Origin of the sequence: Arthrobacter sp. DNA4, assembly GCF_024362385.1 — a bacterium.
Lineage (GTDB): Bacteria > Actinomycetota > Actinomycetes > Actinomycetales > Micrococcaceae > Arthrobacter.
Map to the genome: position 1 here is coordinate 4324426 of NZ_CP101466.1, position 56029 is coordinate 4380454.

The 56029-nt window shown below is 66.4% G+C and carries 54 protein-coding genes and 2 pseudogenes (2 of these 56 running past the window's edge); 31 read left to right on the top strand and 25 right to left on the bottom strand.

Translation table 11 applies throughout. The features are described from left to right. A protein-coding gene (locus NMQ03_RS19960) for a YchJ family protein (RefSeq protein ID WP_255175680.1) crosses the window boundary here: on the bottom strand, positions 1-20 show its 5' end (the start). The gene continues 349 nt to the left of window position 1, outside the view; 20 of the gene's 369 nt are visible here — the first part of the coding sequence; its start codon is at positions 18-20; the stop codon falls past the left edge of the window. Positions 21-219: 199 nt separating this feature from the next. On the opposite strand from NMQ03_RS19960, the gene NMQ03_RS19965 reads away from it, so the two are divergent. The 4 genes from NMQ03_RS19965 to NMQ03_RS19980 all read left to right on the top strand — a co-directional run bounded on the left by NMQ03_RS19965 (position 220) and on the right by NMQ03_RS19980 (position 3986). Beyond that, positions 220-870, top strand: a complete 651-nt coding sequence (locus NMQ03_RS19965) for a hypothetical protein (RefSeq protein WP_255173650.1) — start codon at positions 220-222, stop codon at positions 868-870. Between the two features lie 39 nt (positions 871-909). Next, a complete protein-coding gene (locus NMQ03_RS19970; protein WP_255173651.1) occupies positions 910-1914 on the top strand; it encodes an aldo/keto reductase family protein in 1005 nt (334 codons plus the stop codon). Then, positions 1915-2784, top strand: coding sequence for an NmrA family NAD(P)-binding protein (locus NMQ03_RS19975; protein WP_255173652.1), 870 nt, complete (start codon positions 1915-1917; stop codon positions 2782-2784). A gap of 209 nt (positions 2785-2993) precedes the next feature. Further along, positions 2994-3986, top strand: a complete 993-nt coding sequence (locus tag NMQ03_RS19980) for a sulfite oxidase (RefSeq protein ID WP_255173653.1) — start codon at positions 2994-2996, stop codon at positions 3984-3986. 9 nt (positions 3987-3995) lie between these two features. Here the strand turns inward: NMQ03_RS19980 and NMQ03_RS19985 are convergent, their stop codons facing one another. Next, entirely contained in the window at positions 3996-4424 is a 429-nt protein-coding gene (locus NMQ03_RS19985) for a hypothetical protein (protein ID WP_255173654.1), read from the bottom strand. A gap of 85 nt (positions 4425-4509) precedes the next feature. On the opposite strand from NMQ03_RS19985, the gene NMQ03_RS19990 reads away from it, so the two are divergent. Beyond that, positions 4510-4893, top strand: coding sequence for an RNA-binding S4 domain-containing protein (locus NMQ03_RS19990; RefSeq protein ID WP_142070227.1), 384 nt, complete (start codon positions 4510-4512; stop codon positions 4891-4893). A gap of 16 nt (positions 4894-4909) precedes the next feature. Here the strand turns inward: NMQ03_RS19990 and NMQ03_RS19995 are convergent, their stop codons facing one another. Continuing rightward, the gene (locus NMQ03_RS19995; protein WP_255173655.1) at positions 4910-5422 is read right to left on the bottom strand and encodes a hypothetical protein; all 513 of its coding nucleotides are present in this window, start codon (positions 5420-5422) and stop codon (positions 4910-4912) included. A 201-nt stretch (positions 5423-5623) separates the two neighbouring features. Here NMQ03_RS19995 and NMQ03_RS20000 point away from each other — a divergent pair, with 201 nt between their 5' ends. The 10 genes from NMQ03_RS20000 to NMQ03_RS20045 all read left to right on the top strand — a co-directional run bounded on the left by NMQ03_RS20000 (position 5624) and on the right by NMQ03_RS20045 (position 16129). Continuing rightward, positions 5624-6916, top strand: a complete 1293-nt coding sequence (locus NMQ03_RS20000) for an HNH endonuclease signature motif containing protein (RefSeq protein WP_255175681.1) — start codon at positions 5624-5626, stop codon at positions 6914-6916. Next, positions 6903-7784 (top strand): cytochrome c oxidase assembly protein, encoded by an 882-nt coding sequence (locus NMQ03_RS20005; RefSeq protein ID WP_255173656.1) that lies wholly within the window; start codon positions 6903-6905, stop codon positions 7782-7784. The genes NMQ03_RS20000 and NMQ03_RS20005 overlap by 14 nt, the downstream gene beginning before the upstream one ends. Positions 7785-7993: 209 nt before the next feature. Next, on the top strand, positions 7994-8530 hold the full coding sequence (locus tag NMQ03_RS20010; RefSeq protein ID WP_236560681.1) for a uracil-DNA glycosylase: 537 nt from the start codon (positions 7994-7996) through the stop codon (positions 8528-8530). Positions 8531-8790: 260 nt separating this feature from the next. After that, on the top strand, positions 8791-9801 hold the full coding sequence (locus NMQ03_RS20015) for a thermonuclease family protein (RefSeq protein ID WP_255173657.1): 1011 nt from the start codon (positions 8791-8793) through the stop codon (positions 9799-9801). 110 nt (positions 9802-9911) lie between these two features. Further along, positions 9912-10670 (top strand): phosphatase PAP2 family protein, encoded by a 759-nt coding sequence (locus tag NMQ03_RS20020; protein WP_255173658.1) that lies wholly within the window; start codon positions 9912-9914, stop codon positions 10668-10670. 9 nt (positions 10671-10679) lie between these two features. Then, positions 10680-11330 carry a DedA family protein gene (locus NMQ03_RS20025; RefSeq protein WP_255173659.1) on the top strand — a complete coding sequence of 217 codons (651 nt, stop codon included), beginning with the start codon at positions 10680-10682 and terminating at the stop codon, positions 11328-11330. Between the two features lie 41 nt (positions 11331-11371). Next, entirely contained in the window at positions 11372-12082 is a 711-nt protein-coding gene (locus tag NMQ03_RS20030; protein WP_255173660.1) for a FadR/GntR family transcriptional regulator, read from the top strand. 29 nt (positions 12083-12111) lie between these two features. Beyond that, positions 12112-13158 carry an asparaginase gene (locus NMQ03_RS20035; protein WP_255173661.1) on the top strand — a complete coding sequence of 349 codons (1047 nt, stop codon included), beginning with the start codon at positions 12112-12114 and terminating at the stop codon, positions 13156-13158. 7 nt (positions 13159-13165) lie between these two features. Then, complete coding sequence (locus NMQ03_RS20040; RefSeq protein WP_255173662.1) at positions 13166-14587, top strand: aspartate ammonia-lyase; 1422 nt, start codon at positions 13166-13168, stop codon at positions 14585-14587. A gap of 27 nt (positions 14588-14614) precedes the next feature. After that, entirely contained in the window at positions 14615-16129 is a 1515-nt protein-coding gene (locus NMQ03_RS20045) for an amino acid permease (protein ID WP_255173663.1), read from the top strand. Between the two features lie 88 nt (positions 16130-16217). Here the strand turns inward: NMQ03_RS20045 and ggt are convergent, their stop codons facing one another. Beyond that, the gene (gene ggt, locus NMQ03_RS20050) at positions 16218-18050 is read right to left on the bottom strand and encodes a gamma-glutamyltransferase (RefSeq protein ID WP_255173664.1); all 1833 of its coding nucleotides are present in this window, start codon (positions 18048-18050) and stop codon (positions 16218-16220) included. 86 nt (positions 18051-18136) lie between these two features. Here ggt and NMQ03_RS20055 point away from each other — a divergent pair, with 86 nt between their 5' ends. The 3 genes and pseudogenes from NMQ03_RS20055 (at position 18137) to NMQ03_RS20065 (ending at position 21140) form a co-directional block, all read left to right on the top strand. After that, the gene (locus NMQ03_RS20055) at positions 18137-19084 is read left to right on the top strand and encodes an L-lactate dehydrogenase (RefSeq protein WP_255173665.1); all 948 of its coding nucleotides are present in this window, start codon (positions 18137-18139) and stop codon (positions 19082-19084) included. Between the two features lie 122 nt (positions 19085-19206). Then, positions 19207-20521, top strand: a pseudogene (locus NMQ03_RS20060) (ATP-binding protein). Positions 20522-20597: 76 nt separating this feature from the next. Next, positions 20598-21140, top strand: a complete 543-nt coding sequence (locus tag NMQ03_RS20065) for a flavodoxin domain-containing protein (protein ID WP_255173666.1) — start codon at positions 20598-20600, stop codon at positions 21138-21140. A gap of 11 nt (positions 21141-21151) precedes the next feature. Here the strand turns inward: NMQ03_RS20065 and NMQ03_RS20070 are convergent, their stop codons facing one another. Both NMQ03_RS20070 and gluQRS read right to left on the bottom strand, forming a co-directional pair. After that, entirely contained in the window at positions 21152-21367 is a 216-nt protein-coding gene (locus NMQ03_RS20070; protein WP_255173667.1) for an AsnC family protein, read from the bottom strand. A gap of 32 nt (positions 21368-21399) precedes the next feature. Continuing rightward, on the bottom strand, positions 21400-22296 hold the full coding sequence (gluQRS, locus tag NMQ03_RS20075) for a tRNA glutamyl-Q(34) synthetase GluQRS (RefSeq protein WP_255173668.1): 897 nt from the start codon (positions 22294-22296) through the stop codon (positions 21400-21402). Positions 22297-22624: 328 nt separating this feature from the next. Between gluQRS and NMQ03_RS20080 the strand changes: the two genes are divergently transcribed. Together NMQ03_RS20080 and NMQ03_RS20085 are read left to right on the top strand one after the other, a co-directional pair. Beyond that, entirely contained in the window at positions 22625-23083 is a 459-nt protein-coding gene (locus NMQ03_RS20080; protein ID WP_255175682.1) for an Lrp/AsnC family transcriptional regulator, read from the top strand. Between the two features lie 116 nt (positions 23084-23199). Further along, positions 23200-23895 (top strand): hypothetical protein, encoded by a 696-nt coding sequence (locus tag NMQ03_RS20085; protein WP_255173669.1) that lies wholly within the window; start codon positions 23200-23202, stop codon positions 23893-23895. Here the strand turns inward: NMQ03_RS20085 and NMQ03_RS20090 are convergent. Next, positions 23855-24310, bottom strand: a complete 456-nt coding sequence (locus tag NMQ03_RS20090) for an Lrp/AsnC family transcriptional regulator (protein WP_255173670.1) — start codon at positions 24308-24310, stop codon at positions 23855-23857. The two genes, NMQ03_RS20085 and NMQ03_RS20090, sit on opposite strands and share 41 nt — an antisense overlap. A gap of 106 nt (positions 24311-24416) precedes the next feature. On the opposite strand from NMQ03_RS20090, the gene NMQ03_RS20095 reads away from it, so the two are divergent. Further along, positions 24417-25058, top strand: coding sequence for a LysE family translocator (locus tag NMQ03_RS20095; protein WP_255173671.1), 642 nt, complete (start codon positions 24417-24419; stop codon positions 25056-25058). Between the two features lie 11 nt (positions 25059-25069). On the opposite strand, the gene NMQ03_RS20100 is transcribed toward NMQ03_RS20095, so the two are convergent. Further along, positions 25070-26047: a hypothetical protein gene (locus NMQ03_RS20100; protein ID WP_255173672.1), complete on the bottom strand. Its 978-nt coding sequence runs from the start codon at positions 26045-26047 to the stop codon at positions 25070-25072. Between the two features lie 142 nt (positions 26048-26189). On the opposite strand from NMQ03_RS20100, the gene NMQ03_RS20105 reads away from it, so the two are divergent. Then, on the top strand, positions 26190-26420 hold the full coding sequence (locus NMQ03_RS20105; protein WP_255173673.1) for a hypothetical protein: 231 nt from the start codon (positions 26190-26192) through the stop codon (positions 26418-26420). Between the two features lie 2 nt (positions 26421-26422). Here NMQ03_RS20105 and NMQ03_RS20110 read toward each other — a convergent pair whose 3' ends face one another. The 4 genes from NMQ03_RS20110 to NMQ03_RS20125 all read right to left on the bottom strand — a co-directional run bounded on the left by NMQ03_RS20110 (position 26423) and on the right by NMQ03_RS20125 (position 30551). Beyond that, positions 26423-26929 carry a DUF456 domain-containing protein gene (locus NMQ03_RS20110; protein WP_255173674.1) on the bottom strand — a complete coding sequence of 169 codons (507 nt, stop codon included), beginning with the start codon at positions 26927-26929 and terminating at the stop codon, positions 26423-26425. A gap of 102 nt (positions 26930-27031) precedes the next feature. Beyond that, positions 27032-28231, bottom strand: coding sequence for an NADP-dependent malic enzyme (locus NMQ03_RS20115; RefSeq protein WP_255173675.1), 1200 nt, complete (start codon positions 28229-28231; stop codon positions 27032-27034). A gap of 289 nt (positions 28232-28520) precedes the next feature. Further along, entirely contained in the window at positions 28521-29129 is a 609-nt protein-coding gene (locus NMQ03_RS20120) for a TetR/AcrR family transcriptional regulator (RefSeq protein WP_255173676.1), read from the bottom strand. A 138-nt stretch (positions 29130-29267) separates the two neighbouring features. Beyond that, a complete protein-coding gene (locus NMQ03_RS20125; protein ID WP_255173677.1) occupies positions 29268-30551 on the bottom strand; it encodes an MFS transporter in 1284 nt (427 codons plus the stop codon). 156 nt (positions 30552-30707) lie between these two features. On the opposite strand from NMQ03_RS20125, the gene rraA reads away from it, so the two are divergent. The 3 genes from rraA (at position 30708) to NMQ03_RS20140 (ending at position 34618) form a co-directional block, all read left to right on the top strand. Further along, entirely contained in the window at positions 30708-31163 is a 456-nt protein-coding gene (gene rraA / locus NMQ03_RS20130; protein ID WP_255175683.1) for a ribonuclease E activity regulator RraA, read from the top strand. A 121-nt stretch (positions 31164-31284) separates the two neighbouring features. Next, on the top strand, positions 31285-32949 hold the full coding sequence (locus tag NMQ03_RS20135) for an MDR family MFS transporter (RefSeq protein WP_255173678.1): 1665 nt from the start codon (positions 31285-31287) through the stop codon (positions 32947-32949). A 229-nt stretch (positions 32950-33178) separates the two neighbouring features. After that, on the top strand, positions 33179-34618 hold the full coding sequence (locus NMQ03_RS20140; protein WP_255173679.1) for a sugar porter family MFS transporter: 1440 nt from the start codon (positions 33179-33181) through the stop codon (positions 34616-34618). A gap of 121 nt (positions 34619-34739) precedes the next feature. Here the strand turns inward: NMQ03_RS20140 and NMQ03_RS20145 are convergent, their stop codons facing one another. The 6 genes from NMQ03_RS20145 to NMQ03_RS20170 form a co-directional block, all read right to left on the bottom strand. Beyond that, positions 34740-35966, bottom strand: coding sequence for an MFS transporter (locus NMQ03_RS20145; protein WP_255173680.1), 1227 nt, complete (start codon positions 35964-35966; stop codon positions 34740-34742). Between the two features lie 46 nt (positions 35967-36012). Beyond that, on the bottom strand, positions 36013-36453 hold the full coding sequence (locus NMQ03_RS20150) for a MarR family winged helix-turn-helix transcriptional regulator (RefSeq protein WP_255173681.1): 441 nt from the start codon (positions 36451-36453) through the stop codon (positions 36013-36015). A gap of 41 nt (positions 36454-36494) precedes the next feature. Next, positions 36495-36986 (bottom strand): GNAT family N-acetyltransferase, encoded by a 492-nt coding sequence (locus tag NMQ03_RS20155; RefSeq protein WP_255175684.1) that lies wholly within the window; start codon positions 36984-36986, stop codon positions 36495-36497. A gap of 129 nt (positions 36987-37115) precedes the next feature. Beyond that, complete coding sequence (locus NMQ03_RS20160) at positions 37116-38279, bottom strand: mannitol-1-phosphate 5-dehydrogenase (RefSeq protein WP_255173682.1); 1164 nt, start codon at positions 38277-38279, stop codon at positions 37116-37118. Next, positions 38279-40339, bottom strand: coding sequence for a PTS mannitol transporter subunit IICBA (locus tag NMQ03_RS20165; protein ID WP_255173683.1), 2061 nt, complete (start codon positions 40337-40339; stop codon positions 38279-38281). The genes NMQ03_RS20160 and NMQ03_RS20165 overlap by 1 nt, the downstream gene beginning before the upstream one ends. A gap of 88 nt (positions 40340-40427) precedes the next feature. Next, positions 40428-41156: a TetR/AcrR family transcriptional regulator gene (locus NMQ03_RS20170; protein ID WP_159629673.1), complete on the bottom strand. Its 729-nt coding sequence runs from the start codon at positions 41154-41156 to the stop codon at positions 40428-40430. A 161-nt stretch (positions 41157-41317) separates the two neighbouring features. Here NMQ03_RS20170 and ptsP point away from each other — a divergent pair, with 161 nt between their 5' ends. Genes ptsP through NMQ03_RS20185 form a run of 3 tightly spaced genes read left to right on the top strand, consistent with a single transcriptional unit; the run spans position 41318 to position 44298 of the window. After that, positions 41318-43003: a phosphoenolpyruvate--protein phosphotransferase gene (gene ptsP, locus NMQ03_RS20175; RefSeq protein ID WP_255173684.1), complete on the top strand. Its 1686-nt coding sequence runs from the start codon at positions 41318-41320 to the stop codon at positions 43001-43003. A 42-nt stretch (positions 43004-43045) separates the two neighbouring features. After that, positions 43046-43468, top strand: a complete 423-nt coding sequence (locus tag NMQ03_RS20180; protein WP_255173685.1) for a helix-turn-helix domain-containing protein — start codon at positions 43046-43048, stop codon at positions 43466-43468. An 11-nt stretch (positions 43469-43479) separates the two neighbouring features. Then, positions 43480-44298 carry an alpha/beta fold hydrolase gene (locus NMQ03_RS20185; protein ID WP_255173686.1) on the top strand — a complete coding sequence of 273 codons (819 nt, stop codon included), beginning with the start codon at positions 43480-43482 and terminating at the stop codon, positions 44296-44298. On the opposite strand, the pseudogene NMQ03_RS20190 reads toward NMQ03_RS20185, so the two are convergent. Next, positions 44261-45626: pseudogene (locus tag NMQ03_RS20190) on the bottom strand (PucR family transcriptional regulator). The gene NMQ03_RS20185 and the pseudogene NMQ03_RS20190 overlap by 38 nt on opposite strands. A gap of 88 nt (positions 45627-45714) precedes the next feature. Between NMQ03_RS20190 and ald the strand changes: the two are divergent. Then, positions 45715-46833: an alanine dehydrogenase gene (ald, locus tag NMQ03_RS20195; protein WP_255175685.1), complete on the top strand. Its 1119-nt coding sequence runs from the start codon at positions 45715-45717 to the stop codon at positions 46831-46833. Positions 46834-46909: 76 nt separating this feature from the next. On the opposite strand, the gene NMQ03_RS20200 is transcribed toward ald, so the two are convergent. The 6 genes from NMQ03_RS20200 to NMQ03_RS20225 form a co-directional block, all read right to left on the bottom strand. After that, positions 46910-47971 carry a Gfo/Idh/MocA family oxidoreductase gene (locus tag NMQ03_RS20200; RefSeq protein WP_255173687.1) on the bottom strand — a complete coding sequence of 354 codons (1062 nt, stop codon included), beginning with the start codon at positions 47969-47971 and terminating at the stop codon, positions 46910-46912. Between the two features lie 106 nt (positions 47972-48077). Continuing rightward, complete coding sequence (locus NMQ03_RS20205) at positions 48078-49793, bottom strand: ABC transporter family substrate-binding protein (protein WP_255173688.1); 1716 nt, start codon at positions 49791-49793, stop codon at positions 48078-48080. Positions 49794-49842: 49 nt separating this feature from the next. Next, positions 49843-52041, bottom strand: coding sequence for an ABC transporter ATP-binding protein (locus tag NMQ03_RS20210; protein WP_255173689.1), 2199 nt, complete (start codon positions 52039-52041; stop codon positions 49843-49845). Beyond that, a complete protein-coding gene (locus NMQ03_RS20215; RefSeq protein ID WP_255173690.1) occupies positions 52038-53027 on the bottom strand; it encodes an ABC transporter permease in 990 nt (329 codons plus the stop codon). The genes NMQ03_RS20210 and NMQ03_RS20215 overlap by 4 nt, the downstream gene beginning before the upstream one ends. Before the next feature lie 2 nt (positions 53028-53029). After that, entirely contained in the window at positions 53030-54013 is a 984-nt protein-coding gene (locus NMQ03_RS20220; protein ID WP_255173691.1) for an ABC transporter permease, read from the bottom strand. 267 nt (positions 54014-54280) lie between these two features. Further along, a complete protein-coding gene (locus NMQ03_RS20225) occupies positions 54281-54865 on the bottom strand; it encodes a TetR/AcrR family transcriptional regulator (RefSeq protein WP_255175686.1) in 585 nt (194 codons plus the stop codon). Between the two features lie 147 nt (positions 54866-55012). Between NMQ03_RS20225 and NMQ03_RS20230 the strand changes: the two genes are divergently transcribed. Both NMQ03_RS20230 and NMQ03_RS20235 read left to right on the top strand, forming a co-directional pair. Then, positions 55013-55570, top strand: a complete 558-nt coding sequence (locus NMQ03_RS20230; protein WP_159629654.1) for an NAD(P)H-dependent oxidoreductase — start codon at positions 55013-55015, stop codon at positions 55568-55570. Positions 55571-55745: 175 nt separating this feature from the next. Next, positions 55746-56029, top strand: the beginning of a protein-coding gene (locus NMQ03_RS20235; protein WP_255173692.1) for a GerMN domain-containing protein. Its footprint extends 358 nt past the window's final position; only the first 284 of its 642 coding nucleotides appear in the window; its start codon is at positions 55746-55748; the stop codon falls past the right edge of the window.

Genomic DNA, 56029 nt, shown 5'->3' on the forward strand with positions numbered 1-56029 from the left:
GGATCTCCGGACAGACATATGCAGTTTGCGGAATCTATTGATGCGGTCACCCGGCGATGCTGTCACATCGGGTAACAGCTTCGCTACAACCTGGCACCGCGCCCTGCCCACCCGGGCACGGCCGGACAAAAATCCGTATGGTGGAGAAGGAACTTTGCGCCCGGCCCTGTGCGCCGGACGCAGGCCCAGGATGTGGATGTTGGCCAGAGAGGAGAAGACGTGGAGAACCCGGACACCCTCGTCCTCAACCTGACCTTCCTGGGCACGATGGGCGTGGCTCTCCTGATGTTCCTGGTCCTCTTCCTGCTCGGAGTTATTACCCTGGTCCTCGCGGGTTTGGGGCGCCTCACGGCCGTCGTGCTGATGACGCTGCTCGGGCGGGCGCCAGGCAAACGGGATTCCGCCGGTTTCGTAAGCACACCCGCCCAGCAGGTGCACCCCCGGATGACGTTCCGGGAACGTGCCGCCGCGCTGAAGCCGGACCGCCTGAAAGACTCGCTGCGCACCGCCGTCGTACGCCATCCGAAACTTGCCGCAGCCCGCCCTGAACCGCAGGTCCTCGCCGAAGACTGGGCCTCCGCTGTGGCGGAGGCTGACAAGCGCGCCCAGGCCAGGGCGCGCGCGGCTGCGCCGGAAATCAAACTGTCCGTGCGGGATCTTCCGGATCCGGCCGTGCCTGCGGACAAGGTCTCCGAGGTAGCACCGCTGGTGGAATCCGCCCTGCACAACCACCGGCCGCCGCACGAGATGCCGCGGTCCTTCAAGAAGCCCCAGCCGCTGCATCCGATGCCGCCGCTGGACACCGGGTCCCTCGTTTCCCTGGTAAGCCCGCAGCAGGTGCTCAAGGAGCAGGCCAAGGAGAATGGCTAAGCCCTTACCTCGGGCAACCATGTGGGTTAGCGTGAACACATGGAATTCAGATACCTCGGAAACAGCGGCTTCAAAGTCTCGGAAATTACGTTCGGCAACTGGCTGACCCACGGCTCCCAGGTGGAAAACGACGTCGCAACCCAGTGCGTGCGCGCGGCCCTCGATGCCGGCATCAGCACCTTCGACACGGCGGACGTCTACGCCAACACGGCCGCGGAAACCGTCCTGGGCCAGGCCCTGAAGGATGAGCGCCGCGAGTCCCTGGAAATATTCACCAAGGTTTTTGGCCCCACCGGCCCCAAGGGCAAGAACGATCTTGGCCTGTCCCGCAAGCACATCATGGAATCCATCAACGGTTCGCTGCGCCGGCTGCAGACCGACTACGTGGACCTCTACCAGGCCCACCGCTACGACTTCGAAACACCGCTGGAAGAAACCATGCAGGCGTTCGCGGACATCGTCCGGCAGGGCAAGGCGCTGTACATCGGCGTGAGTGAATGGACCGCGGAACAGCTCCGCGAGGGCCACAGGCTGTCCAGGGAACTGGGCTTCCAGCTCATCTCCAACCAGCCGCAGTACTCCATGCTCTGGCGCGTGATCGAGGCCGAGGTGGTCCCGGCGTCGGAAGAGCTGGGCGTGTCCCAGATTGTCTGGTCGCCCATGGCCCAGGGTGTCCTCAGCGGCAAGTATTTGCCCGGCCAGCCCGCCCCCGAAGGCAGCCGCGCCACGGATGAAAAGGGCGGCGCCAAAATGATCCAGCGGTGGATGCGCGACGACGTCCTGGCAGCCGTGCAGGAACTGAAGCCGATTGCCCAGGAAGCCGGGCTCACCATGCCGCAGCTCGCTGTGGCATGGGTGCTGCAGAACCCCAACGTGGCGTCCGCCATCGTGGGCGCCTCCCGTCCCGAGCAGATTGCCGACAGCGTGGGCGCGGCCGGCGTGAAGCTGGAGGCGGAGGTCCTCAAGCGGATCGACGACGCCGTCGGTGGCCTCGCCGAACGCGACCCCGCACAGACCAAGTCGCCGGCCACCCGGGAAGCCTAAGTGGCGTCCCCGACGGAACTGCCGGACCTGCCGGACCTCGCTGTCACCGGATCCACCGGAGGCCTGGGCGGAATGGTGGCACGGCAACTTGCCGCGTCCGGTTTCGCCCAGCGCCTGCTGGTGCGCGACGCCGCACGAGCCCCGCAGCTGGATGATGCGCATCCGGTGGTGTGTTCCTACGGGGACGGCGCCGCCTCCCGCCAGGCGCTGGACGGCGCGAAAGTCCTGTTCATGGTGTCCGCCGCCGAGGCCGAAGACCGGCTGCAGCAGCACTACGCATTCGTGGACGCTGCTGCGGCTGCCGAGGTGGAGCACGTGGTGTACACCTCCTTCTACGGGGCGGCACCGGATGCCACCTTCACCCTGGCCAGGGACCACTACGCCACGGAGGAGCGGATCAAGGCGTCCGGGATGGCGTACACCTTCCTGCGCGACAACTTTTACCTCGACTTCCTGCCGTTGATGACCGGCGACGACGGCGTGATCCGGGGTCCTGCCGGGGATGGCGTTTTCTCCGGGGTAGCCCGGGAGGACGTTGCCCGCAGCGCCCACGCCGTGCTGCGGGATCCTGCCATCCACAAGGGCAAGACCTACCACCTGACCGGCCCGGAGGAACTGAGCATGGCGCAGGCCGCCGAGGTGCTGAGCGCCGGCACGGGGCGGACGGTGCGCTACCAGCCGGAGACGGTGGAGGAAGCCTACGCGTCCCGGGCTTCCTACGGCGCCCCGCAGTGGCAGCTGGACGCGTGGGTCAGCACCTATACGGCGATGGCGGCGGGCGAGATGGCAGGGCTTTCGCCGGATGTGCATGGACTGACCGGGCAGGACCCCATCAGCCTGGCCGAGTTCCTGACCCGGCCGGTGCTGTAGCCCGGTTAATTTCATTGACGGGCGGGTTGGCCCGGCGTAGACCTGTGGCGGGGGGCCTTTAGTCCGCCGAGCAGAATCGCACCGCCATGAATCCCAGCAACCAACAGTCCACCCGGCAGGAGTAAGCACACGCTCCGGCGCCGGCTGCAGAGCCTTCCTCCGGCCCGCTCACCCAGGAGGAACTGCAGCTCGCCGCCCGCAACCATTCCATGCCGCTGGAGGCACTGCGCCGCGAGGTCACGCCGCCCGGACTCCATTACGTCCTCACGCACTTCGACATTCCCGACCTGGACGTTTCCTCCTGGCACCTGCGGATCGGCGGTGCGGTGGAACGTGCCCTTGAGCTGAGCATGGCCGCGCTTCGCCGCGACCCGGCCATCACTGTGCCCGTCACCCTTGAGTGCGCGGGCAATGGCAGGTCGCTCCTTGAGCCGCGGCCCCTCAGCCAACCCTGGGTCCTGGAGGCGGTGGGGACCGCACAGTGGACCGGTGTGCCGCTTGCCTATCTCCTGGGCAAGGCCGGTGTGCTGCCGGACGCGGCGGAGGTGGTGTTCACCGGGGCCGATGCCGGGGTGCAGGGCGGCGTCCCCCAGCGCTACGCACGCAGCCTGCCGATTCGCGAGGCCCTGCGTCCCGACGTCGTCCTTGCCTACAAAATGAACGGAGCCGTTCTGCCGCCGCAGCATGGTTACCCGCTGCGGCTGGTGGTCCCGGGCTGGTACGGGATGGCCAGCGTCAAGTGGCTGGAGTCCATCGAGGTGGCCAGGGCGCCGTTCACCGGGTTCCAGCAACAGGTTGCCTACCGCTACCAGAGCTCCGCGGACGACGGCGGGAGCCCGGTTTCGCGGATCAGGGTGCGTTCGTTGATGGTCCCGCCCGGTGTCCCGGACTTCTTCACCCGGCGGCGTTTCCTCCGTGCGGGCCCGGTGATGCTGGAGGGCCGGGCATGGTCCGGGGAAGGTGCCGTGACCGCTGTCGAGGTGGGGATTGACGGCACCTGGTTGCCAGCCCACCTGGATAAGCCTGCAGGTGGTTTCGCGTGGCGGAGGTGGAGCCTGCCCTGGGTCGCGGACCCGGGCGAACACGTCCTGGCCTGCCGCGCCACGGACATTACCGGTGCCACCCAGCCGCTGGAGCAGAACTGGAACTACCAGGGAATGGGCAACAACGTGGTGCAGCGGGTCAACGTGACGGTGGAATGAAGGCGGTCTTCACAACATGCTTGCCGGCAGCATGACGAGCACCACCAGGGCCAGGATGGACAACCCGACAACAGCGGGGCTTACCACAAGCATCCACGAAGTGGCCGGGTACCCGCGGTAACCCCTGCCGCGCAATGTACTCATCCAAAGCGCCCCGTAGATGATGCTGGCAATCACGTAGGGAAGGCCCAGAGCGGGAAGTGCCAATCCAACCCAGACGATCCCCTGCAGGAAGGCCACAGTGCTGTCATGGTACAGATCGCCTCCGACCCTCGATGTGGCCATCGTCAGCAGAAGCAACAGGAGCAGGAGCAGGATGCCGGCCAGGACCAGCAGGGTTGTGCGGAAGGCCCGGGCCCAGCCCGGCAATGGCGGCTTCTGCATGGAGCCTTGCCGGGAAAGGACATAGTCGTGCTGGTACGGGCTGTGGGGCTCCACGGTGCTCTCTTCCTGGCGGGTCTTCACAGTTTTGCATGAAGAGCGGCATGGGGTGACGCCTGCGGGGCTATACTCGGTGCCAATCATGACCAGCCTCCCATCCGCTCCCGCCAGTGTCCGAATCGATGCGTGGCTGTGGGCCGTCCGCGCCTACAAGACCCGGTCTGCCGCCACTGCAGCCTGCCGCGCAGGGCATGTCCGGCTGAACGGCAACCCCTCCAAGGCTTCGGCAACGCTGGTGACCGGTGATACCGTCACGGTCCGCATGCCAGGGTACGAGCGCATCCTTGAGGTGCGGCGGCTCATTGCCAAACGCGTGGGGGCCGAGGCTGCGTCGCACTGCTTCACCGACCACACTCCCCCGCGGCCCGTCCTTCCGGCGCTTGGGTTGCCGCAGCGCGACCGGGGCGCCGGACGGCCCACCAAGAAGGACCGCCGCGAGATGGAGCGGTTGCGGGGCCCTGCCTAGCGGACGTGCTGCCGCGTCAGGCACCCGCCTTGGTGCGTGCCTGCACCAGGTTGGCGAACGGCAACCGGCCATATTCCTCCACGAAGGCAGCGTGGTAACCCGCTTCCGTGCTGCTCAGCTGGCCGTCCGGAAGTTCCTTCCACGCAACGGCCAGTGATCCCGCGTCGGCGAGCTGCCAGATAAGCCGCCCGTCCCAGTGGCCGGGCGGCTTTCCTTGCCCAAAGTCAACGAACTCCTGGATCTGGCGCCTAAGCCCCCGGTTACCCTTGCTTCCGGGTCCGGCCTTTCCCACGTAGAGAACGACCGCGGCGTCCACCCATTCGGTGGCCAACACGGCTTCGGGGAGGGAAGGGTCCTTCTTCTTGAAGACTCCGGCGGTGCTTTTCGTGAGAAAGCGCGCCTGGAAATCTTCCGGCGCAATGACGGCGAAGAGGCCTGTGCCCTGCGGAATCCTCATGGTTTCGAGGTTTCGGATAGGCCGGAATCCGGCGAAGCCTTCGACCTTCAGGCCCTTCCTGGTGAACTGCATAATTCATTGAACAGCATGGCCCGGGCCGTTGCTGCGTTTGCGTTTTCCACATAGGGACTTTGGGTGGCCGGGATTGTCACACCCCGGTGGAAGACTTTGGTCATGGAAGCGGTTTTGGAATCGGCGTCAGTACAGCAGGGGGTGCGGTGCGCCGAACCTTCCGCTGTTGGTGCCACGCCATACCCGCCCGCCGCACCTTCCATAGGGGATGTCCTGATCCTGCTCGCGCGCGTTCCGGTCCCTGCGGATGGTGCGGAAATGATCGATCAGATTCGTGGGTTGGAGGACCTGAAGTCGCTGGCGGGTGCCCGGCAGGCTGATACTGCTGTTGCGTTTGATTTATCCCAGCGGCGGGAGCAGGCCGATGCCGGGGTCCCGGCCGACGGGCAGGGCGCCGGGGTCGCGGCGCAGATCGCGTTGGCCCGGCGTGAATCCCCGGCCCGGGGTTCCCGGCTGCTGGGCCTGGCCAAAACGTTGGTAAGCATGCCGCACACGTTCGAGGCGTTCCGGGCCGGTTTGTTGAATGAGTGGCGGGCCACCCTGATCGTGAAGGACACCATCTGCCTGTCGGCCCAGGACCGGGCCGCGGTGGATGAAGAACTCGCCGCCGACACCGGAGCCCTGGACGGCCTGGGAGACCGCGCCGTCATCGCCGCGGTCCGCGCCGCCGCGTACCGGCGGGACCCCGCCTCGGTCGCGAAGCTCGCCAGCCGGGCCGTGGCCGAGCGGTGCGTGAGCCTGCGCCCGGCCCCGGACACCATGACCTACCTGACCGCGCTGCTCCCCGCCGCCCAGGGCGTCGCCGCCTACGCCGCATTATGCCGGGACGCCGACACCGCCCGAAGCGGCGGGGATGATCGGTCCCGGGGGCAGGTCATGGCGGACACCCTCGTCGAACGCGTCACCGGCACCCCCGGCGGAATCAGCGGGGTTCAGATCCAGCTCGTCATGACCGACCGCACCCTCCTCCACGCCGACACCGAACCCGCACGGCTGCCCGGCTACGGCACCATCCCCGCCGAACAGGCACGAAACATCGCCCTCACAGCTCCCGGTGACAACGACCTCAACCTCTGGGTGCGCCGGCTATACACCGCCCCCGGCGCCGGTGAGCTGGTGGCGATGGACTCCACAGCCCGGCTCTTCCCCGCAGCACTGAAACGCTTCCTGCAGATCCGGGACAACACCTGCCGGACCCCCTACTGCGACGCCCCCATCAGGCACCACGACCATGTCACCGCCTGGCACCACCGCGGACCCACCACCATCGGAAACGGCCAAGGCCTCTGCGAAGCCTGCAACCACACCAAAGAAACACCAGGATGGGCCGCACGAACCATCCCCGGCCCACGCCACACCGTGGCAACCACCACCCCAACCGGCCACACCTACCACTCCACAGCACCACCACTCCCCGGCACCCCACCTGCAGGAATCGCACGGTCATGCAGCTCTCAGGAACGGCGGCTAGCCTTGGCGCGTGCCACCCCTTGAGATCCTTGTTTCTTCCTGGCAGTTCGACTGGGCCGCCGCGGCTTTCGCCGCCGTGGCCGGCGTTCTGTACGGGTGGGGAATGCGGTCAGCCGCGCGCCGGGGCCGGGGCTGGCCGGTGTGGCGGGCGGTGGCGTTTTACGTCCTTGGCCTGGGCTCATTCATTGTCCTCACCTGTGGGTTCACCGGGGTTTACGGGGGGCAGCAACGGTGGGCCTTCACCATCAAAATATCCCTGCTGCTCTTTGTCGTCCCGCTGCTGATCGGCCTGGGCAAACCCCTAACCCTGGCGCGGGCAGCACTGCCGGCCATGGGCACAGCAGGCTTGGACAAGGTCCTGTCCAGCAGGCCCGTACGGTTCGTCAGCAATTCATTTGGCGCACCCCTGCTGGGTCTGGCCCTCTTCTCCACGTTCCTCACGCCGGCCTTCTTCACGCTGCGGACCGACCCCCTGGCAGGCGCCCTCCTCACGGTTGGCGTACCGCTGCTGGGCATGCTGATGGCACTGCCGATCATCGAAGAGTCCGACTTCCAGCGCTCCAGCGCCTACCTGACCCTTGAATTCATGTTCGTGTTCATCGAGTTGCTGATCGACGCGGTCCCCGGCATCCTGCTGAGCCTCAACGGCCAGGTGCTCGATCACGTGATGTCCGTTCCCAATCCTCAATGGTGGTTCCGGGATGCTCTCCAGGACCAGCAGTTCGCAGGAAATTTACTGTGGTTCATCTGCGAGGTACTGGATCTGCCGTTGATCATCCTCATGTTCGTCCGCTTCTCACGCAGCGACAAGCGGGAAGCAGGCGCCTTCGACGAACTGACCGACGAGCAGTTCGACGAACTTCAAAACCAGCACCTGCGTGGGCGGCAGTAACCAGCCCACGCCCGCTGCCCGGCCCCGGGAAGGGTAGTGCGAAATTCGGTGTGCCCACCCTTTCCCGGGGAAGCGTAGAGTGACATAGGACGCCTGATTCTGGACGCCTCGCTGCCAAGGGAGAAATCGTGACGATTGATTGGGACGAAAAAAAGGCCCTGCTACAGGAACCGAATATCGCGAAGGTAACCCAACTTTGCGATGAGCTGATGGAAAAAAAGCCCGGTTCCACTGTCCCCTATATCGACCCCGTCCACGACGAGGACGAATGCAGGATCATCAGCCTCCAGGCCAGCCCCGGCAAAGGGACCGAGTCCGGATTTGTCTCCCACAACAACGACGACGAAGCTGCCCGTCGCGCCACGCAGATCTATGAGCTGGCCGAGCTGGACCCCCGCTACGTCATGCCCTGGAATGCATACCCCTGGGTGCGTGAGAGCGGCAGCCCCTCTGCGCTGAGTGTCCAGGAAAAGACCGATGGGCTCCGCCCGTTCCGCCAGTTCCTGAAGATCAATTCCCGTGTTTCGGCCATCATCGCGCACGGCACGGACGCGTCCACGTTCCTGACGCTCTTTGAGAAGACCTATCACTCATCGCTGAAGAACAGCGGCATCAAAATCTACAAGGCCTCCGCCCTCGGCGGCAGGGCCTTTGCTGTTTCCGAGGCCAAGCAGGAAGAGCTTCTCGCCAAGAGCGTCGAAACCTACCGTGATGCGATGCAGCGGGCGGGCATCCAGCACCTGTAGACCGCGCTTTACTGTATGAACGAAAAACTGCGCGCACCTTGAGCCTCTCTTGATGAGTCCTTGCTTCTCCATCTCCAGCATTAGTGGAGTAAACACTCAGGATTCTCCGAGGTAGAGCATTCGATCGGCCTCGTTTCCTGAAACTGGGGGAACTTGGCATGAAGAAACTGATAATTGCATCGCTGGCGGCCACTGGCCTGGTCGCAGGATCATTCGCTGCGGGTGCAGCTGCCAACGCCGGCACCGGCACCGTGGTGCGCGTGGTCGACGGGGATACGGTGGTGGTTTCCATCAACAATGGCGATCACACCATTCGGTTGCTGAATATTGACACCCCTGAAACCAAGGATCCGAACCAACCCGTCGAATGCCTCGGACCGGAGGCCTCAAAGTACCTTGAGGGCCTGCTCCCGAAGGGAACCCAGGTCAGACTCGAGTTCGACGCCGAGCGCCACGACAAGTACGGCAGGACTCTCGCAGGAGTCTTCACAGCCGACGGGTCCCTGGTCAATGCCAAAATTGCGCAGCAGGGACTGGGGATCCCGGTCGAGTACGGCGGCAACAGAAAATTCCTCCCGCCTGTAACAGCCGCATACGAAGAGGCCAGAGCGGCTAAGGCCGGGCTCTTCTCCGAGAGCATTGGCTGTACCCTTCCGGCTCAGTTGGCTGACACAACGAAGGGGCTGGAAACCGCCACCGCGGCTTCACCAGCAACAACATCTGCCGCGGCGGGTACGGCCGCAGGCGTACTCGCAGCCAAGGTGGCCGCGGCGAAGGCACTGCGAAAGGTCCTCAACGGGGACAAAGCAACGGAGCGCGCCCTTCTGTGGGCAGGGCTTTCAACTGCCGTGTTGGCCAAGCACGTATCAAATCTGGATAAGAAAATCACCGCCGCAGAAACGAAGGCGGAAGATACGAAGGCCCTGAAAGCCACCTTGGCCGCGGCAGAGAAGAAAGCCGAGGAGGAGCGTGTGGCGGCTGAAGCAAGGGCGGCTGCCGACCGCAAGGCAGCAGAGGAACGGGCTGCGGCAGAGAAGAAGGCAGCAGACGAGGCTGCTGCGGCCGCGGCTGCAGCAAAAGCTGAAGCCGATGAAGCAGCCCGGAAAGCGGCAGCTGAGGCAGAACGTCTACGCAATCTGCCCGTGCCAGCACCAAACCCGGCACCATACGTTGCGCCAGCCCCGCAAACGTACGTTCCGCCTGCACCCTCCACCAAGTACACTGGGCCGCGCTGCTACGCGCCCGGCGGCAAAACGTGGAGGCCCTGCTGACCATGGCGGACCGCTTCGGTGAGAACCGAGAGCCGGACTGTCAGGGATTTTTCAGGAGCACGTGGGCATACTCGTAGGTACCCTGACCGGCGAAAGAACCAGGCTGAACCTTGACGTCCCACACCCACCGTTCCCCCGAGGCGGCATCCCCAGCAGAGGCTGCGGCCGTACGTATGGCGGCCCTCCCCCAGCTCCGGCACTGGATTGCCGTGCCGGTCACGGCGGCTGTCCTGATCGTGGCTGCCGGCCTGGCGCTGCGGTTTATTCCCGCGCTGACATCCGCAGATATGTCCGTGGATGCCGAGCTGAGCCATGATCACACGGCGCCGCTGACGGGTGTGGCCATGTTCATCAATGTGGTGTTCAGCCCGGCAGGCGGCGTGCTGATGATCGCCGCCCTGTGCCTGTACCTGCTGCTGGTACGCCGCAGCCCCGTGAATGCGGTGGCCACGGGCTTAGTGGCGGCCGGTGGCTGGGTCAGCAGCGAACTGTTCAAAGTACTCGTGGCCAGGCACCGGCCGGACTCCACCGCCCTGTTCAACCCGCTGATCCCCGAACCGGGAACGGACAGCTTCCCGAGCGGACATGTGGCGCTGGCCTCCGCGCTGGCCATCGCCGTCTTCCTGCTGGCCCGCGGCACCAAGTGGCAGCGGCCCGCGGCCATCCTCGGGATCGTCGTGGCGGTTGCCGTCGCATTCTCCCGCGTCTACCTCGGCGTGCACTATCCAACAGATGTCACGGCGTCCTTCCTCACCGCAGCAACCGGTGCGGCGTTCCTGACGGGCTTGTGGAACCGGTTCGGCCTGGCGCTGCTGGCCCGCATACCCTTCCTGGCGAAGCTCGGCCCCGTCCCGGCGCCCCGAGCCTGATCCACTGCCATGACGGGCTTCATTGACGGACTCCTGAACGTCAGCCCGCTCGTGGCGTACATCGCCGTCTTTTGCCTGGTGTTCGCGGAGGACGCCTTGTTCGTAGGCTTCGTCATCCCCGGCGAAACCGCTGCCGTCCTCGGCGGAGTGGTGGCCAGCCGGGGCGAAGTGCAGCTGGGCACCATGATGGCCTTGGTGGTGGCCGCGGCCGTCATTGGCGACAGCGTGGGATACGAGGTGGGCAAGCACCTGGGCGCCCGGCTCATGAAGACAAGGCTGCTGGCCCGCCACTCCGGCAGGCTGGAAAACGCGCAGGACTTCCTCCGGCGCAGAGGCGGGTCCGCCGTGTTCCTGGGCCGCTTCACCGCCTTCTTCCGCGCCGTCATGCCCGCCCTGGTAAGCACGTCCCGGATGCCCTACGGCCGCTTCATCGCCTACAACGCTGCGGGCGGCGTGGCCTGGGGCGTCGGCTTCGTCCTGCTGGGCTTCCTCGCAGGCAACTCCTACGAGACCGTGGCCCAGGCAGTGGGCCGGGACCTCGCCGTCGTGATCGCCTTAGTGGCAGTGGCGGCACTCATCGCCTGGCATGTCCGTTCACGACGGCGGCAGCAACGGCGGCGCACGGCCAACCAGCGGCAGGACAATGCCCCGAATTCATAGGAGGGTTTGACAGCAACTGTGACCAGTGCCATATTTAAGGCGTGAACCTGTCAGACAGCCGGACAGCAGGACAGCCTGCATCGTTCCGTCCCCTTGCCCGGCTGAGCGCTGCCGAGGCGGTGTTCAACGCCATCCGCCAGGACATCGAATCGGGCAGCATCCCGGTGGGGAGCAAACTCAGCTCGGAGGCCACCCTTTCGCAGCAGTACGGAGTAAGCCGCTCGGTGATCCGGGAAGCCCTCCGCTCCTGCACCGCCCTGGGCCTGACGGTAACCCGGACCGGCAAGGGCACCTTTGTCATTGCCAGCAAGGTGGCCAACGACCTCACCTTGGGCCAGTACTCCGCCCGTGACCTTACCGAAGCCCGCCCCCACATCGAAATTCCCGCCGCCGGACTTGCCGCAGAGCGTCGAACGGAGGAGGAACTGGACACCCTCCGCCACATCATGGGTGCCATGGCCACCGAAACGGATCCCGAATCCTGGGTAGCCATGGACTCCAGCTTCCACGCCACCATCGCCCGTGCCAGCGGCAACAAAGTGTTCGCAAGCGTCGTGGCTGACATTCGGGACGCGCTGGCGCATCAATCCGAGACGCTGAACATGGTGGCGGACCGCCAGCATGCCTCCGATATTGAACACCAGCAGATCCTTGCCGCCATCGAGACCGGTTCCGCGGAGGAGGCCCGCGCTGCCATGGCCCACCACCTGGAAGCCGTGGGCGTGGCCCTGGACTCCATCCTCAACAGCTAACAAGATCCAACCAACCTTTCAAGGACCCCATGCCATCCCCCGTGTTTTCTGCTGCCCACACTGCTGCCCCGGCGGGGTTGTCCCTGCCGCAGCACACCCCACTGGTCGCCGCCATCCGTGACGGCCTCGTGGAGAGCGTCCACTACGGCTCCGCGCTTGCCCTCGCGGCTGACGGCTCAGTGGCGGCATCGGCAGGGGACCATCTGGCACCGTTCTACCCCCGGTCAGCGCTCAAGCCCCTCCAGGCAGTGGCCATGGTCCGCGCCGGCCTTGAACTTCCCGCCGACCTCCTGGCACTGGCCGCGGCAAGCCATTCAGGTGCGGCAGCGCACCGCGACGGCGCGCTGCGCATCCTCGAACTGCACGGGCTCGCCCCCACGGACCTGGAGAACAGCACCGACCTGCCCTACGGCACGGCCGAGCAGGAGGACTGGCTCCGCACCGGCGGCAGCGCTACCCAAATCACCCAGAACTGCTCCGGAAAGCACGCTGCCATGGTGGCCACCTGCGTGATCAACGGGTGGCCCGTCCAGGGTTACCTCGATCCCTCCCACCCGCTGCAGCAGCTGGCGGCCCGGACCGTCACCGACCTCACCGGGGAGGAGCCGGCCGCCGTCAGCACGGACGGCTGCGGCACTCCCTTGTTCGCCCTCACGCTGCGCGGCATGGCCCGCGCCTTCGGCCGGATCGCCCAGGCCGCCGCGGACGACGACGGCAGCCCCGAAGCCACCGTCGGCCTCGCCATGCAGCAGCACCCCGGGATGGTGGCCGGTGACGGCCGCGACGTCACCGGGCTGATGCGCCTGCTGCCCGGCGCCGTGGCCAAGGACGGCTTTGAAGGCGTGCAGCTGGTAGGCCTGCCCGACGGCAGCGCCGTGGCCGTCAAGATTTCCGACGGCGGCGACCGCGCCCGGATGCCCGCCACCGTCCGCCTGCTCGAGGCGCTGGGCGTGGATACGGAGCCGCTCGCCGGCATCGCCACGGCCCCGGTGATGGGCGGCGGCCATGAGGTGGGCCGGCTGCTGGCCACCGACTTCCTGAATCACCTGTCCGCACCCGTCAACGAAGCCCTGTAAGGACACCATGACAACCATCGAAACCGCCGCACCCGCACAGGTCCGGTCCGAGCACGACCTCCTCGGCGACCGGGACGTGCCAGTGCACGCCTACTGGGGCGTTCACACGCTCCGCGCCGTGGAGAACTTCCCCATCACCGGCCAGAAGCTGTCCTCCAACATGCACCTGGTCCGCGGGCTTGCCGCCGTGAAACTGGCCGCCGCCCGCACCAACCGCGAGCTTGGCCTGCTGGACGCCGAACGCGCCGACGCCATCGAGCAGGCATGCCAGGACGTGATGGCCGGTCGCCTGGCCGACCAGTTCGTGGTGGACGTCGTCCAGGGCGGTGCCGGGACGTCGTCGAACATGAACGCCAACGAGGTCATCGCCAACCGGGCGCTGGAAATCCTGGGACACCCCAAGGGCGACTACGCGCGGCTGCACCCCAACGACCACGTCAACCTCAGCCAGTCCACCAACGACGTGTACCCCACGGCCGTGAAGCTCGGCACCATCTTCGCCGCCCGGGAACTGCTGGCAGCACTCGAAGAACTCGAGGACGCCTGCGCTGCCAAGGCCCTGGAATTCCGCACCGTGGTGAAGATGGGCCGCACCCAGCTCCAGGACGCCGTGCCCATGACCCTCGGCCAGGAGTTCGGCAGCTACGCCGTGACCATCGGCGAGGACCGGCTGCGCCTGGCGGAGGCCGAGCTGCTGATCCACGAGATCAATCTCGGCGCCACCGCCATCGGCACGGGCCTGAACGCCCCTGCCGGCTACGCCGCAACAGCCTGCCGGCACTTGGCGGAGATTACCGGGCTGCCGCTGGTGACCGCCGTGGACCTCATTGAAGCCACCCAGGACGTGGGCGCCTTCGTGCACCTGTCCGGCGTGCTCAAGCGCGTGGCCGTCAAGCTGTCCAAGATCTGCAACGACCTGCGCCTGCTCTCCTCCGGCCCGCGTGCCGGCTTCGGCGAAATCAACCTGCCGGCCGTGCAGTCCGGGTCCTCCATCATGCCCGGCAAGATCAACCCGGTCATCCCGGAGGTGGTCTCCCAGGTGGCCTACGAGGTGATCGGCAACGACGTCACCATCACCATGGCCGCCGAGGCCGGACAGCTGCAGCTCAACGCCTTCGAACCGATCATTGTCCACAGCCTCCACAAGAGCATTTCCCACCTCGAGGCAGCCTGCCGCACCCTTACGGCGCGCTGCATCCGTGGAATCACCGCCAACACCGACCACCTGCGCCGCACCGTGGAGCAGTCCATCGGCCTGGTCACCGCATTGAATCCCCACCTCGGTTACGCCACTGCCACCGCCATCGCGCAGGAAGCACTTGCCACAGGCAAGGGCGTGGCCGAGCTCGTCCTCGAACACGGACTTCTCACCGACGCCCAGCTCCAGGAACTCCTGAGCCCCGAACGCCTGGCCAACCTCAGCAAGTAGTCCCCACCTCCCCCAAAGGACACCCCCATGACAAATACTCCCCTTCCAGACCACTTGATTGATGGTGGTCACGCGCATGCGTCCGAGACCTCCCTGCACGCGGAGGACAAGGGTTACCACAAGAACCTCAAGCCGCGGCAGATCCAGATGATCGCGATCGGCGGTGCGATCGGTACCGGCCTGTTCCTCGGTGCCGGCGGCCGGCTCAACGCGGCGGGCCCGTCCCTGGTCATCGCGTACGCGGTGTGCGGGTTCTTCGCGTTCCTGATCCTGCGCGCCTTGGGCGAACTGGTCCTGCACCGGCCCTCCTCGGGCTCGTTCGTTTCCTACGCCCGTGAATTCTTCGGGGAAAAGGCCGCGTTCGTCTCCGGCTGGTTCTACTGGATCAACTGGGCCACCACCACCATCGTGGACATCACCGCCGCCGCCCTCTACATGCACTTCTTCGGCAACTACATCCCCTGGATGGCCGAGGTCCCGCAATGGGCCTGGGCACTGACCGCCCTCGTCGTGGTCCTGGCCCTGAACCTGGTCTCCGTGAAGGTCTTCGGCGAAATGGAATTCTGGTTCGCCCTGATCAAGGTCGCCGCCCTCGTCGCGTTCCTCATCATCGGCACCTACTTCGTCATCTTCGGCACCCCCGTGGACGGCCAGCAGGTCGGCATCAGCCTCCTGTCCGATAACGGCGGGATCTTCCCCAACGGCCTGCTGCCCATGATCATCCTCATGCAGGGCGTCCTGTTCGCCTACGCCTCCATCGAACTGGTCGGCACCGCCGCCGGCGAAACCGAGAACCCCGAAAAGATCATGCCCAAGGCCATCAACTCCGTGGTCTTCCGCATCGCCGTGTTCTACGTCGGCTCCGTGATCCTGCTGGCCCTGCTGCTGCCCTTCACCTCCTACCAGAAGGGCGTCAGCCCCTTCGTGACGTTCTTCGGCTCCATCGGCGTCCAGGGCGTGGACGTGATCATGAACCTCGTGGTCCTCACCGCCGCCCTGTCCTCGCTGAACGCCGGGCTCTACTCCACCGGCCGGATCCTGCGCTCCATGTCCGTGAACGGTTCGGCCCCCAAGTTCGCCTCCCGCATGAACAAGGCAGGCGTCCCCTACGGCGGCATCGCCATCACCGCCGTCGTCTCCCTCCTCGGCGTCCCGCTGAACTACCTCGTCCCGGCCGACGCCTTCGAGATCGTGCTGAACATCGCCTCCGTGGGCATCATTATGACCTGGGCCACCATCGTCCTCTGCCAGATCCAGCTCAAACGCTGGGCGGACAAGGGCTGGGTGGAGCGCCCCTCCTTCCGGATGTTCGGCGCCCCCTACACCGGCTACCTGTCGCTGGTCTTCCTCGTCGGCGTCCTGGTCATGGTCTTCATCGACTCACCCCTGACCATGCTCGTCACCGCCATCGCGTCCGTGCTCATGGTCATCGGCTGGTACGCCTGCCGCCACCGCATCCGCCAAATCGCCGAAACCCGCGAAGGCTTCACCGGGACGTCCCCGGTAGTCGCCAATGCGGCGGCTGACACCTTCAAGAAGTAACTGCCTTAAACGTCCGACGGCGGCACCTGGGTTCTGGAAGTCCGGAACCCAAGTGCCGCCGTCGGGGTTTTAAAGGTGCCTCAGCCCGTCACTTGGACGGCTTGACCACCATGGCCGATCCGCCGCCGCGCCTGACCGGCTCGGCTGCGGCCAGGGTCCGTCCGTCGTCGAGGAACTCGATGGCGGTGGCGGCCCCGATCTCCGAGGCGGACGTGAACGAGTCACCCGACGGCGTCAGGATGTGGCCGAACCGGGACGTCAGGGCCGGCCCGTACTTGTCGATGAACGCCGGCTCTGCGGTCACCTTCTCGGTGTTCCGCTGGGAAGCCCGGGGGGCCGCAATGGCATCCGGGATGCTCATGCCCAGGTCAATGCGGTTGACGATCGTCTGCAGGACGGTGGTGATGATGGTGGAGCCGCCCGGGGAACCCAGTGCCAGGAACGGCTTGCCGTCCTCCAGCAGGATGGTGGGCGACATGGACGACCGCGGCCGCTTGCCCGGCTCAATCCGGTTGGGGTCCTCGGCGCTGTAAACCGTGGAGAAGTCGGTGAGCTCGTTGTTCAGCAGGAACCCGCGGCCGGGAACAACCATGCCGGAGCCGCCGGTCTGTTCGATGGTCAGCGTGTACTCCACCACGTTGCCCCACTTGTCCGAGACGGTCATGTTGGTGGTGGAGATGTTCTCCGTGTCCTTCTCATCGGCGAGCGCCGCCGGTTCCGCCGGGCAGGTTCCGTCGTAGGAGGTGACGTTGCCGGGCTTCACGGGTTTGGGTGCCGCGTGGTTGGGGTCGAGCTCGCAGGCGCGTTCCTTGCCGAAGACGGGATCGGTCAGCGCTTCGGTGGGCACGTCCACGAAAGCGGGGTCACCCACGTATTTCCCCCTGTCCGCGAAGGCCAGGGCGCTGGCCTCGAGGTAGTGGTGCAGCACAGCCGGCTGGTCTGCCTTGAGGCCGGGCAGGTCGAACACGTCCAGGATGTTCAGCGACTCCCCTACCGTGGTGCCGCCGCTGCTTGAAGGTGCCATGCCGTAAACGTCATAGCCGCGGTAGTTCACGTGCGTGGGGTCCTGGTCCAGGGCCTCGTAGTAAGCCAGGTCATCGGTGGTCATGGAACCCACCGGGACGGGGAGCTTGGTGTCCGGGGACTTGGGCGGATTCTGCACCGTCTTGGCGATCTCCTCGGCGAGCGGGCCGGTGTAGAACGCGCTCATGCCCTTGCGGGCCAGCAGGCGATAGGTGTCCGCGAGGTCGTGGTTCTGGAAGACCGAACCCACTTCGGGCAGCTTGCCACCCTGCAGATACAGGTCCTTGGTGGAGGTGAAGGCCTCGAACCTCGCCTGGTTGTCTGCGGTTTGGCTGCGGAACGTCTCATCCACCACGAACCCGCGGTCTGCCACCTTGATGGCAGGTTTCAGTGCATCCCCCAGGCTGATGCTGCCCCAGCGTTCCAGTGCCCGCTCCCAGGTGGCGGGCGTACCGGGAACGCCCACGGAGACACCACTGGTGACGAGCTCCGGGGTGAACCGGTACGGCTTGCCGGTAGCGGGATCGATGAAGGCATCCTGCTTGATTCCTGCCGGCGCCGTTTCCCGGCCGTCGATGGTGCTGACCTTCCCGGACTTGGCGTCGTAGTAGACGAAATAGCCGCCACCGCCGATCCCGGCGCTGTACGGCTCGGTAACTCCAAGGGTGGCTGCCGCGGCAACGGCCGCATCCACCGCGTTCCCGCCCTTGCGGAGGACCTCGATGGCTGCCGCTGATGCTTCCGGGTCCACCGTACTGACCGCGCCGCCGTAGCCGGTGGCCGTGGGGTCCTTGTCTGTCTGCCGGGGATCGGCCGAAGCGGGGCTGATGGCCCCCGTGGTGACGCTCATTGCCAGCGCCGCAGTAACAGCTGCGAGCCGGCGTCCGAGATGTGGCATGGTGGCTCCTAAAGGGATATTGAGTGATGTGGGCCACGCTACTCTTCGGGTAAGACACACTCAACGACTCCGGAAGGAAGGGCACCATGCCAGGATCCAAACTCGCCGTGATGGGCGCCGCCAGCGTCGGCACCTCGCTGGCATACGCGGCACTGATCCGTGGTTCGGCCAGCAGCATCGCATTGTTCGATGTCAACGCGCCCAAAGCGGAGGCGGAAGCCCTGGACCTTGCCCATGGCAGCCAGTTCGCTGCGGCGTCGGCCACGGTTGCCGGCGGCGGGGATATCGCCGTCACGGAAGGCGCCGACGTCGTGGTCATCACGGCCGGTGCCAAGCAGAACCCGGGCCAGAGCCGGCTGGACCTGGTAAGCACCAATGTGCGGATCCTTGAACAGCTGATGCCGCCGCTGCTTGAGCGGGCACCGGACGCCGTCTACGTGCTCGTGACCAACCCGTGCGACGTCCTGACGGTGGCGGCCCAGCGGATTTCCGGGCTGCCCCCGGAACGGATCTTCTCCTCCGGCACCGTGCTGGATACGTCCCGGCTGCGCTGGCTGCTCGCCCGCCGGGCAGGTGTTTCCGTCTCCAGCGTCCATGCCAGCATGGTGGGCGAGCACGGCGACACCGAATTCCCGCTCTGGTCCGGCGCCACCATTGGCCCGGTGCCCATCCGCGAGTGGACAGAAGGCGGCGAGCGGATCTTCACGCCCGAATACCTCGCCGACACTGCCACGGAAGTGGTGCAGGCCGCCTACAAGGTCATCGCCGGCAAGGGGGCCACGAACTACGCCATCGGCCTGTCCGGCGCCCGCATCGTGGAGGCGCTCCTGCGCGACGACAATGCCGTCCTGCCGGTTTCCACGGTCCTGTCGGGGCTGCACGGGATCTCCGGGGTGGCCCTGTCCCTGCCCAGCGTGGTGGGCCGCGGCGGCGTGCACCGCGTCCTGGAAACGCCCATGGACGACGGCGAGCTGGCGGCACTGCGGCGCTCCGCGGACACCCTGCGCCACACCATGGACGCGCTGGGCCTCTGAAAGGGCGTCATGCAACGCCGCCGCAACCCTCCCGGGCGGCGGGTTCGCATAAGCTCACTTCCAGGTGCCAAACGCTGACCCGAACACGGCTGGCTCAACGACGAACCAACAGGAGTAAACCCATGACCAACTGGCGGATCAGGGATTTCCATTCGGCTGACCTGGACGGCATCCTGCACCTGTGGGAGACGCTGAAGGCCCACAACGTCGAGCCCGTCTATGCCCTGTCCGAGGTCCTCGCGTCCTGCGAGAAGGACCACGCCGTGGTCGCCGTGCAGGGCGAACAGGTGGTGGGCGCCGCCGTCGGACGTGCCGCCCACGACCAGGGCTGGATCGTGTTCCTGGCCACCCTGCCCGAGTACCGCGGCCGCGGCATCGGCACGTCACTGTTGGCCGCCGTCGAAAACCGCATGGCCCCGCACGGCCTGAACAAGCTCTCGGCGCTGATGCCGGAATCCGAAACCCGGGTGGAGGCGTTCCTGGGCCGCGGCTTCGCGCTCAAGAAGAACCTCCGCTACTTCGAACGCACCATCCCGGTCCAGCGCCAGGAGCTGGGCGCCCTTGGCCAGCTCGGCGGCCGCGTCCTGGCGCGTGATCTCTGGGAAAACGTGGCCGGCATGCGCAAGGAAAAGGAACTGCTCGAACGCCGCCTGGTGCTTCCGCTCGCCGAGGCGGACCTGGCTGATGAATTCGGCGTGGTGCCGCCGCGCGCCGTCGTCCTCTTCGGTCCGCCCGGGACCGGCAAGACCACCTTCGCCAAGGCAATCGCCTCCCGGCTCGAATGGCCATTCGTGGAAGTGTTCCCCTCCCGGCTGGTAGCGATCCCCAGGGACTGGCGGCGCGCTCCGCGAAACTTTCCTGGAGATCGCCGAGCTGGAGCACGCCGTGGTGTTCATCGACGAGGTGGAGGAGATCGCCTCCCAGCGGGCCGGGGACCCGCCGTCGCCGCTGCAGGGCGTGACCAACGAGCTGCTGAAGATCATCCCCGCATTCCGCGAACAGCCCGGCAGGCTCCTGGTCTGCGCCACCAACTTCATCCGCGCCCTGGACTCCGCCTTCCTGCGCCACGGCCGGTTCGACTACGTCATTCCCATCGGGCTGCCGGACCGGCAGGCACGCGAGGCCATGTGGCAGCGCTTCATTCCCGCCGCCGTCGTGGACGCTGTAGATGTGGAGCTCCTGGTGGAACGCACGGAGGGCTTTTCGCCGGCAGACATTGAGTATGCCGCCCGCAGCGCCTCCCAGCGGGCGCTGGAGAAAGCAGTGTACGACGACGGCGGGCTGGCCTCGGGGGGCGATGTTTCGGTCCGGGAGGCAGTCCGGAAGGGCCCCTCCACCCAGGACTACCTCGATGCCATTGGTGATACCCGGACTACCGTGAGCGCCGAAGTGCAGGCTGATTTCCTCGAGGACATCGAGGCGCTGGGGCGGGTCTAGCCGCCGGTTGTCCGGGCCGCCGCGCCGGGACTTTTGCCCCTTTGCCCGGTCCTGTCAGGACGCCAGAGTGGTGGGTATGGCAAAGATTCTGATCCCCTATGGGACCACCGAGGGCCAGACGGCCCGGATCGCCGAGTACATCTCCGATGTGCTGCAGGCCCGCGGCCATGAGGCCGGGACGCTGGACCTCAAGCATGCCGCCCACGACCTCCCTGGCGGCTATGACGGCGTCATCGTGGGTGCTTCCATCCACGCCGGAAAGCACGAGGGATTCGTGGCGGATTTCGTCCGCAGGAACCGGGATGCCCTGGAGCAGGTGCCGGCCGCCCTGTTTTCCGTCAGCCTCTCCGCGCATGGGGACCCGGAAGAGGCGGAGAGACGCGTTGCTGAGTTCGAGGACAGTACCGGCTGGCACCCCGCCAAGGTGGCGTTGTTTGGCGGGGCCCTCCTCTACACCCAGTACGGGTTCCTCAAACGGATGATGATGAAGAATATCGTCAGCGGCCAGGGCAGCACCGATACGGATACCGGCCGCGACTACATCTACACCGAGTGGGACGGCGTGCGGCGGTTCGCGGAGGAATTCGTGGCCCCCTTCGAGCAGAAGGCGCCGGAGTAGGCGCGGCCGCCTTACCGCTTGCCGTACTTCCGGTGGACGGCCTGCTTGCTGACGCCCAGGCAGAGGGCGATCGCTTCCCAGGACAATCCGGCCTGGCGCGCACTGCGGACCAGGGCCGATTCGGCCCGGCTCACTTCCCTCTGCAACTCCGCGACAGCATGCAGCGCCTCGGCCGGCCCTTTGCCGTCCATCGATCCAACCAGCGTCTTCATCCGGTCCACCTCCATGGCGTCAACATTAGTTGACGCAGCGGGGGGCGTCAACGTTTGTTGACGTCCAGGGGCTCCCAGACCCACGGCTCCCGGGGCAGGGCGGCGGGGCAGAATGCGGGCAGCGCCTGCTCCAGCGTCCCGCCCGGCAGCCCAACGGAGGCAAGCAGCCTGTCCCGGACCTCCTCCACCCCCACCCCGGAGTGAGCCAGGTCCGCAAGCGTGACCGCACCGTCGCGCTTGGCCAGCCGCGCGCCGTCTTGATTTACCACCAGGGGAACATGGGCATATTCCGGTATGGGAATGTTTAAAAGCGAGGCGAGATAGGCCTGCCGCGGCGTGGACGGGAGCAGGTCATCACCGCGAACCACCTGGTCGATGCCCTGCTCGGCATCATCCACCACCACGGCGAGGTTGTAGGCCGTGACGCCATCGTTGCGCCGCAGCACAAAGTCGTCCACCAGGCCGGTGAACCGGCCATGGAGGACGTCGGTCACGGTGAACTCGGCGACCTCGGCCCGCAGCCTGAGGGCTGAGGGCCGGATGGAGCGCTTGAACTCCAGCTCAGCGCGGTCCAGGTTGCGGCAGGTCCCGGGGTAGGCGCCCTGCGGGGCATGCGGTGCCGACGCAGCCTCCTGGATCTCGCGGCGCGTGCAGAAACAGTCATAGGTCAGGCCCGCGTCCTGGAGGCGGGCGATCGCTTCAGCGTAGAGGGGGGCGCGCGCCGTCTGCCTTACGGCGTCACCGTCCCAGGTGACGCCGATGGCGGCCAGGTCCCGCAACTGCTCCGCTTCCGCGCCCGTGCGGGCACGGTCCAGGTCCTCCACCCGCAGCAGGAAGGCGCGGCCTGTGGAGCGGGCGAAGAGCCAGGCGAGAATGGCGGTGCGCAGGTTCCCGACATGCAGTTCACCGGAGGGGCTGGGGGCGAAACGGCCGTCACGGGTCATGACACCAACCCTAGACCGAATAACACAAGAGCCCCTCAGCTACCGATGACTGCGGAAGTCCGACGTCGGTAGCTCAGGGGCTCTTGCCGTGTTTGCAGAGTGAGCATGGTGTGAACAAGTCTCATCCAGCGGCGGCCTCCTTGCGGGAAGCGGTGTCCAGGGCGCCGGGTGGTGTGCCGGGAAACCTGTAAGCCTGCGGGTTCCAGCGGTAGCTTTTGCCCTTGTTGCCACTATTTGAGCAGACCTCATACAGTTGGAACAACAAGCAGGACTTGGATTAGTCATTCTGATCAAATCCTGACGATGAAGCAGGCAGGAAGTGGTCAGATTGCAGGAACTGGACGCCACGGACAAGCGCATCCTGAACGCCTTGGACGAAGACCCGCGCATTCCGATCATGGTGCTGGCACAGAAGCTGGGCCTGGCCCGGGGAACCGTGCAGTCGCGGCTGGAACGGATGTCGGCGTCGGGGGCACTCCGCCCCAACAGCAGCCGCGTACTCCCGTCGGCCCTCGGCAGGGGTGTGGCCGCGGCCGTGAGCGCAGAACTGGACCAGAGCCACCTGAACGAGGCCATCGCCGCGCTGCGCAGGATCCCCGAAGTCCTCGAGTGCCACGCGCCGGCCGGTGATACCGACCTCCTCATCCGCGTGGTGGCCAAAAGCCCTGACGACCTCTACCGGGTCTCCGAAGAAATCCGGCTCTGCCCCGGCATTGTCCGGACGTCCACCAGCATGTTCCTGCGCGAGGTCATCCCATACCGCACCACCGGCCTGCTCGAAGGATAGCCCTCCCCATCGCCGCCGGCCGGCACGCGCCGCTAGGCTGGCATCCAGGAATTCACTGGGGGGACAACCATGGCGTGGGACTTTTGCGGCACAGACGTCGAAGCTGCGGGCATCCAGTGAGGCGCCTTCCGGCCGCCGCACTCCTGGCCAGCGTGCTCCTGTTGTCCGGCTGCGCGTTCATGCCGGCCGGGGAAAAAGCGCCCATCGTGGCTGACGGCAATTCCCAGTTCACACCGGAAGGCATCAACGCGATTAAGAGCAGCGGGAAGGTGGCCTTCGACTTCACCCGCCTGCCACTGGACCTGTCCGCCCTCGGGCTTCCCTCAGGATCCGACGGAGCCCTGGTGGCAGCGGATTCCGGCAAGCTGATCGATGTCAGCATGACCACGCCCCGCGGCGTGGTCGACATGCGGACCGACACCATCCGCATCCGTCCCGGCGCGGACAACACGGTGGACCACATCGACATTTTCATCAACTACCCGGACGCACAGGACGCCAACGCCGAAATCAGGCGGGCTGCGGATGAACTCGGGTTCGTCATTCTCCAGGACGCCGAACCTATCGGCACCGACTTCAAAGACGGTTCCGGCAAAAAGCAGTGGAATCCCGGAATGGGCAACAAGACGGGAACAGTATTTTCCGCCGAAATCCTCTCCAACCACGACACCGGCCGGATGACATTCATCTACTCCGTGCACCTCGCCGGAAAGTACTACACCCCTGAGGCCCAGGCCGGAATCGCTGCCACTGGTAAACCTTGGGCGGCTGCTACACCGGCGGCCCCGCGTTGGACTTCAGGTTCTTCATGACCAGCGTTGAGGTCAGCCGCTCCACCCCGGGCAGGGATGTGAGCTCGGTGTCGTAGAAGCGCTGGTAGGCCGGCAGGTCCGCCGCGATGATCTTCAGCAGGTAGTCCGGTGACCCGAACAGCCGCTGCGCCTCAATGATGTTGGGATTCTCCGCCACCCGGTTCTCAAAGATCTCCATCGTGGACCTGTCCACCTGGCGGAGCGTGACAAACACGATCGCCTCGAATCCCAGGCCCACGGCAGCCGGGTCGACGTCCGCCTTGTACCCGCGGATGACTCCGGACTGCTCGAGATCCCGGAGCCGGCGGTGGCACGGCGCCACCGTGAGGCCCACCTTCGCAGCGAGGGCGGTGGCAGTCATCCGGCCGTCCTCCTGGAGGTGGCGCAAAATATTTCTGTCAACTTGATCCAGCACGCAATAAATATACTGCGGTTGCCGCGGGGCGGGCGAAAACAGGACAGCACTTTTGGCCTGATTCTTCCTATGGTTGCTCCTGAGAGCCCTTAGACAGGAGAATCGCATGAACCCGCAGCTGTTCCTGGCCTTTTTGGTGGTGGCCGCCGCCCTGGCCTGCACCCCGGGAGTGGACTGGGCCTACACCATCGCGGCCGGTCTCCGGCAGCGCAGTTTTGTCCCCGCAGTCGCAGGGCTCTGCGGCGGGTACGTCCTCCACACGGCCCTGCTGGTGGCAGGCCTGGCTGCGGTGCTGGCCGGAATGCCCGGAGTCCTTGGCTGGATCACCCTGGCGGGCGCCGGTTACCTGCTGTGGCTCGGGGTGGGAACCCTCCGGTCATGGCGCGGCGCCAGCTTCAGTGCGGATGCCGCCGTCGGGCCCGGAACACAGCTGCGCACCTTCCTGCAGGGCATGGGCACCAGCGGCATCAACCCCAAGGGCCTGCTCTTCTACGTGGCCCTCATTCCGCAGTTCGTCAGCGCCGACGCATCGCTGCCCGTCCCGGTGCAGTCGGGCCTCCTGGGCATGACGTTCGTGGCGCTGGCAGGCCTGGTCTATACGGTGGTGGCCCTGTTGTCGCGCACGCTGCTGCAGAGCAGGCCCGGCGCAGCGCGGGCGGTAACCCTGGCCAGCGGCATCATCATGGTGGTCCTGGGGACTGTGCTGCTCGGCGAGCAACTGCTGCCCTTCCTGGCCAACCACTCGTAGGCCAACGGGTCCTAATCCCCGCTGAGTTCCTTCCAGTCCTGCTCCCAGATCCGGCGCATTTCCTCATCCTTGCGGATGGGCGCCGGAGCCTCCAGCTCCCGCTGGGGTTCAGGGTCCCCGCGCCGGCGTCCCCAGTCGCGCGGATTCAGCGAGCGGCGGCTCGATTCCAGGACCAGCAGCGCCCGGTCCGTCAGGGCGTCATTGCGCAGCGCAAGGTGAGTCTTGCGGCGGCGCAGGACCTCGACGATCGCCTGGTGGGCAGCGTCCAGCCGGCCTTCCCGGCGCAGGGCGCGGGCACGGACCAGCAGCAGGGCAGCGGAGAGGTCGTCCGCGTTCAGCAGTCCCTCCGTCCAGTCGATGACCGTGCGGCTTCGGCCCAGGCTGAGGGCAAGGGAGCAGCGTGCCAGGGCCATGGGAAGCGACGGCGGCAGCCCCGTCAGCGCGTCGAGCGCAGCCTCCGTGCGGCCGGTCTCGCGCAACGAGTGGGCCAGGGCCAGGAATACCGATTCCTCGCTGAACAGGACGGGGATTTCCACCCGCTCAGCCAGCTCGATCCGGGTGACGATCCTGGTGAGATAGGTGGAGGAGTACCTGTTGGCTTCATCGTCGTTCCTGGTGGTGAGCCCCCGCTGAAGGAGCTCGGAAGCGCGCAGATAGCCGCCGTGCTTGTACACCAGCAGCCCGGCCATCAGATAGCAGAGCCCGGCCCATCCGGGGTAGGCGCGCGCCAGGGTGATCAGGCGTTCCGGCTCGCGGCTGGTAAAGACGGCTTCGTGGACCGCTTTGGCAGGCTTGGGCAGCAGCCGCTTGAGCCGGGGCACCTCGCCGTCGATGGACAGCAAAGCGGGGTTGCGTCCGCCCAGGACACCGGTCAGCAGGCCACCCACTCCCCCGGCAAGGTCATGGACAGGAGTGCGCAGCTGTGCCTGTCCGAAAGGGGTGAGGTCGCGGCTGTCCCAGTAAATCGGTGCAGTCTCCCCGGCGCTCATCCTTAAATGCTAACCGGCAGCTGATGCCTGCTCGATGCGCTGCATCGCTGAGCACAGACATGGCGAAGGCCTTGTCCCGAACATCATTTTCAGGAAAGGTAGTAAGCACCCTTAGTAAATAAATCCCGTTGAGGAGAATGCCATGCAAATCGACAAGAACCAGATCCTTGAACTCCTGCGGTCCCAGGGAGAACAGGGCAAAGCCTCACAGGCAGAGTCGGAACTGCCGGACCAGGTGGACACCGAACAGCATGCCGGGCTGCTGTCCAAACTCGGCATCAACCCGGCCGAACTGCTCTCCAGGCTTCCCGGCGGACTCGGCGACAAACTTCCCGGCGGCCTGGGCGACAAGCTCGGAGGACTGGGACTCTAGTATCAGCCGTTCGCGGCGGCGGCGATCCACACACCGATCACCCAGGTGCTGGCAGCAAGGCAGGCGAGCCCGAATTCAGCGAGCATACCTACGCCGGTGGCCTTCAGTGCGGCCCAGCTGGACCTCGCCGCCGTCGTAAAGTTCCGCGTGCGGAGGAACTCGCTGGCCAGCAGGCCGGCAGCAAATCCCACGAAGAGCCCCACCACGGGGATGATGAACATCCCCACGACGCCCGCCACCAACGCCACCACGATGCTGCGGCTGGGAATGGCGTGCTGCTTGAGTTTCCTGCCGGTCAGGACGGCACCTGCCGTCATTCCCGCGGCGACAAAGATCATGGCCACCGCGAACACCACCCACCCCGCCGTCCCGGCACCGCCCCAGATGGCCCACGCCAGCAGGCTGACACCGATCAGCACGCTCCCGGGCAGGACGGGAATGATCGTGCCGGCTACCCCCACCAGGATCGCCAGGCCGCACAGGATGGTCACCACGGTCTCGGAGCTCATGATGCCCAGTCTAGGTGCCCTGGTTCAGCGCCCTAACGCCCGACGGCGGTGCCTCCTTCCGGGAAGGAGGCACCGCCGTCGTGGTTCCGGAGGAAAGGAGCCCTACTCCGCTTCCACCGCTGCGGCGACGGCGGCGGTGACCGCCGGGGCCACGCGCGGGTCCAGCGGGCTGGGGACGATGTAGTCCGCCGACAGGTCCTCGGCGGCAAGCTCGGCAATGGCACGTGCCGCGGCCAGCTTCATGGCCGGCGTGATGCGGCGGGCCCCTGCGTCAAGGGCACCGCGGAAGATGCCCGGGAACGCCAGGACGTTGTTGATCTGGTTGGGGAAGTCGCTGCGGCCCGTGGCCACGACGGCGGCGTACTTCACGGCAACCTCGGGCAGGACTTCCGGGTCCGGGTTGGAGAGAGCGAAGACGATGGCGTCCTGGTTCATGGAGGCCAGGTGTGCGTCGTCCAGCTTGGATGAGGAGACGCCGATGAACACATCGGCTCCAGCGAGGGCTTCAGCAGGGCCGCCGGTGATGCCGCGGGGGTTGCTGCGGCCGGCGATGTCCGCCTTCTTGCTCCCGGGGCTGGCGGCCAGGTCCTCCCGGCCGCTGTTGATGACGCCCCGGGAATCGAGCAGGACCACATCGGTGATGCCGGCTGCGAGGAGGATTTCGGCGACGGCGATCCCGGCCGCGCCGGCGCCGGACACCACGACCTTCAGCCCTTCCAGGCCGCGGCCGGTCACCTTGGCAGCGTTGGTCAGCGCAGCAAGGGCGACCACGGCAGTGCCATGCTGGTCATCGTGCATGACCGGGCAGTCCAGGGCTTCGATGAGCTTTTCCTCGAGCTCGAAGCAGCGCGGCGCCGAGATGTCTTCAAGGTTCACTGCGCCGAAGCTGGGACGCAGGCGGACCAGGGTTTCCACGATCTCGTCGACGTCGGTGGTGTTGAGGACCAGCGGGATGGAGTCAAGGTCACCAAAGGTCTTGAACAGGGCGGACTTGCCTTCCATGACGGGCAGCGAGGCGCTGGCACCGATGTTGCCCAGGCCCAGGACAGCCGTGCCGTCGCTGACAACGACCACCAGGCGCTCGGCCCAGGTCAGCGTGCGTGCGAGTTCGGGCTTGGCGTGGATGGCGCGGCTGACCTCGGCGACACCCGGGGTGTAGGCGATGGACAGGTCCCGCTTGTTGGACAGCGGAACAGTGCTGGTGACGGACAGCTTGCCGCCCTGGTGGGCGCTGAAGATCTCGTCTTCGGTCAGGGCAGTCGCTGCTGAGTTGTCGGTGGCGGTGATTGCGTCAATGGACACGTCGTTGTCTCCTGGTGCTTGCCGTGGGCGCACGGCACATGGGACTGGAGCCCGGCAGCGGGCCCAGCATGGAAAAGTAGTGCGACAGGAAACCCAGGGGTGGCCGGTCCGTGGGAACGCCGGGGATGTTTCCGCCCTGCCGCTCCTGTGCCTCCATGGTAGGCAGCCCCGGACTGCCTTGGTGGCACCTCTTGACAGCGGCGACGTCCGATAAAACGTTTTATCTGCCATATATGTGGCCCGCATCACGTGATTATGGCGGATTTAATCCGACTTTGGTCTAGACCAGTTACGCCGATCGACTCACTGTTAACCCGGCCTCGGCTCCCGGAGACAGCCGCCCGCAGGCCTTTTTAAGGTCTTCCTCGGCTTCGAAGAGCGAAAGCCGGCGGTTCCGCACGGACTGGACCAGACCAGTGACCGTCAGGAGGAGGACCCTTGCTCCCACGGCATCACCACAGGCGCCCGCTACGAGCTTTTCGCTGAGTGCATCGATCTCGCGCAGGAGTTCCGTGGTGTCCTTGTCCGGCAGGTACACGCCCCGGCTCAGGCATTGCTCCACCGCGGGCTGCATGACGCGCATGTGGAAAATTTCCATCAGCAGGCCGGAAAGTGCGCGGCCCCGGAAGCGGGCGGACGAGCCGCGGGAGCCTGCCTCCAGTTCGTCCAGCTGCTGCCAGTACAGCGCCAGCATCAGATGGGTGGGGGACGGAAAGTAGCGGTAGAGCGTGCCCAGCGGTACGTCTGCTTTTTCTGCGACCTGGGAGAGTTCCACGGCATCAAGCCCCGTGCGGGCAAACCCGGCGGCGGTATCAAGGATCCGTGCGTAGCGGAGGCGCTGGCGTGGAGCGGAAGGCCTGGCGGCCATGGGCGGATGGTCTGAAAAAGTCTCGGGCATCAGCATTCCGGGGTTGTGTCGTAGGGACTGCGGCCAGGAGCGCCCCCACTTCCGTACCGCCCTGCAGCCCGGTTCAACTATACGGCACAGGCACGTGCCCTAATTAGTCAGCGGCCTTATCTTCAGGCCCCCAAGGGGTCAGTCGACGCCCCTGATCTTCACCACGAACACGGCGCCCAGGAGGCCAATTGCAGCGGCGGTGAGGAACAGTGTCCGGTAGCCGCCCCAGTAGTTCACGGCCAGCAGCGCCAAAGCCGGGGCAACCACCTGCGGCAGCGAGTTGGCCACGTTGATGACGCCCATGTCCTTGCCCCGGCTGACGGCGAAGGGCAGGACCTGGGTCAGCAGCGCAAAGTCCACGGCCAGGTAGGCGCCGAACCCGATGCCAAGGACCGCGGCACCGGCCAGCGCGCCGGGCCAGACAGGAAAGAACGCCATGATGGCTCCGGCCATGGCGATGGTGGCGGAGGACCCGATGACGAAGGGCTTCCGCCGCCCCACCCTGTCACTCCAGGGCCCCGCGACGACGGCAGTGATCATCACCATCACGGCATAGATGCCGGTCAGGACCAGCACCCCCGTGGCGGGATCCCCGTGGTGGATGACGTCGCGCAGGAAGAAGAGGAGGTAGACGATGGTCAGCTGGTTGCCCACATTGACCAGGAAACGGGTCAGCCAGGCCCAGGCGAAGTCGGGGTAGCGCCGGGGGCTGATCCAGAAGCCCTTGATGAAAACCAGGGGGCGGAAAGCCGCCAGTTCCGACTTGGGAAGTTGGGGGTCGTTCCGGTGGAACAGGTACGGCAGCACGGAGAACAGCAGCGCACCTGCGCAGAGCCAGTAGCCCACCATGAAGTTCCCGGAGACCACGGCGCCAAAGACCGCCCCCGTGAGGATGCCGAGGGTCTGGCCCATTGCCGCGAGTCCGCCCACTCCCCCGCGCTGGACCACCGGCACCCGGTCCGGGACTGCGGCGGTGATGGCGGCGTAGGCGGCGTTTGCGCCCAGCTGCACCAGGCACCAGAAGAGAACCATGAGCGCCACCGCACCCGAGAAGGACATGGCCAGCAGCGCCGCGGTGGCAAGCACTGCCCCGGCCAGCACCCACGGCGCGCGCCGCCCGAACCGTGACGTGGTCCGGTCCGACAGCGCACCGAACAGGGGGTTGGCCACCAGCGACACCGCCGCGCCGCAGGCCGTGACCAGGGACAGGATGGCTTCCTTGGCGGGTGCATCGATGCTGATCGCCTGCTGGCCGATGAAGACGTTGATGGGGCCGAAGAAAGCGGCATTAATCCCCACGTTTACCAGCACCAGCCCGGTCACCCAGCGGGCAGTGACCCGCTCAACCGGTTCGGCGAGCGCCGCGGCCGGGACGTGGCCGGCGAAGGTGCCGTCCGGCGCGGGCGTATTGGACACACTCATTGGTTTGGCTCCCCCTGGTACGGCCGGTTGGCGGTGGGATCAGACTATCGTGGGCGGTAACGCGCCGCCCTGCGCCAGGCGCCGGATGTGCATAATCCACCACTACGCGAGGAGAGCCACGTGACCACACCAGCAGGAAACGGATCCGCACCGGCCATGAACACTGCCGATCTCTATGATGAGCGCGGCGACGCACTGGCATCGGTGTCCCTGCAGTTCCAGTCCCTGGGTGGCCGGTCCCATTTCAGCGGTCCGGTCAGGACCATCCGCTGTTTCCAGGACAACGCCCTGGTGAAGTCCACGCTCGGCTCGCCGGGGAACGGTGCCGTCCTGGTGGTGGACGGCGGTGGCTCGCTGGGCACTGCCCTGATGGGGGACATGATCGCCGAAAGCGCCGTCGCCAACGGCGGCGTCGTCATCAATGGCGCCATCCGCGACCGGCTGGCAATCGCTGAACTGGACCTCGGCGTCAAGGCCCTCGGGAGCAACCCCAGGAAGAGCCGGAAGGCCGGAGCCGGCGAGGTCGACGTGGACGTGGTGATCGACGGCGTGACGTTCCGCCCCGGAGCCACCGTCTGGTGCGACCCCGACGGCATCCTCGTGGAACCGTAAGGGCGGACGGGCAAAAGCTTCAGCAACAAAATACGCACGGCGGGGAACAGAAAGAACCAGTAAGATAGTTACTGAAAGCAACTATCGCTGCTTATATCCTTTTTCTTCCCTTGGAGCACCCATGTCCAAAGCCACTGCCGCGCCAGGCGCCGGAGAAACCCTGACGCGACGCCAGATCGTCACAGTGATGGTGGGCCTGATGCTGGGCATGTTCCTGGCATCCCTTGACCAGACCATCGTCTCCACGTCCATCTACACCATCGCCAACGACCTGGACGGACTCTCCCTGCAGGCGTGGGCCACCACCGCCTACCTGATCACGTCCACGGTCAGCACCCCGCTCTACGGCAAGCTGAGCGACATCTTCGGGCGCCGCCCGCTGTACCTGACCGCCATCGCCGTCTTCCTGGTGGGCTCGCTTTACGCCGGGTCCGTGCACTCGATGACCGAACTGGCCATTGCCCGCGGCATCCAGGGCCTGGGTGCCGGCGGCCTGCTGGCCCTTGCGCTGACCATCATCGGCGACATCGTCTCGCTCAAGGACCGCGCCAAGTTCCAGGGCTACTTCATGTCCGTGTTCGGAATCTCCTCGGTCCTGGGGCCGGTGGTGGGCGGCGCGTTCGCCGGTTCCGCCAACATCCTGGGCTTCGACGGCTGGCGCTGGGTGTTCTTCATCAACATTCCCATCGGCCTCGCCGCCCTGACGGTGGTGTTCCTGTTCCTGCACCTGCCCGCAAAGCACCTCAAGCAGAAGATCGATTACTGGGGCGCGGCAGCGATCACCGTAGCCATCGTTCCCCTCCTCCTGGTGGCCGAACAGGGCCGCACCTGGGGCTGGACCTCGCTGAACTCCTTCCTCTGCTACGGCCTGGGCGTGGTGGGCATTGCCTGGTTCCTGCTGGCGGAAAAACGCGCCGGCGACTACGCCCTCATCCCGCTGCGGCTCTTCCACAACGTCACGTTCGGCCTGTCCTCGCTGCTGAACTTCATCATCGGCATCGGCATGTTCGGCGCCATCGCCATGCTCCCGATGTACCTCCAGCTCGTGAAGGGCCTCACCCCCACCGAAGCCGGCCTGATGATGATCACCTTCACGGTGGGCATCCTGTTCGGATCCATCACGGCCGGTCGCACCATCTCCGCCTCGGGCACGTTCCGCATCTTTCCCATCATGGGTACCGGAATCCTGACGGCGGCGGCCCTGGTGATGGGCTTCTCGCTGGGAGTAGACACGGACCTGTGGGTGCCGGGCCTGATTGCGGTGTTCTTCGGAGTGGGCCTGGGCTTCTGCATGCAGCCGCTCACGCTGGCCATGCAGACCTCGGTACCGCCGCGGGACATGGGCGTGGGGACCTCCTCGGCAGCGTTCTTCCGCTCCATGGGTGGTGCCGTAGGAACCGCCGTCTTCATCTCCATGCTGTTCAGCCTGGCTGCCAGCCGGATCGCCGACAGCATGAAGGCCGCCGCCACGGACCCCGCCTACCTGGCCGTGCTCAAGGACCCCGCCGTCGCGTCGGACCCGGCCAACGCCAAGCTGTACGACTTCTTCAAGAACGGTGCGTCCAACGACTCCCTGAACGACACCAGCTGGCTGCACACCGCCAACAGCACCCTGACCAGGCCCATCACCGAAGGCTTCGCCACGTCCATTGACACGGTGATGCTGACGGCGGCAGCCCTGACGGGCCTGGCCTTCCTCATCAGCTTCGCCCTCCCCCGGAAGAAGCTGACCGACCAGAAGGAATCCCCGCAGGACAGGGACAGCATGGAGATTCCGGCGCACTAGCCGGGTGCCCCAGCCCGGGAGCGCACTGAACGGACGACGACGGCGGCACGGCCCGCCGTCGTCGTCCGGCGTTTCAGGGGACAGTCGCTTAAGGGGACAGGGGCGCCAAGTGGAACCTAGGGCGGTGACGTGCCACACTGTTTAGCGCGTGTGCGCCGGCCCCTTTGGCCGGTACCGCAGCCGACGACGTCCGCACCGCATCCATAAAACCCCAAACCCAGGGAGAACCATGCCCACTGCACAGGAGCAGACCACCACCGGGATTCCGCGGCGGGTGATCTGGCTGGCGCTCGCGGGGGCGGTGGGCGGATTCCTCTTCGGCTTTGACTCGTCCGTGGTCAACGGGGCCGTGGATGCCCTGAAGGAAGAATTCGCGCTCTCCGAGGCCGTGACAGGCTTCGCCGTGGCCATTGCCCTCCTGGGCTGCGCGGCTTGCGCCTTCCTGGTAAGCAAGGTGGCGGACCGGCACGGCCGCATCCCCGCCATGAAACTGGGCGCGCTGCTGTTCCTGGTCAGCGCCCTGGGCACCGGGTTCGCTTTCGGCGTCTGGGACCTGGTGTTCTGGCGTCTGGTGGGCGGGCTGGGCATCGGCCTGGCATCGGTCATCGCTCCGGCCTACATCTCCGAGATTTCGCCGCGGCAGGTGCGCGGCCGCCTGGCCTCGCTGCAGCAGCTGGCCATCACCACCGGTATCTTCGCCGCCCTGCTGTCCGACGCGCTCCTGGCCACCACTGCCGGCGGCGCGGACCAGCGCTTCTGGCTGGGCATTGAGGCATGGCGTTGGATGTTCCTCGCTGCCGCCGTCCCGGCCGTGGTCTACGGCTGGATTGCCTTCACCCTGCCCGAGTCCCCGCGGTTCCTCGTGTTCAAGGGCAAGGAGGACGAGGCCCGGAAGGTCTTCGCCTCGATCGCCCCCGCCGAGGACACCGACCGGCACATCCGCGAGATCCAGGAAGCCATCGAGGAAGACAAGGTGGTACCAGAAGGGCTGCTGCGCGGCAAGACCCTGGGCCTGCAGGCAGTGGTCTGGGTGGGCATCGTCCTGTCCGTGCTGCAGCAGTTTGTGGGGATCAACGTGATCTTCTACTACTCCACCACGCTGTGGAAGGCTGTGGGCTTCCAGGAGAAGGACTCCCTGGCCATCTCGGTGGCAACCTCCATCACCAACATTCTGGTCACCCTGGTGGCCATTGCCCTGGTGGACCGCGTGGGACGGCGGCCCATCCTGCTCGCCGGCTCCGTGGGAATGGCCGTGTCCCTGGGCGCCATGGCCCTGGCGTTCTCCTCGGCCATCGGCTCCGGCGAGAACATCACCCTCCCGGGTGCGTGGGGTCCGGTGGCCCTGGTTGCCGCCAACGTGTTCGTGGTCAGCTTTGGCGCCTCCTGGGGACCCCTGGTGTGGGTGCTCCTGGGCGAGATCTTCCCGTCCAGGATCCGCGCCCGGGCCCTGGGCCTCGCAGCTGCCGCGCAGTGGGTGGCCAACTTCGTGATCACCCTCAGCTTCCCGGTCATGGCGTCCGCGTCCCTGCCGCTGACCTATGCCATGTACGCCCTGTTCGCTGCCGCGTCCTTCTTCTTCGTCATGTTCAAGGTGCCGGAGACCAACGGCATGTCCCTGGAGCAGGCGGAGACGCTGTTCGTGCCGAAGGGTTCAGCGAAAGCCAAGTAACGCCCCATCACATCCCGCGGCTTTTCCGGCGACGCCCCATCAGCTTTCGCCGGACAACAGCAAACCCTCCATCACCTGGCGTGATGGAGGGTTTGCTGTTTACTGCCTAAAAGTGCGGCGGTTACACGACGTGCGGTTCGTGCGAGGACAGGTAGGCCCGGCCGCCGAACGCGATCAGGATGGCGATCACCATGGCCACGGCGCCGGCGAAGAACGGAACCTGCGGGCCGAAGTGCTCGCCGAGCTGGGCTGCCGCGAACGGGGCCAGCGCGCCACCCATCCAGCGGACGAAGTTGTAGCCGGAGGATGCCACGGGCCGGGGCGAATCGGAGACGCCCATGGCCAGTTCGGTGTAGATGGTGTTGTTGACGCCCAGGAGTGCACCGGCAACGATCACCAGCACGACGACGGCAGGAACCGAGTGCCCGGCCGCCAGTCCCAGGCTTACCAGGTCCAGCATGAGCAGGAACAGCGTGCCCGTCAGGACCTTCACGGCGCCGAAGCGGGCCTGCAGCGGCGGAGCCACGAAGACGGAGAAGACCGCCACGGCTACGCCCCAGCCGAAGAAGACTCCGCCGATGCCGTACGCGTCCATGCCCAGGATGAACGGGGTGAAGGCCAGGATGGTGAAGAAGCCGTAGTTGTAGAACAGGCCGCTCGCCGCCGTCGTCCGCAGTCCCTTGTGGCCCAGCGCCAGGAGGGGGTCCCGCAGCCGCACTTTGCGCTCGGGCAGAGGGGTCGTGGGCAGCAGGGCGATCAGGGCGATGAAGGCGGCGGCCATCAGGACGGCGGTGCCGAAGAACGGGGCGCGCCACTGCCAGCCGCCCAGGAGGGCGCCAAGGAGCGGGCCGAGCGAAATGCCCAGGCCCAGGGCGGCCTCGTAAAGGATGATGGCGGTACCGGCACCGCCGCTGGCCACGCCCACGATCACGGCGAGGGCGGTTGCCACGAAGAGGGCGTTGCCCAACCCCCAGCCGGCGCGGAAGCCCACCAGCTCACCGACGCTGGCGGACAGGCCGGACAGCGAGGAGAAGACGACGATGACGGCCAGGCCGATCAGCAGGGTCTTCTTGCCGCCGATCCGGGAGGAAACAAAACCCGTGATCAGCATGGCCAGCGCGGTGACCAGGAAGTAGCTGGTGAAGAGCAGGGATACCTCGCTGGGGCTGGCGTCCAGGTTGGTGGCGATGGCCGGGAGGATGGGGTCCACCAGCCCGATGCCCATGAAGGCGAACACTGCGGCGAGGGCGGTGGCCCAGACCGCCTTGGGCTGCTTCAGGAATGAGGCCTTTTCGGCCTGCAGGGTTGATTCTGGTGCCGGCAGGGTTTCTGCGAGCTGGCCGTCCATGGAGGGTACTCCTAAGTTCGTGGCTGATTCAGGGTGGGTGGCTGGTTCAGTTCTGGAGGGATGCATTGATCTTGTCGATGACCGGCAGGGCCTCCGACAGGGCTTTGCGGTCCTGGTCGGTGAGGGTGCTGAGGATGTCGGCCATCACCTGGTTGCGGCGCTTGTTGGCGGCGTCGACGGCGGCACGGCCTTCAGGGGTGAGGATCACCCGGACGGCACGGGAGTCTGCCGGATCCGGCTCGCGGCGGGCCAGGCCGGCGCGTTCAAGTTTGATGATCTGCTCGGTGGCGCTGGGCACGCGGACCCCGAGGTTCCGGGCGATTTCACCGACGCGCTGGCCTTCACCGAGCAGCATCTTGAGCGTGCTGAGCTGGGCGGCGCTGAGTTCACCGTCCGCGTCGAGGCGCCGGACCAGGTAGACGCTGTGGCGGAGGGCTTCGCGGAACCCGCTGGCTAGTTCCTGGAGCTGGGGATCATTGGTATTCATCGTTAGGTACCCTAACATTTAGGGTACCTAACGGTCAAGGCCTAGAGGGCCAGCTTCATGCCGACGTGGCTGGGCTCGAAGCCCAGCTGCTCGTAGAACCGATGCGCTGCCGTGCGGCTTCGGTGCGTGGTCAGCTGCATCAGGGTACAGCCGCGCCTCCGGGACTCCCCGACCGCCCAGCCCACCATCAGCTTCCCGAGCCCCTGGCCGCGGAGGGACGCGTCCACCCGGACGCCCTCAAGCTGCGAGCGCCAGGCACCCTGCCGCGAGATGCCGGGCAGGAAACTCAGCTGGAAGGTGGCAACTGCCGCGCCTGCGGCTTCGCCGAGCGGCACCAGTTCGCCCACCACCAGCAGATGGTTCCGGTCTGCCGCTATCGCGTCGAAGGCGCGCTCGTACGGTTCCATGTCCTGCGCGGTTTCGCGGCCTGCGCCCAGGGCATCATCGGCCAGGAGCCGCACCATGGCGGGGAGGTCGGCCCGGGTGGCGTGGCGGAGGCGGAACGTGCCGCCGTCGACGTCGGCAGTGAACAGGGCAGGAACGGCATCTTGGGCAGGGATCACCTGCCCAGCTTTGCACAGGAAAACCGCGACGCCGGCACCCGCGTGGGTGCCGGCGTCGCGGTTTGTCGAGTACGTCGGTTAGTCCGGAAGGCGGCCCGGTCAGGCGGGGGTGCCGGCCAGCTCCGCCTGCCGCTCCTCCACCAGGGTGGCAACGGCATTGAACAGCGGATGGTCTTTCTCGAGCCCGGTGATCTTCGCCGTGGCATCGGCCGGGCTGGCCGAGCCCAGGATGCCTGCCAGCTCGGTGGCCTCGGCATCGCCGGGATCCGTGAACCGCAGGGCGGCGGCAATGGCGCCGAGGAGGGCCTCCGGCACCACGCCGCGTTCCGCCAGCTCCGCCGCCGGGCCGATGAAACGTTCGTGCCGGCTCAGCTTCCGCAGCGGCGCACGGCCCACCCGGGTCACGGTGTCCGGGAGGTACGGGTTGGAGAACCGGACCAGGATTTTCTGGACGTAGGCCTCCTGTTCGTCGTTGCTGAATCCGTGCTTGGCCACCAGGAGCTGCTTGGTTTCCTCGAGCACCGCACGCACGTCTTCGGCCACATCCTGGTCCGCCATGGCGTCCGAGATCTTCTCCACGCCCGCTTCGAAGCCGAGGTACGCGGCAGAGGCATGCCCGGTGTTCACGGTGAACAGCTTCCGCTCAATGTAGGGCGAGAGGTCATCCACGAAGGTGGCTCCCGGAATCACCGGAACGGAATCGCCGAAGGCGGTGCGGTCGATGACCCACTCGTAGAAGGTTTCCACCGTCACGTCCAGGCCCTGCCCGGCCTCCTGGTTGGGCACGATCCGGTCCACGGCGGTGTTGGCGAAGACTGCCTTGCCGTCGAGCACTGCGGCGGTGACACCAGGCTGGGAGGCCACCTCTTTGGCCAGGATGTCCGTGGCGTTGATGGCGTTCTCGCAGGCCATCACCTGGAGGGGCGCAAGCCCCGGTTCCCTGGCAACGATGCCCTTGGCGATCACGGGCGCCACGAACTTCAGGATGTGCGGGCCAACCGCCGTGGTGACGATGTCCGCCGTCGCGATTTCGTGGACCAGCTCCGCTTCCTGGGCGTTGGAGTTCAGCGCCCGGAAGTTGTCCACGGTGCGCACGGCGGGGTTCTCCCCCACCTCGTGCACCGCATAGCTGTCCGCCTGCGAGAGCCGGGTGATGAGTTCCTCAGCCACGTCCGCGAACACCACCTCGTAGCCTGCGTCATGCAGGAGCAGGCCCACGAAGCCGCGGCCGATGTTGCCGGCACCGAAATGTACAGCCTTCACTATGCGTTGACCTTTCCGAAGAGCTCCAGGACTTCGTCCTCGGACGTGGCAGCCTCCAGCCGGGCCACCTGCTCCTTGTTGGTGAACACCTTGGCGATGGAGGACAGGATGTGCAGGTGCTCGTTGTTGATGCCTGCCACGCCCACCACGAACTTCACTTCCTTGCCGTTCCAGTCGATGCCCTCCGGGTAGCGGATGACAGAAACCGCGGACTTGCGGATGTGGTCCTTGGCGGCGTTGGTGCCGTGCGGGATGGCCAGGAAGCTGCCCATGTAGGTGGACACGGATTCCTCGCGCTCGTGCATGGCGGTGATGTAACCCTCATCCACGGCGCCCCGCGCCAGCAGGAGCCGGCCGGCCTCGTCGATGGCGGCATCGCGGGTGGTGGCCGAACCGGTGAGCACCACGCTCTCGCGGGCCAGGATCTCGGAGGTTCCGTTGGCGGCGGCTGTTCCGCCTGCCGTCGCCGCACCTGCAGCTGTTCCCGCGGCAGCGGGCGTTGCGTCCACGGGGGCGTCTGCGGCGTGGGCACCGTGGGTGGTGCCGGCGTCGGCCGTTCCACCCTCAGTGTTGCTGTCGCGGACCAGCTCGACGATCTCGTCATAGCGCGGGCTGCTCATGAAGTTGTCCACGGAGTAGTGGACGGCGCTGGACGTGGCCGGCTTGGCGCGTTCCGTGAGGTCCTGGTGGGTGACCACGACGTCGTAGGTGTCCGTGAGGTTGGCGATGGAGGCATTGGTGACCTTGACGTCCGGGAAGCCGGCAGCCTTGATCTTGTTCCGCAGCACCGAGGCGCCCATGGCGCTGGAGCCCATGCCGGCGTCGCACGCGAACACGACGTTCCGCACGGGGCCGGCAAGGACGCCCACCCCGCCGCGGCCGGCGGCAGCGGCACCGGCACCGGTCAGGGTGGAGGCGACGGAGCTCTTCTTGCCCTTCATGGCCTCCATGCGGGCGGTGGCGTCGCCCAGGTCGGCCTCATCGCTGTGCTTGGTGGTGCGGAGGATGACCGAGGACACCAGGAAGGAAACCGTCGCGGCGAGCACCACGGAAAGGATCACCCCGAAGTAGCTGTCGCGGGAGGTCTGCGCCAGGACGGCGAAGATGGAGCCAGGCGCGGCGGGTGCCACCAGGCCGGAGTTGGTGATGGCCAGGGTGGCGATGCCGGTCATGCCGCCGGCGATGGTACCCAGGATCAGCAGCGGGCGCATCAGGACGTACGGGAAGTAGATCTCGTGGATGCCGCCGAGGAACTGGATGAGGGCTGCACCGGGAGCCGATGCCTTGGCGGCGCCGCGGCCGAAGAACGTGTACGCAAGCAGGAGGCCCAGGCCGGGACCGGGGTTGGCTTCCAGCAGGAACAGGATGGACTTGCCCTGCTCCAAGGACTGCTGCACGCCCAGCGGGGTGAGGACGCCATGGTTGATGGCGTTGTTCAGGAAGAGGACCTTGGCGGGTTCGATGAAGATGCTGGTCAGCGGCAGGAGGCCGTTCTGCACCAGGAACTGGACGAAGTTGCCGGCGGCCGTGCTGAAGGCGGTGACCAGCGGGGAGATGCCGTAGAAGCCCAGCAGGGCCAGGAGCGCGCCCCAAATGCCGGCGGAGAAGTTGTTCACCAGCATTTCGAAGCCGGGGCGGATCTTGCCGTCCCAGATGGAGTCGATCTTCTTCATGGTCCAGCCGCCCAGGGGGCCCATGATCATGGCGCCGATGAACATGGGGATGCCGGCGCCCACGATCACGCCCATGGTGCCGATGGCTCCCACCACGCCGCCGCGGACGTCGTAGACCATCTTGCCGCCGGTGTAGCCGATCAGCAGCGGCAGGAGGTAGGTGATCATGGGGCCTACCAGGCCGATGTTCGGCTTCCCGCCGGTTTCACCGAAACCACCGAGCTGCGGAACGGGCAGCCACCCCTTCTCGATGAAGAGGGCGGTGATGATGCCCCAGGCGATGAACGCGCCGATGTTGGGCATGATCATGCCGGACAGGAATGTCCCGAACTTTTGGACGTGCACGCGCGCGCTGGTGCGGGGTTTTGCAACTGTCTCTGTTGCCATGTGATTTCCTAACCGTCATTCCTGCTGCTCCGCAGGATTGGTCCGATGATTACGACGACGTACTGCTGGGTAATGCGGGGTTGTGGGGCTATCCGGCCGGGCTGGTGGAGATCCGGTGGAGCCATTCGAGGAAAAGCTTGAGTTCCGAGCTGGAAAGCTGGTCAGAGTGCGAGGCCTGAAGTGCGGCGTTCAGGGCGATCGCTGCCACCACCACCGAGGACTTCCCGGTGCCGCCCGGGGCCGGGCCGCTGGCGGGCTCGGCAGACACCGCGAAAATCATGGCGTCCCGGGTCATGGTGGACAGTTCGAGGTTGCGTTCGGTGGCGGGCTCCGCGATCAGCATGAGCGTCACGCCCACGTTGGCCGCCAGGATGGACCTGGCCGCTTCCCTGGGCTGGACGTTCAGCTGGCCCGCCGCCGCTGCTTTATTCAGCATCTCTTCCATCAGCGCCTCGGCATCCGCCACGATGGCGGGCCGGCTTTCCGGACGGATGTTGCCGAACATCACCAGGTACAGCTCGGGCTGGTTCAGGCCGAACTGGACGTGGTTGTCCCACATTCTCCGGATGTCCTCAAGGGGCTGTCCGGAGGGGGCGAAATCCCTTTCGCCCGCGACATATTCCTCAAACCCTGCGGCGACGACGGCGTCGAACAGACCTTCCTTGTCACCGAAGTGGTGGTAGAGGGTGGGAGCCGAAACCCCTGCCAGCTGGGTGATCTGGCGGGTGGAGACCGGAGCTCCGGCCGAATTTGCCAGCAGTTCCGCGGCAGCACGGAGCAGCCGCATTTTGGGGGGAAGCTGGCCATCCAAACTCATAACCGCTACCCTAGCACCTATAGCGTTGCTATATGAACTGAATCACATACAATTTTTTCAGGCACGTTTCCCGCCCCTGGACGTAGCAGTCCTCCGGCGGACCCGGCACGGCGCCGGAGAACTTGGCGGGCCTGTCTACCGGCAGAGAATGAGGACCTTCAGTGCAGAACTTCCCAGGAGTAGGCGTCAGCCCAGGCCGCGTCATCGGCACCATCCGGCAGATGCCCAAACCCATCAGTGAGCCTCCCGCCGGTGAACAGCTGGCTCCGGACACCACTGCCGAGGAAGCCACCGCAGCGCTGAAGGCAGCTTCCCAGGCGGTGCACGACGAGCTGAAGGAGCGCGCCGCGCACGCCATCGGCGACGGCAAGGCTGTCCTGGAGGCCACTGCACTGATGGCCAAGGACACCATGCTGATCAAGGGGGCGGCCAAGCTGGTGGCCCGGGGTGTTTCTGCCGAACGCGCCATCTGGGAATCCGGCTCCTCTGTGTCCGAGATGCTGCACAACCTGGGCGGCTACATGGCAGAACGCGCCACCGATGTCCTGGACGTCCGTGCCCGGATTGTCGCCGCGCTGCGGGGCGTGCCCGCGCCCGGCATCCCCGCCTCCAACACCCCGTTCGTGCTGGTGGCAGAGGACCTTGCCCCCGCGGACACGGCAACCCTTGACCCGAACAAGGTCCTGGCGCTGGTCACCGCAGGCGGCGGCCCCCAGTCCCACACTGCCATCATCGCCCGCTCCCTCGGCCTGCCCGCCGTGGTTGCCGCGGTGGGCGTCGACGAACTGCCGGACGGCACCGAGGTGTACGTGGACGGCGCCGGCGGCAGCATCACCGCTGAACCTGACGAGACCCTCCGTGCAACGGCGGAAGCGTGGGCAGCCACGGCGTCGCTGCTGGCTGAGTTCACCGGCACGGGCACGACGGCGGATGGCCACCAGGTGCCGCTGCTCGCCAACGTGGGTGGCGGCAAGGACGCCGAAGCCGCCGCCAAGCTCGGAGCCCAGGGCGTAGGCCTCTTCCGCACCGAGTTCTGCTTCCTGGAACGGGACACCGAACCTTCCGTTGAGGAGCAGGCGGCTGCCTACAAGAGCGTCTTCGATGCCTTCCCCGGCAAGAAGGTGGTGCTGCGCACGCTCGATGCGGGCGCGGACAAGCCCCTGCCCTTCCTGACCGATTCCACGGAGCCCAACCCGGCCCTTGGTGTCCGCGGCTACCGCACCGACTTCACCACCCCCGGCGTCCTGGACCGGCAGCTCGAGGCCATCGCCCTGGCCCAGCAGCAGTCCCAGGCTGACGTCTGGGTAATGGCACCCATGATCTCCACCGCGGAGGAAGCCTCGCGCTTCGCTTCGATGTGCGCGGACGCCGGCATCAAAACCCCCGGCGTCATGGTGGAGGTTCCTTCCGCGGCCCTGACCGCCGAGGCCATCCTGCGCGAAGTCAGCTTCGCCAGCCTTGGCACCAACGACCTCACGCAGTACGCCATGGCTGCCGACCGCCAACTCGGCCCACTGGCCAACCTGAACACCCCGTGGCAGCCCGCGGTCCTGCGCCTCGTTGGACTGACCGTCGAAGGGTCCCGCGCGGAGGGCCACGACAAGCCCGTGGGCGTCTGTGGTGAGGCTGCCGCCGATCCCGCCCTCGCCGTCGTCCTCACCGGCCTTGGCGTCAGCACCCTGTCCATGACGGCGCGGTCCCTTGCCGCGGTGGCAGCGGTCCTGAAGACCGTAACCCTGTCCGAAGCCCAGGAGCTGGCCAAGCTGGCCCTGTCCGCGCCGAGCGCCACCGAAGCCCGCGCCTGGGTGCGGGAAAAGCTCCCGGTCCTGGAGGAACTGGGGCTCTGACGCCTGCGGGCACGCCGGCCACACCCGGGATAGGCTACGTCCATGGCACTGATAGCCCCCCGCGTCACGGCCGGCCTGCCCGCCGGCGAGGCCCGCAGCCTGACGCGCGCCCTCGAGGACAGCAATGACATCACCGTGTTCGTGGACGGCACGGTCCACCGGCTGCCCGGACAGGCGAGGGACGCCGTCGTGGATCTCCTCGCCAGGCTGGGACGCGGCGAAACGGTGACCGTGAGCAGCGTGGAGGAGATGCTGACCACCTCGCAGGCGGCCGAACTGGCCGGGATTTCGCACACCTACCTCCGCAACATGACGGACCGCGGCGAGATCCCGGTGGAGTACCGCGGATCGCACCGCCGGATCCGGACGGCCGACATCATGACGTGGCTGGAGAAGCAGAAGCTTGCGGAGCAAAAGCGCAAGCACGAAAAGGACGCCGGCGGGCACGCCGGCACGGCCGGGTAGTGCGGCCCCGCATGGCGTGGCCGCGGCGACGGAAAGACGTTGCACTTCGCTCCGCCGACGTGGAAGCAAACGGTTTACGGGGCCGCATCTTCTGGGCTGACGGGACGCCCCCTCCCCGGCCGGACGCTGCCGGAGCCCCCGCAGGGCCCGCCTATGTCCTCATTCACGGCATCGGCGTCTCCCACCGCTACCTTCGGCGCCTCCACGGCGAACTCGCCGCCGTTGCCCCAACTTATTCGCTGGACCTGCCGGGCTTCGCCGGGACGCCCAGGCCGGAGCGGCAGCTGTCCGTTGCCGACCATGGCGCCTTCATCGCCCAGGCCCTGAAGGCAAGCGGCATTGGTTCCTACATCCTGGTGGGACATTCCATGGGCGTGCAGTTCGCCATCGAAGCCGCCCTCTACGCCCCGGGGCAGGCACACCGGCTGGTGCTCATGGGGCCGGTGGTGGACTCCCGGTACCGAAGCGTGCGGCGGCAGGGGCTGGCGCTTTTCCTGGACGCCCTCCTCCGCGAAAACGCGTCCTCCAACTGGCTCGTCTTCTCGGACTACTTCCGCTGCGGGCCGCGCTGGTACTTCACCGAGCTCCCCGTGATGATGGCCTACCCCACGGAACGGCGGCTGGCCGGAATCAATGTGCCCGTCCTGGTGCTGCGCGGTAACCACGACCAGGTGGCAGGCGCCGACTGGTCGCTCCGGCTTTCCGAGGTGGTGCCGGAGGGAAGCTTCGTGGAGATTCCCCGGGCGGGCCACGTGGTCCAGCACGTGCGCCCGCGGCAGGTGGCGGCGGCCATCAAATCCTGGGCCGCGCCGCCCACCGCCGCATCTTGAGGGCGGCGTGCAGTTCCAGCCGGGGCATTCCCTTCAGCGGATCCACCCCCAGCAGCTGCCGGATCCGCCCCAGCCTGTTGTAGATGCTGCTGCGGTGCAGGTGGAGCTTGGTCGCTACATCCTGGACTGAGCCGTCATTGTCGTAGAGCAGCTCCAGGACGGGAATGAGCTCGCCGTTGCGGTCGTGGTCCTCGAGCATCCGGAAGTACACCGAGCCCGAGTCGGCCCAGGCCCCCACCCCTCCCCCGGCGGACGCGAGCAACTGGTACACGCCGGTGGCCCTGCAGTCCACCAGCTCGCCCAGCTGGGGATCCACCGCGGCGGCCTGGGCCGCCATCCGTGACTGCCTGTATGCCTCGGAGAGCTGGCGGGTCTTGGCGAAGCCTTCGCTGATCCCCAGGATGATCCGGTGCACCGGGCGGCCGGAGCGCTTGGCCAGCTCCAGCTGGTAGTGCACCAGGACCTGGGCATGGTTGGCCCGGCCGGTCGATTCGCGGAACAGCACCACCGAATGCGTCTCCGTGCCGGCACTGAAGAGGGCGGCATCCACCCCCACCGTGGCCTGGAGCGCGGTGGACCGGTGGATCAGGGTGGAAGCGATGGGGTCCGGGCCGCTGGCCCAGCCGTCCGCGTCCAGCACCGTGACCATCTGCCAGGGACCCCTGCCCTGGACTTCCTTCCACCCGGCCACAGCTGCCACGGCATTGGGTTCTCCGGCACAGGCGGCCAGGAATTCCCGCTCACGGCCCCGCCGGAATTCCGATTCGGCCGTGTTCGAGTCGAGCAGGAGCCCGGACAGCAGCTCCAGCTCGTGGTTGACGCCGGGCAGTTGGGTGAGGATCGCCGTCGGGCTTTCCTCCGCTGAATCCTGCTGCACCCAGAGGTAACCCACCCGGAAGCCGCGCACCATCAGCGGGACGCACACCCGGCCCAGCATGCCCAGGTCCGGGTTGGCCGGAACCACGACGGGCCGCACTGCGGTGGCGATCCCATGGGAGAGCTGCCACGCGCTCACGTCCGCCGGAACCTTCTTGCTCAACAGGAAGTTCACCCGCACGCGGTCGGCATGGGATTGGTTGGAGCTGTAGGCAAGCAGCAGTCCGTCCAGGTCCTCAAGGGACAGGCCACGGCCCAGCTTCTGCGCCACCTGCTCGACGAGCTGTTCCACACCCTGCTGCTGCATGGGCCAACAGTACTGCCCCGGCGGCCCCGCGGACGAACGGACACGAGGCGACACCTGACGCTTCAGGACTCGACATATGTCGACTTGGAACAGCCAAAATCCGGTGAATGGCGCGGTTTTGACCCACCGGCCCTTGCCGCTTCATGTCGCCTGGCTCACAGCGGGATTTATCGTTGAAACACGAAAATCCTTCCGCCTTTTCGGCCTACCGGCCCCAAAAACTGGAGCAGACGATGATCATCGGCGTCCCCAAAGAAATCAAGAACAACGAATTCCGCGTGGCCATCACCGCGGCAGGCGTCCACGAGTTCCTTACCCACGGACACACCGTGCTGGTGGAGCGCGGGGCCGGGCTGGGCTCGGGCATCACCGACGAGGAATACTCGATCGCCGGCGCCGAGATCGTCAACGAGGCCGATGACGTCTGGGCCCGCGCGGACATGGTGATGAAGGTCAAGGAACCCATCAAGGCCGAATACCACCGCTTCCGCAAGGGCCTGATCCTCTTCACGTACCTGCACCTGGCCGCCGAGCCGGAGCTCACCACGGAGCTCATCAACTCGGGCGTCACCGCCATCGCCTACGAAACCGTCCAGGAGGGCCGGGCCCTGCCCCTGCTGGCACCGATGTCCGAAGTTGCCGGTCGCCTGTCCGTCCAGGTCGGCGCCACCTCCCTGATGGCGCCCGCCGGCGGCAAGGGCGTCCTGATGGGCGGCGTTCCCGGCGTCCGCCCCGCCAAGGTCGTTGTCCTGGGCGCCGGCGTGGCCGGCACCAACGCCGCCGCCATGGCCCTGGGCCTGGGCGCCGACGTCACCATCCTGGACATCAACATCAACCGCCTGCGCGAACTGGACGCCCAGTACCAGGGCCGGTTGAAGACCGTTGCCTCCAACACGTACGAAATCGAAAAATCCGTGGTGGACGCCGACCTGGTGATCGGTTCTGTCCTCATCCCCGGCGCCAAGGCCCCCAAGCTGGTCACCAACGACCTCGTGGCCCGGATGAAGCCCGGCTCCGTCCTGGTGGACATCGCCGTGGACCAGGGCGGCTGCTTCGAGGACACCCACCCCACCACGCACCAGGAACCCACGTACAAGGTGCACAACACCATCTTCTACTGCGTGGCCAACATGCCCGGAGCCGTACCCAACACCTCCACGTACGCACTGACCAACGTCACCCTGCGCTACGCGGTGTCCCTGGCAAACCTGGGCGTCAAGGCCGCCTTCGACCGCGACCCGGCCCTCGCTGCCGGCCTCAACATCGCTGCGGGCCACGTGGCACACCACTCCGTGTCCGAGGCCCACAACCTGCCCCTCGTGGCTGACTGGCACGAGCTCGTCTCGGCCTAAGGCCCCTTCATCGATTGCCCCGTAATCGTCCTTTTGAACCCTCAGAACGGCGCTTACGGAGCAATCGATGAGTCATTTAACCCAGCTCCCTTGCCCTCTCGATAATTTTGAGGACCTCGACGGCGTCCTCCGGGTTCACGGGGAGGGGCAGGGATGACTGTGCGCCGCCGTCGAGGATCTTGGCTGCCAGCAGGCGGTAGAACTCCGGGTAGTTCCCGCGTTCGGTGGGCAGGCGGTCCAGGTGTCCGTCGCGGCCCAGGAGCCCGGCCCACTCGGGTGCCTCCACGCCGTAGTCCCCGTCCAGGGGGCTGCCACCTGCCACGATGTAGGGCTCCTGCGGGTCCACGCCGTTCTTGGTGAAGCCGCCGATCGATCCCAGCACCCGGAAGCGTGGCCCCTGCTGGGCGCACAGCACGTTCATGGCCAAATGGCTGATCACTCCCGACTGGTGCCGCAGGACCAGGAAGACGTCGTCGTCAGCCCGCTCGTCGGACCGCCGCGCCTGCAGTTCCGCGTGGAGGACGGCGGCCGGGCCGAACAGCTGCAGGGCCTGGTCGATCAGGTGGCTGCCCAGGTCGAACAGGACCCCTCCGCCGTCGGCAGCGGTGGCCCGCGCCTTCCAGGCTTTGGCGATGGCCGGGGACCACCGCTCGAACCGCGACTCGAACCGGGTCACTTTGCCCAGGGCCTGGGCCGCCAGCAGCTTCCGGAGGGTCAGGAAGTCCCCGTCCCACCGGCGGTTCTGGAACACGGTCAGCACCCGGCCCAGTTCACCTGCCAACGCAATGAGTTCCTGTCCCTGCGCGCTGGTGACCGCGAACGGCTTGTCCACCACCACGTCCAGCCCCGCCTCCAACGCAGCCTTAGCCAGCGGGTAGTGGGTCATTGGCGGCGTCGCCAGGACCACGAGGTCAAGGTCCGCTGCCCGCCTGACGACGTCGGCGGCGTCGCGCACCACCTCCACCCCCGGGAGCCGGGACGAGGCACTTGCCTGCCGCCCGGCGTCGGACGTTGCAATGACGTCCAGCGAGTAGCTGGTGTTGGCTGCCAGCAGCGGTGCGTGGAAGACGCTGCCGGCAAGCCCGTAGCCGACAACGGCGGTGCGGATGGTGCGGGGGTCGCCTTCAGTTCCGGTCATGGAAGCAACGCTACCCCCGGTCCCGCGTGGTTAAAACGCCTGGTTAAAAGAAGCCGGCACCCCTGGAATACCAGGGGTGCCGGCTTTTCGATCGGGCTGCGGGTGGTTACTTCTTAACCCAGCCGATGGTGGTCCAGTCCGGGACCTGCGAGGTGCTCTGGAAGAGCGACGGGCCGTAGTTGGCCAGGCCGGTGCGGACGAAGGAGATCTGCGGGCCGTTGAAGACCACTCCCATGGAGTAGTACTTGGCCATGTGCTCCTTCTCCACGTCCATCGCTGCCTTGTTGCGGGCTGCGTTGTCCTCGATGGAGGCGAGGTCGGCGATCTTCTTGTCCAGCTCGGCGTCGCCCAGCTTGTTTTCGTTGACCTTGGAGTCGTAGTACTGCTTGACGGCGTCGGTGGCATCCGGGCCCACGGTGTAGCCGGAGATGCTCAGGTCGAACTCGCGGCTGCCCAGCACCTTGCCGAAGTCGGCGGAGGCGCGCTGGTCAATGCCCACATCCATGCCGCCGGCCTGGAGCTGCTTCTGCAGGGTCTGTGCCACGGCCAGGGTGGTGGGGTCGTCGCCGAAGTTGCTGATCTTGAAGGCGGCGGGCTTGCCGTCCTTCTCCATGATGCCGTTGGCGTTGGCCGTGTAGCCGGCGTCGGTGAGGACCTTCTTGGCCGCATCGGCTCCGGTTTCCTTGACCGGGTAGTTGTCCTGGTAGTACTCGGAGAACGGCAGCAGCATCATGGAACCGCTGCTGGGCTCTTCCCAGTTCAGGCCGTTGAAGCGGACCTTGCGGAGGGCTTCGCGGTCCACGGCGGCGAAGATGGCCTTGCGGACGTTGACGTCGGTGATGCGCTGGGCGTTCAGGTTCAGGCCACCGGCGAAGAGGCGCTGGCCGCGGCGGATGTCCGAATCCTTCGTGCCGTCCAGCTGCTTGTACAGCGAGATGGTGTTGGCGGACATGGCGTCGATTTCACCGTTCTTGAAGGCGGCAATCTGTGCGCTGGTTTCCAGCTGGCGGAACGTTACGTTGGCCAGGACCGGCTTCTGGCCCCACCACTTGTCGTTCGGAACCATGGTTACCGTCTTGGCTGCGGTGTCGTACTGGTCCAGCTTGAAGGGGCCTGCCATCCACTCCGGGTGCATGTTGCCGTTGAAGCCCTCGTTGAAGATCTCGGGGGTGTTGACGGCGGGGTGGATGAGTCCGAAGAAGAGCGAATCCACGGGGAAGACCGGGCGGCTGGTCTTGACGATGACTTCCTTGTCGCTGCTGCCGGCCTCGACGGAGTCAACGAACTCATAGGCGCCCGAGCTGACGATGTCGTAGCCGGCGTCGGGGCTCTTGAGGATGTTCCAGGTGTTCTTGAAGGCCTTGACGTCGATGGGAGTGCCGTCGTTGTACGTGGCCTTGGGGTTCACCTTGATGGTAATGGTCTGCTTGCCGTCCTTGACCTCGCTGTCCACTGACTCGCAGAAGTCGGGGTTGGGCGTGACCTTGCCCTTGAAGTCCACCTTCCAGCAGCCGCCGATGCCGCCGCTGTTCATGGCGACCGGGTTCATGGGGATCTGCAGGGCGGAGTTGTCCGCGCTGTTGCCGTTGTTGGAGAACCCGTTGAAGTCCGGGCCGATGTTGCCCAGCGGAAGGGTGACCTTGCCGCCCTGCTGGAGGTCGGCTGCCGGCTTCTCGTTGATGCTGATCAGCTTGGACAGGTCGCTTCCGGATTCCTGTCCTTTGGCTGTTTCGGGGCCGCTGGCACCGCCACCGCCGCAGGCCGTCAGCGCCAGGGCCGCAGCAACGGCTGCAGCTCCGCCGATCCTGTTCAGTTTCCTCATGGTTTTCCCTTCATTGGTGCGAGTGGTGGTGCTTTGGGGTCGAAAAATCCTAGGGCGCATGGTGGTCTACCGGTTCGTGGACCACCAGCATGTCCTCGTCCAGCTCCCCGTCCGGGAAGAAGCAGGCGAACTGCTGGTCAGTGGCGGAGGACGCCGATTCCAGGGGCGGTTCAAGGGTGAGGCACTTCTCCTGCTTGGCCGGCGGGAGTGCGGCGAAGACGGGACAGCGGGTGGCAAAATTGCAGCCCTTCGGTGCCTGCAGCGGCGAGGGCAGGTCGCCCTGGAGGATGATGCGTTCGCGGGTGCGTTCCAGCTGGGGGTCCGGCACCGGAATCGCGGAGAGGAGGGCGCGGGTGTAGGGATGGCGGGGATTGTCGAACACCCGTTCCACGGCGCCGATCTCCACGATCTTTCCCAGGTACATGACAGCCACGCGGTTGGAGATGTGGCGGACCACGGAGAGATCGTGCGCCACGAGCAGGTAGCTCAGGCCCAGTTCGGCGCGCAGGTGGTCCAGCAGGTTGATGACACCGGCCTGGACGGAGACGTCGAGGGCCGAGACGGGCTCGTCCAGGACCACCAGCTTGGGGTTCACCGCCAGTGCGCGGGCTATCCCGATCCGCTGGCGCTGGCCGCCGGAGAACTGGTTGGGGAAGCGGTTGACGTGGTCCGGCTGCAGGCCCACGAGCTTCATCAGCTCCATGATCCGCTTCCTGACCGCTGCCCGGTCCATCCCCGCGTTCTGCAGGGGCTCGGCAAGGACTTCGTACACCGTGAACCGCGGATCCAGTGCGCCCGTGGGGTCCTGGAACACCATCTGGAGTTCGCGTCGCATTTTGGCTTTGGTCCTGGCATCGGCTGCCTGCTTGTTGCTCAGGCCGCCAATCACCACCTCACCGTCCTGGTCCGGATGGAACTCCATGATCTCCAGGAGCGTGGTGGTCTTTCCCGATCCCGATTCGCCCACGATGGAGAAGCATTCGCCTTCGCGGATATCGAAGCTCAGGCCGTCCACGGCCTTAACAGTGCCGATCCTTCGCTTGATCAGGGCGCCCCTGGTCAGCGGGAAGTGCTTCCGCACGTCCGTGAGCTGCAGGACGGTGGACCGTTCCTCCCTGGGAATGGCGTCGAAGCGGGACACCGGCACGGGCGGGGCGGCGAATACGTCGTGCACATCCACGGTTCCGCCGAGTGAGCCGGACTTGATGCAGGCCGCGCGGTGTTGGGCGCCGTCGTCAACGGTTGCCAGTGCGGGCTCGCCGTCCAGGCAGGCCTCCGAGGCCAGGGGGCAGCGGGGAGCGAACGAGCAGCCTGTGGGGGCGTGCAGCAGGTTGGGCGGCATGCCCTCGATGGGAACGAGAGAGGATTTCTCTGCCACATCCACGCGGGGAACGGCGCCCAGCAGGCCCATGGTGTAGGGCATCCGCGGGTTGTAGTAGATGTCATCCACGGCACCGGTTTCCACCGGCCTGCCTGCGTACATGACCATGATGTCGTCTGCCATCCCGGCCACCACGCCAAGATCGTGCGTGATCATGACGACGGCGGCTCCGGTCTCCTCCTGCGCCGTGTGGAGCACCTCAAGGACCTGGGCCTGGATGGTGACGTCCAGGGCCGTGGTGGGCTCATCGGCAATCAGGACGCGGGGGTTGTTGGCGATGGCGATGGCGATCATCACGCGCTGGCGCATGCCGCCGGAAAATTCGTGCGGGAAGGCCTTGAGCCTGTCCTTGGGGCTGGGAATCCCCACCATGGCCAGAAGTTCGACGGCGCGGGCTTCCTTGGCGGTCCGGCTCATGGTGGGGTGGTGGATAGTGAGTGCTTCGATGATCTGGGTGCCCACGGTGAACACCGGGGTGAGGGATGACAGCGGGTCCTGGAAGACCATGGCGAGGTCGTTGCCGCGGTACTTGCACATGTCCTTGTCGCTGAGCCCCAGCAGCTCGCGGCCCTTGAGCCGGACGGAGCCGGAGACCTGGGCCGTGGGCGGGAGCAGCCCCATGATGGCCAGGGACGTCACGGACTTGCCGGACCCCGATTCGCCGACGATGCCGAGCGTCTTGCCCGGCATCAGGTCGAAGTCGACGCCACGGACGGCGTGCACGACACCGTTCTCCGTGTTGAAGCGGACGTTCAGGTCGCGGATCGACAGGACGGCGTCGCCGGGGGCGTGCAGCCCTGCCACGTGCAGGCGCTCCACGGTTGGACGTGATGAATCCGTGGCTCCGGTGGTGGTTTCGCTGCTCATGCCGCCTTCTTTTCCGCGGTGATCTTCCGGGTTTTGGCTTTCTTTGCTTTGCCGCTGGATGTGGAGCTGGGGTCAAAAGCGTCGCGCAGGCCATCGTTCATCATGGCCAGGGAGCCGGTCAGCAGGAACATCACGGTGAGCGGCACCCAGAACATCCAGGGGAAAGTCTGCACCTGGGAGGTGGCCTGGCCGATCAGCACGCCCAGGCTCACGTCCGGGACCTTGATGCCGATGCCGATGAAGGAGAAGGCGACCTCGGCCAGGATGGCTGCGGTGACGCCGCGGGTGATGTCCAGGATCAGCAGCGAGCCGATGTTCGGCACCAGGTGCCGCCAGACGATCCGGCGCGGCGGGACACCCATGTATTGGGCCGCCTTGACGAAGTCACGCTGCATCAGCGACATGGACATGGAGCGGATCAGGCGGGCGGTGCCCATCCAGCTGAACACCAGCAGGACGATGATGAGCAGAAGCCACGAGGGAAGGTCGCGTTTCAGGCCGGCACCGCCGCCGCTGGTTGCTACAGCAACCACCAGGAGCGCCGGCATCATGATCAGCGCTTCGAGGATGAACAGCATGACCTTGTCCACCTTGCCGCCGAAGTAGGCCATGGTGCAGCCGTAGACCGCGGCGATCAGGACCGACACCAGGCCCACCACCAGGCCGATCAGGATGGAGATCCTGGTGCCCTCCACGGTCATGGCGTACAGGTCGATCCCTGCCTGCGACGTCCCGAGGTAGTGGTCGGCCGACGGGGGCATGCCGATGTTGAAGGGGTCGATGGTTTCCTTGTCCCATTGGGTGAAGAAACCGCCGATGAACGAGAAAACGGTCAGGGCCAGGAAGATGGCCAGGCTTACCACGGCGGTCTTGTTGCGCAGGAAGCGGCGGAAGATGATGGTGGTTTTGCCAATGACGACGTCGGCGCTTTCCAGGTGCGCGTCCTGCGCCACTGCTGCCGGGTCAACGGCGTTCAGGTTGGTCATGGCTACTGCACCCGCACTCTCGGGTCGACAAGCGTGGTGGCGAAGTCCGCGAGGATGGCGCCCAGGGCGAAGATTACGGAGCCGTATGCCAGGGTGGCCGTGGCCGCGTTGACGTCCTGCAGCGAGATGGCGTCGATGCTCCAGGACCCCACGCCTGGCCAGGCGAAGATCTTTTCGGCGAAGAAGCCGCCGGCGAAGATGGCCGGGATGGTGAAGGCGATGCTCTGGGCCACCGGAATGAACGAAACGCGCAGTGCGTGCCGGGCAATGGCCTGGTTGCGGGTCAGCCCCTTGGCGCGTGCAGTGCGGACAAAGTCGGCGTTCACGTTGTCCAGCAGGTATTGCCGCTGGGCAATCTGGTACGCGCCCCACCCCACAAGGGTGATGGCCACCGTGGGGACTGCATAGTGGGCCAGCATGTCCACGAACTGGGCCCAGCCCGGCGCGATGCCGGGGGTGGAGATGCCGGTGACGAAGAAGATCCGGTCGCCCACGGATTCGTTGATGTTGATGGCGCCCAGCTGCACCAGGAAGTAGGCGATGGGTGCCGGCACGATGTAGGCGAGGTAGCTGTAGGACGTGATGACCCGGTCCTGGAACTTGTACTGGCGTGCCGCCGAATAGACGCCGAGCGCGACGCCGATGACCAGGGTCAGGATGATGGACGCCAGGAAGAGCCGGGTGGAAATCCAGACCCGGTCCCCGAACTCGGCGTTGATGTAGGCGCCGTTGGGGCTGCGGCCCCAGTCCCAGCGGGTGACGATTCCGGTGAGCCAGTCAACGTAGCGCTCCCACGGGCTGAGATCCGGGTCCAGGCCCTTCAGCCGCATGGAATTGGCCACCTGCTCCGGGGTGGGCCGGGGGATCCGTTCCTGCTCGAGCAGCGCCGGCTTGAGCGAGCTGACGGCCAGGAAGTAGCCGGCGGACGTGGTGAGGAAGATCATCACCACATAGGTGATGGCGCGCTTGGCGAGGTACTTGAGCATGGGCGCTGCTGGATCCTTCCGTCTTCCCCGGACAAGCACGGGTTGTGCCGCCTCACCGGGTCCTGCACCAGCGGGTAGCTGGCCTCCCGCAGCCCTTAGGGCGGGTCCTGGTGGACTATGTCGCGGGTCACATTCCAGAGGAAACTATCACAAGCCCCAAGCCGAAAAGTGCCGGAATCCCCGGAAATTGGACGCGCCGTATCAGATCGTTATGAATAGTTCTGTGAAGCCCGCGTGACTGGACGCGGGAGCATTCCATCACGTAACCTACGCGCCCGTGACAACCCGTGTCACAAGGTCACGCCATGATGTTGCCAGCCGTTCGCGTGTCACGCCATGTTCACGGATAAGGTGCAGGAGCCGCTTGGGGTCGAGGGTGGCGTTGAGGGATCCGGCCATCAGCCAGGGTTCCGGGGAGTCGATTCCACCTTCGCGCAGCAGCATCTCCACATGCCGGTCCCAGAGGGCGGCGGCGGGTACTTCGAACTTTCCCCTGGAAGCATTTCCGGCAGCAAGCACCAGGTCCCCATATTCCACCACGTAGGCGATCCGCTCGGTTCCGAAGGCGATCAGCCGGTCGAGCGGCGGAGCACCGGGCCCCAGTGGCGGCGGTCCGAACAGGAACCGGGCTTGAAACGCGGCCTCGGAGTCGTTCAGTAAGGAGAGCATCACCCCGGCCCGGCTGCCAAAGCGGCGGAAGACAGTGCCCTTGCCCACGCCGGCCTGCCCGGCCAGGCGGTCCATGGTGAGCGCAGCGGCTCCGCCCTGCTCGATCAGTTCCCGGGCAGCCAGCAGGAGGCGCTCCCGGTTCCGGGCAGCATCGCTGCGTTCCGCGGCCGTTGCCGGGGCCATACCCGGCCGCACTGGGATGGAACTCACACAGACAGTGTAAGCATGGGGAATACAACCGGACTACGGTCCGTTTAGTCTGGTGAAGGCTCCGCGAGCCTGAAGTTTGACCGATAGCGGCCCCCGCCGCTCCCCTAGCCAGGAGTTCCCATGACCAAGAGCACCGTACTTACCCTTGTCGGCAGCCTCCGCGCCGAGTCCACCAACCAGAAGCTGGCCGAAGCCATCCAGCTCAACGCCCCGGAGCAGGTGGACGTGGTGATCCACGAGAGCCTCGGCAACATCCCGTTCTACAACGAGGACATCGACGTCGAGGGCCAGGTCCCTGCCGCCGCCGCAGCCCTGCGCGCCGCAGCCGAAGAAGCCGACACCGTCCTGCTGGTCACCCCCGAGCACAACGGCACGGTTCCTGCCGCCCTGAAGAACGCCATTGACTGGCTGTCCCGCCCCTTCGGCGCCGGCGCCCTGGCAGGCAAGCCCACCGCCGTCGTGGGCACCGCGTTTGGCCAGTACGGCGGCGTCTGGGCCCAGGATGAGGCCCGCAAGGCCGCCGGCATTGCAGGGGCCCGGATCCTGGAGGACGTCAAGCTCGCCGTCCCGGGTTCCATGGTGCGCTTCGCCGAAGTCCACCCCAAGGACGACGCCGAGGTTGTAGAGCAGATCAAGGGCATCTTCGACACCCTTGCCGCAGCAGCTCCCGCCGCCTAGTCCCCCGCGGCGCAGCGCCCGGCACGCCTCCCGCGTGCCGGGCGCTGCTGCATCCGGCGTTGCGGGGTTGCCGTGACCAACTCTTGTCCCAACCGGTACCGTGCGGACATCTCCGCCGGCAGGCGCCGCCGTAGCGTTAATCCCCTGGACCTACCGGATCGGATTGCGGTGCCGCATGGCAAAAAGATGGAGCGGGGACGGGCGTGGGCGCGGTGCCCTGGCTGCGGTGGCCGGCTGCCTGGCGCTTCTGCTCTCCGGCTGCACGGCCATCGGGGGCAGCGCCGGATCCAGCGAGGCCCCGCTGGCCCTCCTTCCCGCCACGGTGCCGGCTACCCCTTCCACCGGTACGGCCGGAGCAACAGGGGAAAGACCGGACAGTCCGCCCGCCCCTCCGGACCCCGGTGCCAATGCCGGGCCAACGGCTCCCCCGGTGACGGCATATTTCGTGATGGTGGACGA

Bases quoted from the DNA above. Each gene is read 5' to 3' on its own strand.
- NMQ03_RS20140 (WP_255173679.1), top strand. From the start codon at position 33,179: ATGCCCACTGCACAGGAGCAGACCACCACCGGGATTCCGCGGCGGGTG.
- NMQ03_RS20150 (WP_255173681.1), bottom strand. From the start codon at position 36,453: ATGAATACCAATGATCCCCAGCTCCAGGAACTAGCCAGCGGGTTCCGC.
- NMQ03_RS20230 (WP_159629654.1), top strand. From the start codon at position 55,013: ATGACCAAGAGCACCGTACTTACCCTTGTCGGCAGCCTCCGCGCCGAG.
- NMQ03_RS20205 (WP_255173688.1), bottom strand. From the start codon at position 49,793: ATGAGGAAACTGAACAGGATCGGCGGAGCTGCAGCCGTTGCTGCGGCC.
- NMQ03_RS20100 (WP_255173672.1), bottom strand. From the start codon at position 26,047: ATGAGCGCCGGGGAGACTGCACCGATTTACTGGGACAGCCGCGACCTC.
- NMQ03_RS19970 (WP_255173651.1), top strand. From the start codon at position 910: ATGGAATTCAGATACCTCGGAAACAGCGGCTTCAAAGTCTCGGAAATT.
- NMQ03_RS20110 (WP_255173674.1), bottom strand. From the start codon at position 26,929: ATGAGCTCCGAGACCGTGGTGACCATCCTGTGCGGCCTGGCGATCCTG.
- NMQ03_RS20185 (WP_255173686.1), top strand. From the start codon at position 43,480: ATGGCGTGGCCGCGGCGACGGAAAGACGTTGCACTTCGCTCCGCCGAC.
- gluQRS (WP_255173668.1), bottom strand. From the start codon at position 22,296: ATGACCCGTGACGGCCGTTTCGCCCCCAGCCCCTCCGGTGAACTGCAT.
- NMQ03_RS20065 (WP_255173666.1), top strand. From the start codon at position 20,598: ATGGCAAAGATTCTGATCCCCTATGGGACCACCGAGGGCCAGACGGCC.
- NMQ03_RS20055 (WP_255173665.1), top strand. From the start codon at position 18,137: ATGCCAGGATCCAAACTCGCCGTGATGGGCGCCGCCAGCGTCGGCACC.
- ald (WP_255175685.1), top strand. From the start codon at position 45,715: ATGATCATCGGCGTCCCCAAAGAAATCAAGAACAACGAATTCCGCGTG.
- NMQ03_RS20010 (WP_236560681.1), top strand. From the start codon at position 7,994: ATGGAAAAAAAGCCCGGTTCCACTGTCCCCTATATCGACCCCGTCCAC.
- NMQ03_RS19995 (WP_255173655.1), bottom strand. From the start codon at position 5,422: ATGCAGTTCACCAGGAAGGGCCTGAAGGTCGAAGGCTTCGCCGGATTC.
- NMQ03_RS20210 (WP_255173689.1), bottom strand. From the start codon at position 52,041: ATGAGCAGCGAAACCACCACCGGAGCCACGGATTCATCACGTCCAACC.
- NMQ03_RS20170 (WP_159629673.1), bottom strand. From the start codon at position 41,156: ATGAGTTTGGATGGCCAGCTTCCCCCCAAAATGCGGCTGCTCCGTGCT.
- NMQ03_RS20200 (WP_255173687.1), bottom strand. From the start codon at position 47,971: ATGACCGGAACTGAAGGCGACCCCCGCACCATCCGCACCGCCGTTGTC.
- NMQ03_RS20035 (WP_255173661.1), top strand. From the start codon at position 12,112: ATGCCATCCCCCGTGTTTTCTGCTGCCCACACTGCTGCCCCGGCGGGG.
- NMQ03_RS20120 (WP_255173676.1), bottom strand. From the start codon at position 29,129: ATGCCCGAGACTTTTTCAGACCATCCGCCCATGGCCGCCAGGCCTTCC.
- NMQ03_RS20145 (WP_255173680.1), bottom strand. From the start codon at position 35,966: ATGGACGGCCAGCTCGCAGAAACCCTGCCGGCACCAGAATCAACCCTG.
- NMQ03_RS19990 (WP_142070227.1), top strand. From the start codon at position 4,510: ATGACCAGCCTCCCATCCGCTCCCGCCAGTGTCCGAATCGATGCGTGG.
- NMQ03_RS20040 (WP_255173662.1), top strand. From the start codon at position 13,166: ATGACAACCATCGAAACCGCCGCACCCGCACAGGTCCGGTCCGAGCAC.
- NMQ03_RS20225 (WP_255175686.1), bottom strand. From the start codon at position 54,865: ATGGCCCCGGCAACGGCCGCGGAACGCAGCGATGCTGCCCGGAACCGG.
- NMQ03_RS20105 (WP_255173673.1), top strand. From the start codon at position 26,190: ATGCAAATCGACAAGAACCAGATCCTTGAACTCCTGCGGTCCCAGGGA.
- NMQ03_RS20135 (WP_255173678.1), top strand. From the start codon at position 31,285: ATGTCCAAAGCCACTGCCGCGCCAGGCGCCGGAGAAACCCTGACGCGA.
- NMQ03_RS20070 (WP_255173667.1), bottom strand. From the start codon at position 21,367: ATGGAGGTGGACCGGATGAAGACGCTGGTTGGATCGATGGACGGCAAA.
- rraA (WP_255175683.1), top strand. From the start codon at position 30,708: ATGAACACTGCCGATCTCTATGATGAGCGCGGCGACGCACTGGCATCG.
- NMQ03_RS20025 (WP_255173659.1), top strand. From the start codon at position 10,680: ATGACGGGCTTCATTGACGGACTCCTGAACGTCAGCCCGCTCGTGGCG.
- NMQ03_RS20095 (WP_255173671.1), top strand. From the start codon at position 24,417: ATGAACCCGCAGCTGTTCCTGGCCTTTTTGGTGGTGGCCGCCGCCCTG.
- ggt (WP_255173664.1), bottom strand. From the start codon at position 18,050: ATGCCACATCTCGGACGCCGGCTCGCAGCTGTTACTGCGGCGCTGGCA.
- NMQ03_RS19980 (WP_255173653.1), top strand. From the start codon at position 2,994: ATGCCGCTGGAGGCACTGCGCCGCGAGGTCACGCCGCCCGGACTCCAT.
- NMQ03_RS20215 (WP_255173690.1), bottom strand. From the start codon at position 53,027: ATGACCAACCTGAACGCCGTTGACCCGGCAGCAGTGGCGCAGGACGCG.
- NMQ03_RS20125 (WP_255173677.1), bottom strand. From the start codon at position 30,551: ATGAGTGTGTCCAATACGCCCGCGCCGGACGGCACCTTCGCCGGCCAC.
- NMQ03_RS20220 (WP_255173691.1), bottom strand. From the start codon at position 54,013: ATGCTCAAGTACCTCGCCAAGCGCGCCATCACCTATGTGGTGATGATC.
- NMQ03_RS20045 (WP_255173663.1), top strand. From the start codon at position 14,615: ATGACAAATACTCCCCTTCCAGACCACTTGATTGATGGTGGTCACGCG.
- NMQ03_RS20165 (WP_255173683.1), bottom strand. From the start codon at position 40,339: ATGGCAACAGAGACAGTTGCAAAACCCCGCACCAGCGCGCGCGTGCAC.
- NMQ03_RS20180 (WP_255173685.1), top strand. From the start codon at position 43,046: ATGGCACTGATAGCCCCCCGCGTCACGGCCGGCCTGCCCGCCGGCGAG.